The organism is uncultured Bradyrhizobium sp., assembly GCF_936928535.1.
Classification (GTDB): Bacteria; Pseudomonadota; Alphaproteobacteria; order Rhizobiales; family Xanthobacteraceae; genus Bradyrhizobium.
Map to the genome: position 1 here is coordinate 110,905 of NZ_CAKZHY010000093.1, position 55,580 is coordinate 166,484.

Sequence of the window (55,580 nt, forward strand, 5' to 3'; positions counted from 1 at the left end):
GACGGTCTGGTGATGATCGCCGACACCCGCACCAATGCCGGCCTCGACAATGTCTCGACGTTCCGCAAGCTGCATATCTTCTCCAAGCCCGGTGATCGCATCATGGCGATCGCCAGCGCCGGTAACCTCGCCATCAGCCAGTCGGTGCTGTCCACGCTGACCGAAGGCCTCGAGGACCCCAACACGGGCGAGGTCGAGACGCTGATGAACGCGCCGACCATGTTCCAGGCGGCCCAGCGCATCGGCCGGGCGATCCGCGCGGTGCATGCCACTGAAGGCCCGGCGCTGAGATCCGAGGACGTGTCCTTCGACGTCTCCTTCCTGTTCGGCGGCCAGATCAAGGGCGCGCGGATGCGGTTGTTCATGGTCTACACGGCCGGCAATTTCATCGAGTGCACGACCGATACGCCCTACTTGCAGATCGGCGAGCACAAATATGGCAAGCCGGTGCTCGACCGCGCCATGCACTACGACGTCGAACTGTACGAGGCGCTGAAGACCGGCCTGATCTCGATGGATTCGACGATGCGCTCGAACCTCGGCGTCGGCCTGCCCATCGACGTGCTGGTCGTGCGCTCGGACGCGTGCGATGCGGACCTCAACCATCGCATCGAGGCGGGCGAGCCCTATTTCCACGACCTGCGCTCGCGCTGGTCGGCGGCCTTGCGCGCGGCGCATCAGAACATTCCGCGGCCGCCTTACAAGAACGACAAAGAACCCAAAACCTGACAAACCTAAGAAAAGGCAGGAAACGATGAGTGAAGCAAAAAAGATCGCACTGGTGACGGGCGCCGGCACCGGCGTCGGACGCGCCGCGTCGCTGGCGCTGATGAACATCGGCTTCACCGTGGTGCTGGTCGGACGCCGGCTCGACATGCTGGAGGAGACCGCCAAGCTCGGTCCCGCGGGAAAAAGCCTGTGCGTCACCGCCGACATGACCAAGCCCGAGTCCATCGCCGCGCTGTTTGACAAGGTGAAGGCGACCTATGGCCGGCTCGACGTGCTGTTCAACAATGCCGGCATGGGCGCACCCGCCGTCAACTTCGAGGACCTCAGCCTCGAGCAGTGGCAGGCGGTGGTGAACACCAACCTCACCGGCCCGTTCCTGTGCACCCAGCACGCCTTCCGCATCATGAAGGACCAGAGCCCGCGCGGCGGCCGCATCATCAACAACGGCTCGATCTCGGCGCATGCGCCGCGGCCGTTCTCGGCGGCCTACACCTCGACCAAGCACGCCATCACCGGCCTCACCAAGGCCAGCAACCTCGACGGCCGCATGTATGACATCGCGGTCGGCCAGGTCGATATCGGCAATGCCGCGACCCCGATGACCGACCGCATGGTCAACGGCCCCGGCGTGCTGCAGCCCGACGGCACCACCAAGCACGAGCCGCGCATGGATGCGAAGGCGGTCGGCGACGCCGTCGCCTACATGGCCGGCCTGCCGCTGGATGCCAACGTGCTGACCATGACGGTGATGGCGAGCAAAATGCCATTCGTCGGGCGGGGCTGAAGCAAAACCGCGAAAACAACCCCATGCACAGTAGGCGCCGAGAGGCGCCTGCTGGCGGGCCGCGAAACCGAGCTACGAAACCAAGCTAGCTGGAATGGCTTCGGATTGATCGGCCGACCTGCTGCAGGGCCTCGAAGGCTGCGAAGCGCTTGTCGTTCCAACTCGCCAGGGCTGCATGGGGCAGATGTATTTCTCCCAAGGCCGACATCGCCTCCATCGCCTGGCTGACATCGGCACAATCGCCGGAAGCCACCGATCCGAGCATCGCGGAGCCCAGCAACACGGGCTCCGCCGATGCCGAGGCAGCAACCGTCAGACCTGTCGTATCGGCGAGCACCTGCCGCACAAGGCGGCTCTGGGCCGCACCACCGCTGACGACGATCGTGTCGATCGCCATGCCCTTATCCTGCTGGGCGCGCACGATCTGCCGCGCGCCGTAACCAAGGCCGCACAGGCCGGCAAGATAGAGAGCCAACAGGCTCTCCAGGTTCGAGCGCATGTCCAGTCCGGCGATCAGGGCGCGCGCGTCAGGATCAGCGAAGGGCGCACGGTTGCCGAGAAACTCAGGCACGACATGTAGCTCGCCGACCAATCCCGTGATCATCTCTGCCCCGCCGCGCGCCTCGACCTGGGCGGCGAGCCAATCGGCGAGCGTCCGTTGCTCCTGACGCGCCGCGTGCGTGGCAGTTGCGGAATAGGGATGCATCTGCACGAGATGGTCGATTGCTGCACCAGCAATCGATTGTCCGCCCTCATTGAGCCATAGCCCGGGCACCATCGCGGAGAAATAAGGCCCCCAGACGCCGGGAACGAAGACCGGATTCTCTGTTGACGACATGGTGCAAGCCGACGTTCCGAACACATAGGCCATGCGGGTGAGCACCGTCCCCGCAGCTCCCCGCGCGCCCACCGTGCCGACACCGCCCGCATGCGCATCGATGAGGCCGGCCGCAACCGGTGTGCCCGAGATCAGGCCAAGGTCGGTCGCTGCCTCCGCCGTCAGGCCGGCAGCCAGCCGCGTACCGCCGGGCACGATCTCGGTGCCGATCCGGCAAAACTGCTCGTCAGCCAGCGTGCCGAGACCGACCGAGCGAAAGAAGCCGGCATCCCAGCGATCTTCATGGCCCAGATAGGTCCACTTGCACGTGACGGTGCAGGTGGAACGGGCAAGACTTCCCGTTGCGCGCCAAGTGAGGAAATCGGTGAGGTCCATGAACTGCCAGGCGTCGGCAAAGCTGCGCGGCATGTTTTCCGCAAGCCACAACAGTTTCGGCGTTTCCATCTCTGGCGAGATCGTTCCCCCGACATAGTCGAGAACCTTGGCGCCGGTGCGGTTGATCCGGCGCGCCTGATCGACGGCGCGGTGATCCATCCATACGATGATATTGCGAGAGGGGTCACCGGACGGGCCGACGGCAAGCGACACGCCGCCGCTGCCCAGCACCACCAACGAGCACGTCGCATCAAAGCCGATGCCGGCAATGCTATCAGGCGCGACGCCGACCTTTCCGACCGCACCCCGCACGCAGCGGCATACGGCACGCCAGATGTCCTCGCTCGATTGCTCGACGATATCGCCGGCCTCGCGCCAAAGCATGATGTCGGCCCTGTCGGTGGCGACAAGCCTGCCGGAGCGATCGAAGACGCCGGCTCTCGCACTGCCTGTGCCGACGTCGATGCCCAGAAAATGACGAGTCATCGCGGAGTCCCTCACCGTGAAGCGACGTTCAGATCGCAGATGCGGAAAGCGTTACAGATCGTTGCTCTGGGGCACGATCACGAGGTCGCGGATCGTGACATTTCTCGGACGGGTCAACATGAAGAGCACCGCCTGCGCGACCTCGGTCGGCTGGATCAGACCACCTGCCGCCATCTCTGCCTCGAGCTTCTCCTTCGGCCAGTCGCTGATGAGCGCGGTCACGACCGGACCGGGCGCCACGGCGCCGACGCGCAGGCCGTATTTTGCGACCTGCCGGCGCACGGTATGGACAAACGCCTGCACGGCGTGTTTCGAGGCGGTGTAGATCGGCTCCCAGACAACGGGGACAAGACCGGCGATCGAACTGGTGACGATGATGTCGCCGCTCTTGCGCTCGACCATGTGGGGCAACACCGCATGGACGGAGCGAAACAACGCGTTGACGTTGAGGTTGAGCATGCGGTCCCAGACGTCGGGGTCGCCGCCGAGCACCTCTCCGCCGACATAGGCGCCGGCATTGGCATGGAAGATGTCGAGCCGGCCCGCCCTCTCCAGCACCTTTGGCATCATGCCGGCCATATCGGCAGCATCGGTCAGGTCGATACGCAGCGGAATCGCATTGTCGCCAAGCTGGGAACAGACGCCGTTCAGCGCCTCCTCCGCCCGATCGACCAGCACGACTCGCGCGCCTGCTGCGATCATTGTCCTGGCACATTCGAGACCGATGCCCGAAGCGGCGCCGGTGATCGCGGCAACTTTTCCTGCAAGTTCCTGGCCCACGGTCAGTCCTCTCGTTTCGAATTGTTCAGGCTCGGCCATGGGAGACACGCGAGCGTCGTGCCAGCGAGTCGACGATAACAGCGACGGCAAGTACGGCGCCCGTGATCATGTACCGAAGCGACGAAGACAGATCGAGCAGCGTGAGACCGCTGGCGATCGACTGGATGACGATGATGCCGAGCAGTGCGGAATAGGCGCTGCCACGGCCACCAAACAGGCTGGTGCCGCCGATGACCGCGGCTGCGATGGCGTTGAGGTTCACATCTCCCGTGCCGGCCTGCTGGCTCGACGATGCGAGCCGTGCGGCGGCGAGGATGCCGCCGGCGGCTGCCAGCGTCGAACACAGCATGAAGGCGCTCGCATGGATGCGGCGAACGTTGATGCCGGCACGACGGGCGGCCTCGCGATTGCCTCCAACCGCGCTCATTGAACGGCCCCATTTGGTCCGCTTCAGCGCGTAGTTCATCACCACGCACAAGCCGACGAACAGGCCGAACATCCACGGAACGCCGCGAGCGAGATTGAGATAATAGACGACGAATTCGAGCACGATGACGACCAACGCACCCTTCAGCAGAAGGCCGCCGAGCGAACTCGCCGAGAGTCCCGCCGCCCGCCGGCGCGCGGCCATGCGGTAGCCGGTCGCGAATACGATCACGCCGGCAAGCGCCGCCAACGCGTAGGATACGACCGGCGGCATGACCAGCATCTGTCCGAAATTGACCAGTGGTGATCCGTAAGGAAGATTGATCGAGCCGGACGAGCCGAGCAGATAGAGTTGCAGGCCGAGCCACGCCAGCAGGCCTGACAGCGTCGAGACGAAGCTCGGCATGCCAAGGCGGTTGAACAGGAAAGCATAGAGCCCGCCGATGGCGGCACCGAGCCCCAGCGCTGCGACGATCGCCACCGCCACGGGCCAATCCTGATTGACCCAGAGCACGCCGACCAGCGCGGAGGAGAAGCCACTCACCGAGCCGACCGAGAGGTCGATCTCGCCGACCATCAGGATACAAACGATGCCGAGCGAGATGACGCCAACGGTCGAGCAATCGAACAACAGATTGACCAGATTGTCAGGCGCCAGGAAGACCGGATTGAGGCTCTGGAATGCGGTGCAGATGATCAGCAGGCCAACCACCACCGGCAGAGAGCCGAGGTCGCCCGCCCGCACCCGGTCGACGAAGGCGCCGATCATGCCGCCAATCGTGTCCGCATGTGCGACGCGCTCGTCGCGACGGTCGAGCAAGCGCGGCGTCGAAACCCGTTGCGTGTTCTCGGTCATGGCCGCACCTCGCGCGACCGCTGCGCACCGCGTCGGTTGGCCCGCCGTGAGACCGAATTCTCGTCGGCACCCGTGATGGCTGTGACGAGATCCTGGTTGGAGACGTCGGGTCCGAATTCGCCGTTGTTGCGGCCGAGCCGCAGCACCACGATCCGGTCGGCGACGGCGCGCACATCTTCCATGTTGTGGCTGATCACGATGACGCCGAGGCCGCGGGCGCGCACGCGCTCGATCAGGTCGAGCACCTCTGCGGTCTGCGCGACGCCGAGCGCCGCGGTCGGCTCGTCAAGCAGGATGAGCTTCGGTTCTGTCAGCAGCGAACGCGCGATCGCCACGGTCTGGCGCTGGCCGCCTGACAGCGAGGCAACGGGTTCGCGCACGCTCGGAATGCGGGCGGACAATTCGTTGAGCAACGTCCAGGCCCGGATCTCCATGGACACCTCGTCGAGCCTGACGGGATTGAGCTCGCGGCCGAGGAAGATGTTGGCGACGACATCGAGATTCTCACAGAGCGCCAAATCCTGGAAAACCGTGGCGATGCCGAGACCGAGCGCCGTAGCCGGATCGGACAGCGCGACATGTTCGCCATCGAAAGCGATCGTCCCGGAAGTCGGCTGGTGCACGCCGGCCAGGATCTTCACCAGCGTGGACTTTCCGGCGCCGTTGTCGCCGACAAGCGCCACGACCTCGCCGGCATGAACGTCGAGATCGACGTCGGTCAGGGCGGACACGGCACCGAAATTCTTGGAAATGCCGCGAAGGCTCAGGACCGGTTCGCCTTGCGTCTGCTGCGGGTGATCGAGATCCGAAATCGTGGACATTTCCGCGTCCGCCTTCCCTTCGTTCATCCCGGCCGCGGTGAGCGGCCGGGATCGTGCTTCGCTTACTTGATGATGCCGAGCTTCTTGCATCCGTCGGCATATCTGCCGGTGCAGAGCTGATCGGCGGTCTGGATCTTCTTGTCGATGATTTCCGCCTTCAGGTTCTGCTGGGTCACGACCGCCGGAATGAACAGCTTGGACGGCGTATTGAAGAGAGTGGTTTCCGCCTTGGGCGCACCGCCCGAGAGGAATTCCATCGCGGCCTGTGCCGCAGCGCCTGCAACGATCTCACTGGGCTTGGAGATCGTATTGTACTGATCGCCGGCGATGATGAGCTGGAGCGCGGCAATCGTCGCGTCGTTGCCCGTCACCGGTGGCAATGGATCGACACCGGCCGCCTTGAACGCCGCGACCGCACCGCCGCCCGTTCCGTCATTCGCCGCCACCACGCCGAGAATCTTCTTGCCGAAGCGCGTCACCTGGCCACTTGCCCATTGCTGCGCCTTCGGGGGCGCCCAGTCCGGCGTGTCGTATTCGGCCAGGATCGGATAGCCGCTCTTTTCGAGGCCGGCGTGAATGCCCTTCTTGATCAGGCCTGCGGCGGCGTCCGTGGGCGATCCATTGATCTCGAGCACCCCTTCGCCCTCCTTCGCCATGACTTTGGCGTCCTTCAGATGCTTGACCAGCGATTCGGAGATCGCCTTGCCGATTCCTTCATTGTCGAAGGAGACGTAGAAATCGGCCTTGGCATCCGGGATCGGGCGGTCATAGGCGATCACCTTGATGCCCTGTGACTGTGCCATCTTGACCAGCGAAGCTGCGGCGGTCGAGTCGACTGGGTCGAGCACGATCACCTTGGCACCCTGCGAGATCACCGAGTTGAATTGCTGCTGCTGGCGCGCGGCGTCTGCATTGGCATTCTGGTAGATAACCTTGCAGCTCTGGCAGAGCTTCTTCATCTCGGCAGCAAAACCTGGATAGTCGTGCTGTTCGTAGCGGGTGGAGGCCTGGTCGGGCATGAGGAAAGCGACAGTCGCGTCCTTCACTTCCGCAGCTTGCGAGTATAAGGCCGTTGCGCCGAGCAGCGACAGGACGAGCGCGGCTGTGCCCGTGGTCTTCAAGAGTTTCGTCATCCGGACTTCCCTTTCCGAAACTGGGTGTTAGAGTGCTACTCAATGATGTTTCGGAGACACGCCCTCCCTGCTTCCGCAGCCGGACGGCTACGGCAGTGAGCGCCGATACCCTCCGAGGTCATGCGGAATTTCCGGACAAGCGATCTCCTTCGCAGGCTGCCATCGGCGCGCCCACGTCATTCTTCCCGTAATCGTGCTCCTCCCGGTTAGGCGGCGCGTGCCGCGTTGATGTTATCAGCCAGCAATCGTCTGAAGCGCGAGGGCGGCATGCCCTTCTCGGCCAGAAACTGGCGATTGAAATTGGAGAGATTGTTGAAGCCGACCTGGAAGCAGATGTCGGTGATCGACGCGTGTTCGTCACTCATCAGGATCTGGCAGGCCAGGTTGATGCGTAGCCGCTTGACGTATTGCACCAGCGACATCCCCGTGTGGCGGCGGAACGAGCGCGAAAACCCGCTTTGCGACTGGCCGGCGATCGCCGCGAGATCCGCTTCACTGAACGGCTGCGTCAGGTTCTCACGGATGAAGGCGAGCGCCTTGTTCATTCCGACCGACATGTAGCCTGAGGGGTCGGGCAGATAATTTGGGCTGGAGAGCGGCAGCGCGCCCCGGGCGCGGCACAGCGTTCCCAGGATCATCATGAACAGCTCGATCCGACGCACGCCGTTCGCCGCTACGATCTCCTCCATCAGCGGGGCGAGCTCCTTACTCGTGTTGCCTGAAAAAAGCACCCCGCGCCGGGAGGATTCGAGCAGCGCCGTGAGGCCCGAAAGCTCGGGCATCAGCTTCATCGTGTCGCCGATGAATTCTTCGCTGAACTGGATGATGCGGCCGCGCAGCGGGATGGCGACATCCGCCGGCAGATCGCTCACCCAATTATGCGGCAGATTGGGTCCGGTGAGCACGAGATTGCCCGGCTCAAACTGGCCGATGAAATCGCCGACAAAGTAGCGACCGCTCGTCGCCACGACCTGATGGATCTCGTATTCCGGATGAAAATGCCACCGAACCGTGTGGAACGGATACCCGTGCGACCAAGCCTTGAATGACTCCCCGCGCCGTATCTGGACGACTTCCAGGTCTGGTTCCATTTCCATTCCCTCCTGGGCCGGCCCGGTCTGTGAACGCCTGGGCTCGTCCCCGATGGCTGAGTTTTGCTCAGCTCTCACTATTGCTGGAATCGTATCGGGTGGCAGAAGCTGCCGCCACCACGATTCAGATGCCCAACCGATACTCTTTTGACATTCTCTGGTTGGGCACTGCAATATCGGCGGCCTTCGGCAGGCTTCCCTATTCCAGGCTCTCCACCTTGCGCAGGCTCGGGAACAGCTTCATCCACAGCAGCGCCACTGCCACGGTACAGACGCCGCCGAGTACGGCCGCGGGCATGGCGCCGAACAGCGCCGCCGTCAGGCCGCTCTCGAACTGGCCGAGCTGGTTCGAGGCGTTGATGAAGAGGAAATTCACGGCGCCGACGCGGCCGCGCATCTCGTCGGGGGTTGCAAGCTGCACCAGCGAGAAGCGGATTACGACGCTGATCGTGTCGGCCGCCCCGAGCACGGCGAGCGAGAGCACCGACAGCCACATCCAGGACGACAGCGCGAACACGATGGTGGCGATCCCGAACACGATCACCGCCTGGAACATGCGCAGGCCGACATGCCTGGAGATGGCGTGGCGCGCCAGCACCATGGTCATCAAGAGCGCGCCGACCGCGGGCGCAGCGCGGAGCACGCCGAGCCCGACCGGGCCGGTCTGGAGAATGTCGCGCGCATAGATCGGCAAGAGCGCGGTGACGCCGCCGAACAGCACCGCGAACAGATCGAGCGAGATGGTGCCGAGGATGGCCGGATTGCTCCTGATGAAGCGGACGCCGGCAAAGATATTGTCTTGGTCCGTGCCCTCCTTGGCGACCGCCTGCGGACGCGGCCGGATGAAGCCGGTCAGGATCATTCCGAGAATCCAGAACAGCAGCATCACGCTGTAGGCGAGATGCGGCGCGATCGCGTAGGCGAAACCGCCGAGCGCCGGCCCGGTGATGGTCGCGACCTGCGCTGCGCCGCTCGCAACCGCGGTGGCGCGCTGAAGCGAGCCTTGCGGCGCGATCAGCGGCAGCAGCGCAGCTGTGGTCGGGTTTTCGAAGGCGCCGGCAATGCCGAGCACGAAGGTCGCGACGAAAATCTGCACCTCGCTGACGAGGCCCAGATAGGTGATGATGGCGAGATAGAGCGCGGTCGCGGCTTCCACGAGCTGGCAGAGCTGGACCACGCGCTTGCGCTCATAGCGGTCGGCGGCGTGGCCGGCGACGAAGACGAGCAGCGCGGTGGGCGCGAATTGCACCAGCCCGACCATGCCGAGATCGAAGGCCGAGCCGGTGAGATCGTAGACCTGCCAGCCGATCGCGACCGCCGCGATCTGGCTGGAGAAGCGTGACAGGTTGCGCGAGAGCAGGAAGAACAGGAAGGCGGGATGGCGAAGCAGCTCACCGGCGGTAACAGGCGCACTGATGGATCCCTGCTCTTTTGGCATCGCCTGTTCGGTCACGCTCGGATGGTCCGCCCCTGATCTCGACCTGCCCCGCGTGGCTGAGGCGGACCTGGATGTCAACAGCGGGACGGGCGGCAACATTCCCGGCATTGCCTTTGCAACGCAGGCGCGGCCATAATGATTGGGGGATTGGGGACATCATGCTGCGGCTGCAATCGACACTCGGCGTTTTCGCATTGCTGCTGATCGCCTTCGCGCTGGCGGAGAATCGCCGCGCGGTCTCGCTGCGCCAGGCGCTTGTCGGCCTCGTCGTCACCTTCGTCACCGCGATCGTGCTGTTGAAGGTGCCTTTCGTGGCCCACGCGTTCGGCGCCATCAACGACGCGGTCGGCGCGATCTCCGCGGCCTCGCGCGCCGGCTCCTCCTTCGTATTCGGCTATGTCGGCGGCGGCGCCCTGCCGTTCGAGCTGAAGGTGCCCGGCGCCGATTTCATCCTGGCGTTCCAGGCGCTGCCGATCGTGCTGGTCATGAGCGTGCTGACGACGCTGCTGTTCTATTGGCGGGTGCTGCCGCCCATCGTGCGCGGCATGGCCTGGCTGCTGGAGCGCACGTTAGGGGTCGGCGGCGCGGTCGGGCTCTCGACCGCCGCCAACATCTTCCTCGGCATGGTCGAGGCGCCGCTGTTCGTGCGGCCTTATCTGACGCAGATGTCGCGCAGCGAATTGTTTCTGGTGATGACCGGCGGCATGGCCGGCATCGCCGGCACCGTGCTGGTGCTCTATGCGACGCTGCTTGCGCCTCTCATTCCCGATGCGGCCGCGCATTTCGTCATCGCCTCCGTGCTGGGCGCGCCGGCCGCGATCCTGGTCAGCCTGATCATGATCCCCGAGACATCAGACGCGCGCACCGGCGGCGCGCTGGCGGATCCGGAGATGGCGGTCTCCGGCACCATGGACGCGATCGTGAAAGGCACGGGCGCGGGCATCGAGCTGTTGATCAACATCGTGGCGATGCTGCTGGTGCTGGTGGCGCTGGTCTATCTCGCCAATGCGGTGCTTGCTCTGTTGCCTGCCGTCGGCGGCGCCGCGATCTCGCTGCAGCGCGTGCTGGGGTTGATCATGGCGCCGGTCTGCTGGCTGATGGGTCTGCCGTGGGACCAGGCGATCACCGCCGGCAGCCTGATGGGCACCAAGACCGTGCTCAACGAGCTCGTCGCCTATGTCGACTTCTCGAAGCTGCCGCCCGACACGCTCGATCCGCGCTCGCGCCTGATCATGCTTTATGCGATGTGCGGCTTCGCCAATTTCGCCAGCCTCGGCATCATGATCGGCGGCTTAGGGGTGATGGCGCCGGACCGGCGCGACGAGATCAACGCGCTCGGGCTGAAGTCGATCGTATCGGGGACGCTGACGACGTGTCTGATGGGAGCGATCGTGGGGGTGTTGACGTAACCTATCCCCCGCTCGTCATTCCGGGGCGATGCGAAGCATCGAGCCCGGAATCCATTGGGCCGCGTCACCCGAGGCGAAATGGATTCCGGGTTCGCGCTACGCGCGCCCCGGAATGACATCAAGCCTTCAACTCCACCGTCCTGAACTCCGCCGGCAGGATCACCTCGAGCAGTTCGACGTCATCAGAGTAATCCAAAATCATATGCTTGATCTTCGGCGGCTGGGTCCAGGCGCTGCCTTGCTGCATCATGGTCTCGCCCTGGCCGTCCATGTAGGTTTTCACCCAGCCCTTGAGCACGTAGACCATCTGGAAGTCGACGTCGTGGAAATGCAGTTTCGAGACCTCGGCCGGATCGCAGGGGCCTTGCAGGCGGATGACGTGGGCTTGGGCCAGACCATGCGAAGCAGCGGCGATGCCGAGGTCGCGGTATTTGGCGTAGGCGCGCAGGCCATCAGCTTTGAAATCTTCCTCGCGGTGATGGCTAATGGCGATGCGCTGCTTGGGGCGCGACGGCTTCTTTGCAACAGTCTTGACGGTTATCGTGCGCGCCTTCGCCTTCACGGCCTTGCGTGCCGAGGATCGTGCGGCAGACTTGGCGCCGCTCCGCTTCTTCACCGCGGTCTGGGCTGCGTTGCGCGATTTGGTTTTTTTGGCCATGGGCCGGCCTCCCCTGTTGTTATCGCGGAAGGCTAACACGGAAACGGGTCTCGTAGGGTGGGCAAAGCGGAGCGTGCCCACGTTCTGCGTGCGATCAAGGAGAGATGGTGGGCACGGCGCGCGAAGAGCGCGCCTTTGCCTACCCTACGCGATCCGCGTTCGCCGCAAGAGCGGTGCTCGCCTCAATGCAGCCGGAACACGCCGTCCACGGCGCGCAACTCGGCGGGCTTGATCAGCTTGGAATGCGCCACGGTCACCGAATGCAGGGGGCCGTCGAGCTTCTCGGTCCAGAACGCCAGGAAATCGGTCAGCGCCGGGAATTTCGGAAACATGTCGTAGTTCTGCCAGACGTAGGTCTGGAGCAGTGAGGGATGATCCGGCATCCGGTAGAGAATTTGGGCTGTCGTCAGCCCGTAACCCAGCATCTGTTTCCGAAAGTCCTCGGAAACGCCCCCAACCCGCAGTCCCATGCCAACCTCCTTTGCAGGAGCGCATTCAGGGGGTGGCTTTCCGGGTACGCGCACGAGCCACCCGATGGAGATGCGCTCACATGAGAGAAATGTGACGCAAACTGACAATCCATCTCAAGCCCAAAAGTTTAACAAGTTGTTGAAATTCAATGCTTTAGCAGCAGAGCCCGCTCCGTGCTAATACGGTTCCCACGGTCGGTTAACGATGGGAAAGAGATTTGGCAGACAGCGCTATCGAGTGCTGATTTTTCTGCTAGAAGCCCTTGCCCCCGCAAAAATCGTGGCTTATCTCATCTGTGCCCGCTGGCACTCGCTAGTTGGGATTGCTAACAATTCAGAAATCATCAACCCGAGCAATTGCTTAGGAGGACTGCATGAACTTCCGTCCGCTTCACGACCGCGTCGTGGTCAAGCGCATCGACGCAGAAGAGAAGACCGCAGGCGGCATCATCATTCCCGACACTGCCAAGGAAAAGCCTTCGCAGGGCGAAGTCGTTGCCGTCGGCCCCGGTGGCCGCGACGAGGCTGGCAAGCTGATCCCGATCGACCTGAAGGTCGGCGATCGCGTGCTGTTCGGCAAGTGGTCCGGAACCGAGGTCAAGATCGATAGCGTCGATCTCCTGATCATGAAGGAAAGCGACATCATGGGCGTCCTCGACGTCCCCGCTTCCAAGAAGAAGGCGGCCTAACAGCCCCTCTCTCCCTCCAGTCATAAATCATCCAAGGAAAAATCCAGATGGCAGCCAAAGAAGTCAAATTCTCGGTTGATGCGCGCGACAAGATGCTGCGCGGCGTCGACATTCTCGCCAACGCGGTGAAGGTCACGCTCGGTCCGAAGGGCCGCAACGTCGTGCTCGACAAGTCGTTCGGCGCTCCCCGCATCACCAAGGACGGCGTCACCGTCGCCAAGGAGATCGAGCTCGAGGACAAGTTCGAGAACATGGGCGCGCAGATGGTGCGCGAAGTCGCCTCCAAGTCAGCTGACGCGGCCGGCGACGGCACCACCACCGCCACCGTGCTCGCCCAGGCGATCGTGCGCGAAGGCGCCAAGTCGGTCGCCGCCGGCATGAACCCGATGGATCTCAAGCGCGGTATCGACCTCGCGGTCGAAGCCGTGGTTGCGGACCTGCAGAAGAACTCCAAGAAGGTCACCTCGAACGACGAGATCGCCCAGGTCGGCACCATCTCGGCGAACGGCGACCAGGAGATCGGCAAGTTCCTCTCCGACGCCATGAAGAAGGTCGGCAACGAGGGTGTCATCACCGTCGAGGAAGCCAAGTCGCTCGAGACCGAACTCGACGTCGTCGAGGGCATGCAGTTCGACCGCGGGTACATCTCGCCCTACTTCGTCACCAACGCCGACAAGATGCGCGTTGAGATGGACGACGCCTACATCCTCATCAACGAGAAGAAGCTCTCCTCGCTGAACGAGCTGCTCCCGCTGCTCGAGGCCGTGGTGCAGACCGGCAAGCCGCTGGTCATCGTCGCCGAAGACGTCGAAGGTGAAGCGCTCGCGACCCTGGTCGTGAACCGCCTGCGCGGTGGTCTGAAGGTCGCGGCCGTCAAGGCTCCGGGCTTCGGCGATCGCCGCAAGGCCATGCTGCAGGACATCGCGATCCTGACCGGCGGCCAGGCGATCTCGGAAGATCTCGGCATCAAGCTCGAGAACGTCACGCTCAACATGCTCGGTCGCGCCAAGAAGGTGATGATCGACAAGGAGAACACCACGATCGTCAACGGCGCCGGCAAGAAGGCCGACATCGAGGCGCGCGTGGCCCAGATCAAGGCGCAGATCGAGGAGACGACCTCGGACTACGACCGTGAGAAGCTCCAGGAGCGTCTCGCCAAGCTCGCTGGCGGCGTCGCGGTGATCCGCGTCGGCGGCGCGACCGAGGTCGAGGTGAAGGAGCGCAAGGATCGCGTTGATGACGCGATGCATGCGACCCGTGCGGCTGTGGAAGAAGGCATCGTCCCGGGCGGCGGCGTCGCCCTGCTCCGTGCCTCCGAGCAGCTCAAGGGCCTGCGCACCAAGAACGACGACCAGAAGACCGGCGTCGAGATCGTTCGCAAGGCTCTGTCGGCTCCCGCTCGCCAGATCGCGATCAACGCCGGTGAAGACGGCTCGGTGATCGTCGGCAAGATCCTGGAGAACAAGGCCTACGCTTACGGCTTCGACTCCCAGACCGGTGAATATGCCGACCTCGTCAAGAAGGGCATCATCGACCCGACCAAGGTGGTCCGTACCGCGATCCAGAACGCAGCTTCGGTTGCGGCGCTTCTGATCACCACGGAAGCCATGGTCGCCGAGCTGCCCAAGAAGGGCGGCGCTGGTCCCGCGATGCCCCCGGGCGGCGGTATGGGCGGCATGGACTTCTAAGGTCCAACACCCTCGAGAACCACGAAACCCCGGCAGCGATGCCGGGGTTTTTGTTTTGAACAACTTCTCTCCGCGCCCTACTGCACCTTCCCGATCCGCTCCACGCGCAGATCGCCGTCGGAATCGAGCGACCAGAAGATCCGCGTCACCTTGCCGATGAGATTGTCCATCGGGACAAAACCCATCACGGCCTTGAAGCGGCTGTCGGTGGAGTTGTCCCTGTTGTCGCCCATCGCGAAGAAATGGCCCGGAGGTACGGTGTAAACTTCCGTGTTGTCCGCATAGCCATTGTCGACGCAGTCGTAGGTGATGTAGCTCGCCCCGTTCGGCATGGTCTCGCGCCAGCGCTTGACCCTGGTCCCGGTCTCGCCGCCGCAGGCCGAGCCGGCGGAAACCTCCTTCAGCGCGACGCGCGCGACGGGCTTGTCGTTGATGAAGAGCTGCCCCTGCCGCATCTGGATGCGATCGCCGGGCAACCCGACCACGCGCTTGACATAGTCGATCTCATTATCCTTTGGCGACCGGAACACGACGATGTCGCCATAGGCGGGATCAGCAGCGTTGAGCCGGCCCGAGATGAAGGACGGCGCATAGGGAAACGAATAGCGGCCGTAGCCATAGGCATATTTGGCGGCAAAGACATAGTCGCCCACCATCAACGTCGGCATCATCGAGCCGGACGGAATATTGAACGGCTGATACAGCACGTAGCGAAACAGCAGGGGCGGCGACCACAGCACGGGCACGAGCAGGATCAGGATGACGATGGCCTTCCACTCGCTGGATCGGGCCTTTGGCCGAACGGTGCCCTGAAGCGTGGTCATCAGCCCCTCGCGAAGTCTGCCGTTGCTGGATTGCGCAGATCGAATGCACGCACAATCCCCGCCAACTTTGGTCGCGCGGCTGCCGTCCTGCGTTCAACGGGCGAGGCCGCGCACACGATCACGCGCGCGACATCTCCTGAAAACACGCCCTCACCCAGTCGATCGTCACGCGCGTTGCGGCGTCGCGCTTGAGGTGGTTTTGCACCAGCAGCCAGGCATCGCGCCGCTTCGGCAGCAGCGTGGCGCGCAGGCGGCCATCGCCGAGCAAATCAGCGCAGACATATTCCGGCAACACGCCGGCAGCCTGATGCGCGCGGATCAGATTGCGGATGACGCGAACGTTGTCGGTCACGCAGCGCGCGCGGGCTTTCTTGGTACGAAGAAACTGCATCTCGGGAATGGCACCGAGCTCGTCCGGATAGGCACAGAGCATCGGCTCGCCTTCTGTCATCACGGGCTCGAAATAGTACAGCTTGATGTCGCCGAGCCTGGAAATTGCGAAGTCACCCTTGTCGGGCTTGCGCAGGCGGATGGCGAGATCGGCCTCCCAGCGCGAGAATTTGACGTTCTCGCTCGAGGTGAGGAATTGCAGCGTCAGGCCCGGATTGGCGCGCAGGAAGTCGCTTGCGCGCGGCGACAGCACCGCCTCGGCGACCGTGTTGGTGGAGGCGATGCGCAAGCGCCCGACGGGACCTTCCAGGCTCTCGCCGAGGCGGCCGATCTCGGCGGCATGCGCGGCCATCGCCTCGACATGCGCCAGCACCGCCTCGCATTGCCGCGTCGGCCTGCGAAGGCCGTCGGCGGCCTCGAACAGGCGCAGGCCGAGCGCACGCTCGATGCGCGACAGCCTGCGGCCGACAGTGGTCTCGTCGATGCGCAGCCGTGCGCTGGCGCCGGCATAGGTGCCCTCGTCCCTGACGGCGGCGATGATGCGGAGGTCGTCCCAATTCATGAGCTCAAGGCTATATCGGCCGCGAGATGCCTGCAATATCGCAGCCACCGGCTGCAATATCCCTGCATATCGGCAGGCAGCTGGGGCGCTATGTTGGGCAAGCCTTTCGCCCCGGAGATTGCCTGACCATGACGACCGCAAAGACCCTGCTCCAGCTCGCCGGCGCCGACCTCAACCCGCCGCGTCTCGGCGAGGCCGCGCTGGTGCTGATCGACATCCAGAACGAATATCTCGCGGGTCCCCTCGCCCTGCCCGACGCCAAGCCGGCGATAGCGCGGGCGACAGCGCTGCTGACAAGGGCACGCGTGAGCGGAGCCGCGATCATTCATATCGCCCATCGCGGCAAGGCGGGCAGCCTGTTCGACCGCAGCGCGGACCGCGGCGCCATCGTCGCCGAACTCACACCGCGTGACGGAGAGCTCGTGATCGAGAAGGAGCTGCCCAATGCATTCGCCGGCACCGATCTCAAATCGCGCCTCGATGCGACCGGCAGGAAGAACATCGTGCTGGCCGGATTCATGACGCATATGTGCATCAGCTCCACGGCGCGCGCCGCGCTCGACCTCGGCTTTCGCACCACCATCGATGCCGATGCCTGCGCCACGCGCGATCTCCCCGACGGACGCGGCGGCACGCTGGATGCCCGGACCATCCACGAGGTTGCGCTCGCCGAACTCTCCGACCGCTTCGCGATCATCGCGCGCGGCGATGCGCTGACCTAACGGAGCAGGATGATGCTGCAGCTCTATTTCTCACCGATGGCCTGCTCGCTTGCGAGCCGTATCGCGCTGATGGAAGCAGGTCTCGAGGCGCGCTATCACCAGGTGCATCTCGCAACCAAGACGGTCGCGGACGACGACAGTGATTTCGGCCGCATCTCGCCGAAGCGCGCCGTGCCGGTTCTGGTGCTCGAGAACGGAGAACGGCTGACCGAATGCGCGGCGGTGCTGCAATACATCGCCGACCTAAAGCCCGAGCGCGGCCTTGCGCCGCGGCCTGGCGAACTGGATCGCTACCGTCTGCAGGAATGGCTGAGCTTCGTCGGCGCCGAGATCCACAAGGCCTTCCTGTTTCCGACCTTCTGGTACAAGGACGACGGTTCGCTCGCCAAGCCGCGCGCGCGGATCGTACAGACCCTGTCGGTGCCGTCGGCGCATCTGGCGGACCGCGAATTCCTCGTTGGTCAACGCTTCACCGTGGCGGATGCACATCTCGCCTGGGCTCTCTTGCTGCTTCGCCCCGCTGGTGTCGACATCGCGCAATGGCCCGCGCTCGCTAGATATCTCGAGCGCATGCAGGCGCGGCCCGTGATGCGCGAAGCGATCGCCACCGAGATGGCGCTGCGCAAGGCCATGCCGGCCAACGCGGCCTAGCAGGTCGCCGGCGACGGTGCGCCGGCAAACGAAAAAGAAAAAGGGCCGCTAGCTGGGGCCCTTTTGCATGGTCTCGAATTGACTTGAACTATTCAACCCGCGCCAGCACCGCGAGCTTGCGAATGCCCTTGTTGCGGTAGGCGTCGAGGAACGCGTAATAGTCCTTGAACGACACGCAGCCGTTGGAATCTCCATTCGGCCCGAGCATGAAGGTGTGGGCGAGCAGGCCGTCGCGGCCGTAGATCGCGTTCTCGCCACCGATCGGGGTGAGGCGCAGCGCGGGCACGCCGTGGAACAGCGCTTCGCGCGGCTTGAGATTGTAGATGTGCGGCGGGGTCACGCCGCGCATGCGCACGCGTTGCGAGCGCGGATCGTCCAGATTGTCGCCGAGGCCGGAATGCGCCTCGAGCCTGGTGCCGTCGGGCAGATAAACCGTCTTGGCGGTGATGTCGTAGACTGCGGTGTCGCGGTCATAGGGCGGCGCGCCGCCGAGCATCGGGTTCTGCTCCTTCGGCGCGATCGCCGAGGTCACGCTGGCATCGGCCGAGGCATAGGCCAGCAGGCCGCCGGAAGGGTCACGCTTGCCCCAGAGCTTCTCCACCATCGACTGGCGCGGGCCGGTGATCGACATCACCGCGGCCTTGGCGCGATCGGCAAAGGACTTTGGCCTGGCTTGCGGCGCCGGCACGATCTGGGCCGGATCGGCGGAGGCGAGCTGCACGGACGCTTCCGTGCCGCGCTTGGGCTTCGTCACCTCCGCGACCTTCTCGGCAATGCGTTCGGAGACCTTGGCCGGGCTCTTCAGCACTTCCGCAACCTTGGCCATGACGGTCGGCTTTGCGGGGGCTTCGGCGACCCGCGTCGCAGGCACAGCGCTCGCCGCGTTGGACTCCACGCCCTGTGTCGCCGCGGCGGCAAAGCGCTCGTTGAACTGTTCGCGAGAAATCGGTGCGGCCACCTGCAGCCGGTCGGGCAGCAGCGCAAAGGTTTCCCGGATGGCCGCGCCCGCCTCGCGCAGCACGACCTTGGGCGCGCGCTTGACCACGGGCTCGTCGTAACCGGTGCTGCCGACGGTCGGATAGACGCTGGCGGCGAAGATGTTGTTGTAGACGGTCCAGCCGGCCAGCAAGACGCAGCCGGCCACGGCGGCGCCAAGCACGTTTTGGGTGGTCATTTTCCGGGAAGACTTCCGAGAATTATTGGGCATCCGTGCCGCGTAACTCTGCGCAGCGATACTCGTACTCATTCGCCTTGCGTCCAGGACGGTGTCACTCAGTCCCCCTTCGAAGTGCCGCTGGTACGTTCCGGAACCAGCATCTCGCAGAGGGTCGGAGCGTCATTAAGGCGACTTTTAGTTAAATGCAGATTAAGTTCGGGCAGTTGTAGGGCAACTCGTTAACGCTGTGCCATTTCGAGAAAAAGGTCCGCAGAACTACGGACTTAGGCGACGCTGTTAACCATAATTCTCGGCCGGTTCAGCACGGTCAGACGATGTCTGCCGCCGCATCTGTAGACCCACCAACCAAGACCTTTTCGTGGTCATCAAGACCCCGGACGATACCGGGGAAGGGTTGCGCAAGGCTGGCGCGCCGGGCTCGGCCTTCGCGCCCCTCACCCCAACCCTCTCACCATAAGAACGGGGAGAGGGAGAAAAAGAAGGCACGGTGGCCTGACCGAAAGTTGATCGCGCCAATCTGGAAATGGCCGGATCGGGAAAATAGCTACAGCCCCTGGCACTTTTCAGCAGCCTCTGCGCGTGATACGGTACCGTATCAACATCGCCTTGAACTGTGCCGAGCACGCAAAACGGAGGCTGGCATGAGAGGGTTTTTGCGCGAGGGGTGTTGCGCCCTGGCGTGGTCCTTGTTGTTGATCGGATCTGCTAGTGCACAGCCTGCCACGGACGCGGGCTGCACGGCATCGCTATCCGCCGCCGGCACGCAGGTCTGGCGATGCGACAACGGGATCACCATCGTTGCAGAAAACGGCGCGAGATTTGAACTGAAGGACGCCAACCGCGACGGACATATAGATGCCGTCGAGTTGAGCGGCAAAGCGCTGCTGGTCGAGGTGCCCAAGAAACCCGGCGGCAATCCCTTCAAGGTGCTGACGCCGCAAGCCATCGCCGCGGTGCGCGGCACCAAATGGGCGGTCGATGTCGCCGACGCCAAGACCTCGGTGTTCGTCGCCAACGGCCGTGTCGGCGTGACCCGCAGGGCGACACGTGGCCGCGGCGTGGTGCTCGGACCGGGCGAAGGCGTCGACGTCGAGGCAACGGGTGCGCTGACCGTCAAGACATGGGGCCAGCCGCGCGTCGACGCGCTGATGGCAAGGCTGGGTCAATAAGCCCGGTCCGCACGACCTGCGGAGGCAGGGCCTGAAAACAAAAAGTAGATTGCAGCACGGCGTAATGAATAGACGCGTTCAGATCCTGGTGGCCCTCGTCCTCACGGCCCTGTGGGGCGCCGGCATTTTTGCCGCTCACGCAGGCGGCCATCTGGCCTTTCTCGACCGGCTCGAGGCGACGCTGACAGACCTGCGCACGCTCGCGCGCGGCGTGCAGGCCCCACCCGATCTCGTCACCGTCGTCGCCATCGACGACACCGTGGTCAAACGGGGCGGCACCTATCCGCTGCCGCGGGCCGACCTGGCGCGCGTGGTCGACACCATCGTGCAGTTCAAGCCGAAGGTGATCGCGATCGATCTGCTGCTGGTCGACCGGAGCGCCGCGATCGGCGACGCCACGCTGGCCCACACGCTCGCGACCGGCCCGATGGTGCTCGCGGCCGCGGCGATCTTCCCGCGTGCGAGTGAGACGGTGGCGTCCGGCAGCGCCGGGCCGCTTGCCGCCCTGCCCCAGGCCGAGCGCTTCCTGCTGCCGTTGCCCATCTTCGCCGATCACGCCGATGTCGGCATCGTCAACGTCGCGACCGGACACTCCGGCACGCCGCTCTCGGTGCCGATGCTGTTCCGCACCGGCGACAAGGTCGAACTTTCGTTGCCGCTGCGGGTCGCCAGTCGTGCACTCGACAAGCCCCTGACGATCACGCCCGATCATCTCATGCTCGGCGATCGGCTCGTGCCTGTGGACACCGACTTCTCGCTGCCGATCACCTATTACGGGCCGCGCCGCACCATCCGCACCGTGAGTGCGCAGAGCATTTTCGACGGCACGCTCGATCGCAAGGCGATCGAGAACCGGATCGTCGTGATCGGCGCGGCCGTCGCCGGTGGCGGCGACTTCTTCCCGACGCCGTTCGATTCCCTGATGCCGGGCGCCGAGGTGATCTCCACTGCAATCACGCATCTCGTCGCCGGTGACAGCATCGTGCGCGACCGCAAGGTTCACATCGCCGACGCGCTGATCGCGATCGTGCTGCCGATGCTGCTGGTCGGCTTGCTCGCCTGGCGGCGTAGCACGCTCGGCTTCGTTGCGGCGGCCGTGATGATGGCCGCCTGGGCCGGGCTCAATCTGTTCGCATTCATGCACGGCGTCTGGCTCGATGCCGCGACGACGCTCGCGGCCGCGGTGCCGCCGGTCGCGGTTTTCGTCGGCGTGCAGATTTGGGCGGGATCGCGCCGCACCCAATTTCTCGCCGCCAAGAGCCGGTCGCTGGCGCAGTTCCAGGCGCCAGCCTTGCAGGAATGGCTGGCGCGCGATCCGAACTTCCTGGCGCAGCCCGTTCGGCAGGATGCGGCCATCGTCTTCATCGATCTGTCAGATTTCACCGCACTGAGCCAACGGCTCGATCCTGACGAGCTTCAGGACATTCTGAAGGCGTTCCACGCGCTGATCGACAAGGCCGCGGTCGATTGCGGCGGCATGATCACCAGCTTTCTCGGCGACGGCGCGATGATCCTGTTTGGCCTGCCGAGTGCCATGCCAGACGACGCCGCGCGTGCGCTGAAATGTGCGATCGATCTGCACCGCGGCGTCGCGCAGTGGATCGCATCGCTGCCGCCTGCGATCAGTGGCCGGCTCGGCTTCAAGATCGGCGCGCATTTCGGCCCGATCGTCGCCTCGCGTCTCGGCGAGAGCCATCAGCACATCACGGCGAATGGCGACACCGTCAATCTCGCGAGCCGGCTGATGGAGGTCGCAGCGCAGAACAACGCGCGTCTGGCACTGACCGACACGCTGCTGGACGCCGCAGACTTCCACGGCGCGCCCGACGGCGTGCTGTCAGGCCCCCTGCTCACCGAGGTCCGCGGCCGCTCCGGTGTCGTGACCGTCTGGTTCTGGCGCGACCAGGACAGGCCGGGCCAGAACACGATCAAGGCCGAGATGATCGACTGAGGACGCTACGGCGCCTTGCGCCGGAGCACGCCGAGGCCGCCCAGCAGGCCGCGCGACATCAGCTCGCGAAAACTGTCGTTGATCAGGATCTCGTCGACCTCGTCCGAGATCAGCTTCGCCTCGGTCTCGGTCATCACGTTGGAGGTGAAGGCGCCGCCCGCTTTCATCGCATTGAGCACGTCCTTGACCAGGGGCGCGCCGCCCGACGGGATCTCCGGCGGCTGCCAATCCAGATCCTCGATGACGAACAGGCCGCCCGGCTTTAGCGCGGGGAAGAGCACGCCGAGCGTCAGGTGCTGATGCACCGAGGCGTGAGAACCGTCATCGATGATGATATCAAGCGGCTTCTCCTTGCGCGCGAGCTCTTCCAGCATGCTGCGGTCGCCCTGGTCGACCCGATGGATCCTGACGCGTGGATGAGAGAACCAGCTGAAATCCTCGATGTCGACGCCGATGATCTCGGCATTCGGAAAGTAGTCCAGCCACATCTGCAGCGACGGCACCTGGTCCTGCGCCCAGCCTTCGACGCGGCCGCGGCACAGGCCGATTTCCAGGATATGAATAGGCTCCAGCACCTTCGATCGAAACAGCTCGTGATAGACGCGAGTATAGTGGTGGGCAATGTGCCCCTTGTAGACTGCGCCCTTGTCCGAATCGTATTTCGCCGCGAGCTGTGTCAGCCAGTTCGGCTCGAGCACCAGCTTCTTGAGATAGCCCGCGACGCTCTGCTCGGGCACCGCATCGAAGCGCAAGCCCCGCTCGGCCCACATCTTGCCCCAGAGATGGACACCGGTGACGCGGGGGTCGCTCAACAGCTCGAAGCCGGCGCGGCTCTCGGCGGCGAACAGCTCCACTTCACGCCAATCGATGGCGTTGAAGGTCGTCGGCGGCAGGATCGACGCTTGCAGCTCCTCGTCGCCGGCAACGAGCAGATATTCGCTGAGCAGCAGCGGCCCCACGGCGCCGTATTCGACGCGTTTCTCGCTGAACAGGCGCTGCAGCGACAGCGCATAGAGATTGGCCATGTGGATCGAGCCCTTGGGCGCGCGCATCACGTCGCCGACACAGACATGCCCTTGCTCGACGCCCGACCATTGCGCGGAGAACACATGCTCCCTGCCGAAATCCAGCGGCTTGACGAGCACGATGTCCGTATCGAGCCACCAGCCGCCGAACTCATGAAGAACGGCGTAGCGGAAGATGTCGCTGAAATAGCGGATCTCGCTGTTCAGCACGGCATGCTGGTAGATCGCAGCAGGCACCAGGCTTGCCGCATCGACCACCATGACCCCGGGCGGCACACGCGCCTGCATCGCGGCGACATTGTCGAAGGTATAGAGCTTGACCGGATGACCCTGGCGGACCATCGACTGCAGCGACAGACGCGACATCTCGCTGAGCGGCGCGTTCGACCAGAAGCAGTGAATGGGATCGCGCGCCTCGTCCGGCTTCCCACGGGTTCGCAGATGCGGATTGAATTGCGCCGTCAGCGCGTTCCAGCCGCTGCGCGGAGCCGAACGGCACTCGCCGAGGAACGGCAATTTCTGATAGGCCCGCGCGATCAGGAAGCAGAGACTTGCATGGTTGGCTTGCCCCACCCTGTTCAAGGCATTGCCGAAATTCTCCCAGATTGAAGGGTCGACGGGATCGAGCGCCACCGCGCGCTGAAACGCCTCGAAGGCCTTTGCCTGGAGCCCCTTGCCGAGCAGCGCCGTCCCGAACGTTGCGAGATAGGTCGCCTTCATCTCATTCGTCAGCGCACGGCCGGCCCAGTTGATGGCCGCATCGTAGTCGCCATTGAGCAGACAGACGCCGGCCATCAGATGCAGCAGGCCGGCATGGTTTGCGTCCGAGGCAAGACCTTCCCGGCAACGGGCTTCAGCCTGATCGAGCTCACCGGTCCTCAGGTGCCGAAGGCAGATCTGGTAGTATTCATCCCGCGTCAGCGACGACGGCTCTGTCGAAGTCTCGTTAGCCCTTGCGAGAGTGCCGTCGTGATAATTCATGAGATGCCTTCCGGATCATGAGAGCTCGCAGCAATCCGATTCCCCCGGGAGGGTTGCTGGTGTTTGACAGCTATCCCCTGGAGCTTGCTTGAAGCTGGACAGCGCCGTCATCGCATTGCGCCGGCGCATGGCGAATCAAGGGGGCGGTTGATATGGCTGCGATCAGCGATCAGCGCGCTTTGTCCGAACTTCCAGTCTGGTCTCCGCATGAAGAACTTTGTCGTCAACCTCAATCGTCAGCCGGAAAAATACGACAATTTCCAGAGGCTGAACGCCGGGACGAGCATTCCCTTTGAACGCTTCGAAGCGTCCGAAGGCGCATCGCTCTCGCCGCAGGATGCGCTCGGAATGAACCTGGTCGTTTCAGGAGCGCAGTTCACGCCCGGGGCCGTCGGGTGCGCGGCCTCGCATTTCCGGATCTGGCAGCAGACGGCTCAATCCGAGGTGCCGGCGCTGGTCTTCGAGGACGATGCGATCATCCGCAACGACATCGCCGGGCGTCTGGATTTCCTTCGCCGTCTAAACGCGTGGGATTACGTCGCGCTGGGCTACAACACGGACTCCATTCTCGAGCTCGAGCTGACGCCCGGCTTCAAGTCCGAGATGATGTTCACACCCAAGCAGCCGAGCGACGAAAGCGCCGCGATGTTCCAGAGATCAACCGCAGAGGTCGCTGCGTTGCGGCTGGTCCATTGCTTCGGCACGGCGGGTTATGTGGTCTCGCCGCGCGGCGCGAAGAAACTGCTGGAGCTCTGCTTCCCGATGGAGAACCGGTTCCTCAAGCTGCCATCGCTCAATCGCACGGTCCCGGTGCTGGGGGTCGATGGCATGATGAACTTCATCTACCATTCCATCGAGGCGTTCGCCTGCGTCGGTCCGCTTGTCATTCCCAAGAACAACAACGCGGTCTCGACCACTGTCCCATCAGGCGAAATCCCGCGCTGGTGAACGACGGGATCTTTAAAGCGCGATGAGATTGGGTCGAATCGTCATCGCGCTTTAGCTCTTTGTTTGAGCATGATCTTTTCGGAAAACCGCTTCACACTTTTCCGGATCATGCTCTAGGGCTGAAGTTCGGGCGGCGGCGAGCGATCCAGCACGTCGCCCTTGGCTCCCTCGAGCAGATCGACACCATAGGTCTCGACCACGAGCGGCCCGCGCTTGCGCTGCAGCTCGGCGACACGCGTCACGCGCGTGAAGAGATCGTTGAGGAAGGGATGGCCATCCGGCCTGACCTCGTCGACGTAGAGCAGCTTGCCTGCGAGCAGCTTTGGATCGGGCTCGGGCATGTTGACCCAGCGGATGCGCTGGTTCTGCTGCACCACGCAAGCCCCGCGCGGCAGATAGAAGGCGAGCCAGCCCGTGGTGCCATAGTCAGGCGTGAGCACGCAGGTCGCACCATGGCGCACACGTTCGGCCTCGATATTGGCTGCGAGCTCGCGCCAGCCAACGCCGACGCTGCGCACGGTCGCGTCGCGGCGATATCCGGATAGCCAGCCGGTATTGGCCTGAACGATCAGCGCGGCGAAGATCACGATGCCCGACAGCGCGGCCCAGCGCAGGCAGAAATCCACCAGGCGTCGCGCGCGCGGCTTCCACTGGGCAAGGTTGGCCGCGGCCGCGGCGGCGACAATGAACGGCGGATAAACCGGCGCAAACCAGTTGGCCTCGACGCGCGCATGCAGCGAATGCCAGACAAAATAGACGACGATGGTCCAGAACATCGTCTCGATCAAAACACGCGAGGCCAGCGCACCCGCCCGGCGCCAGGTCAGCGCATGCAGGCCCATCGCACCGAGGATGAAGACCAGCGGGGTTGCAAACGCGATCTGGGTCGGAACCAGCTCGGCGATGAAAACCGGGCGGAAGTCCTCGATCTTCGCGCGCCCGAGCTGCTTGACGAACGAGACCCAGTGATGATCGGCATTCCACAGGATCACCGGTGAGAACAGCGCAAGCGCAACGAGGCCGCCGAGATAGGGCCAGGGTGAGAGAAACCAGCGCCGCAGCTTCGGCACCGCCGCGAGCCAGATCAGGATCGCAGCGCCAAAGAACATCGCGGTGTATTTCGACAGCAGCGCCGCACCGACGGCTGCGCCGACGGCAAGCCACCAGGCGCCGCGGCCGGTTTCGAGCACCTTGGCGAGGAAGAACAGCACGAAGCTGGAGGCCACCAATAGCGGCGCATCCGGCGTCACGATCAGCGTGCCGACCGAAGCCATCATCGTGACGTTGAGCAGGATGGCGCTGGTCGCAGCCACGCGCGCCCCGCCGAACAGGATCGCGGCCGAGCGATAGATCGCATAGCTCATCGGCAGGGCGAGCAGGATCGAAACCAGGCGGACACCGAATTCGGTGTCGCCGGCGATCATGGTGCCGGCGCGGATGACGTAAGCCACCATCGGCGGGTGGTCGTAATAGCCACCCGCCAGATTCTTCGACCACATCCAGTAATAGGCTTCGTCGAAGGTGATCGGCGTGAAGGCGGCCGCGACCAGCCGCAAGGCGACCAGCGCAAGGATCACCAGCGCCGTGTTGCGGACGATCCGCGCGTCAGCCCCGCCCATTACCTATTCCTTGACGCTTATTTCTTGCGCCAGACGAACAGTCCGGACATCGCGTAATTCCACACCACGCCCATCAGCGCGCCGGCCAAGCCGGCCAGCCACCAGATCGGCTCCTGGTCGTAGACCGAGAAGGCGACGCCGACATTGGCGAGAAGGCCGACGCTGCAGACGATGTAGAACATGATCAGGCCGCGCAGGATCGCAAAACCCTTCAGGCGCTGGTCGCGATAGGTGAGGAAATTGTTCATGATGAAATTGGTGGTCATGGCGATGATCGCGCCGGCGGCCTGCGCCTCCGCGAACGGCACCTTGATCAGCTGAAGCGCGATGAACAGCGTGGTGAGATGCACCACGAGGCCGATGCCGCCCACCATCGCGAACAGGATAAAGCGCAGCGAGACGATGTCGTTGGTCAGCTTCGCCAGCACGAGGCCGAGGAAGTCGAGCGCGACCATGGAATCGAGCTTGCTCTCGCCGTGCTGGCGGGCGCCGAACGTGTAAGGAATCTCGACCGCACGCAAAGTGCCGTGCGCTGATGCAACGAGGTCGAGCAGGATCTTGAAGCCGTGCACCGACAGTTTCGGCGCCAATTGCTCGAAACGGTCGCGGCGGACCATGAAGAAGCCGCTCATGGGATCGGCGATCTCGACCCGCAGCATCTTCCTGGCGAACTCGGTCGCCAGCGCACTGGCGCCGGCGCGCTGCTTGTTGAAGCCTTCGCTCTTGTAGCCCTCGATATAGCGGCTGCCGACGACGAGGTCGGCCTTGTCGCTTGCGAGCAGCAGCAGCATCTTCGGCAGCTGGGTCTCGTCATGCTGGAGGTCGGCGTCGATCACGGCCACATATTGCGCGCTCGAAGCCAGGATGCCCTCGATGCAGGCGCCTGACAGGCCGCGGCGGCCGATGCGGCGGATGCAGCGCACACGGCTGTCCTTCTGCGCCAGCTCGCGCACGACGTCCCAGGTGCCGTCGGGCGAATTGTCGTCGACGAACACGACCTCCCAGGCGACGTTGACGAGCGTCGCCTCCAGCCGCCGGTACAGCACGGTGACGTTGTCGCGCTCGTTGAAGGTCGGGACGATGACCGACAGCTCCGGCCCTTCCTGGGCCTGGCTGTGGGCGTCCGGTCTGATCGCTTCGTTCATGACGGCAGCGTATATCCGCCGCGTCCTGCGCTGCCAAGCCGGGGTTTTCTCTGGGGAATGGCCCAAAGGGGCCCTAAAATGCCAACGACCCCGGAACGGCGGACCGCGCGTACATCCGGCGCAGGCCCAAGCTATTCCAAGGTCGTTCCAGCGCCGGAGCTTTTGGCTCAACGTCGCCGTTACAAACTAAATGGGAACGACGAAACCGGTTTGCAAGGGGCCAAAACCACCTTTTTCAGGCCATTACTGGTTCGGGACTTCCCGGATCACCGGGCCCCGAGGGGCAGGAGCCACGGGCGCCGCAGGCGCCATGGCGGCTGGGGCCGGCTCGATCTTGGGCTTGGGAGGCTTGCCGTACTGCCCGATCGGCCCGAAGACGACGGCGACCGCGAGCACGATCGCGGCGACGACCGCGCCAAAAATGCCCCCTACCGACTCAGACGACATGCCAACCCGTCCCTGTTCCAGGTGAGCCCTGTCATATCACGAATGAACGCGCGGTCGGAAGGGCTACCGAATCGCAACTGGCCATCGCCCTATTTCTGCGGCGGCCGGTGCTTGACGAAGGCGGTGACGATGTCCTTCTGCGCTGACTCCACCGCCCTGTTCGCGGTCGCGAGATGAGCGCCCTGGTCGATGTTCGGATATTGCGCGGTGAGATAGTCGAGCAGCGCGACCCGGTAATATTGCCGCTCCGACGGACACGCGCCGGCGACCGAGCGACCGAAAGCCTGCTCGGACAGGCCTTGATTGGAGTCGCGCGAATACTCCCGCGCCAGGCAATGCCAGTAATCGTCGCGGCCCTGCATGGCCAGCTTCTGCGCGCCCTTGGTGTCGTCATCGTCAGCCGTCGCAGAATGTATCATGGCAGCAGATGTCATCATGACGAGCGCCGCTCCCAGCATCAGCATCCGCATCTTGTTCTCCTTTTTGCGCAGATCGCGAAGCGAGCTTAGACGGGATGCGACAACTGGCCAATCACTTCTGGTTTGAATAGGATGCAGCCCTCCCCTTCCCGTCGATGCGAGATTCCCCCGTGGCCAAAGCAAAAACCGCGACCAAAAAAACCGGCAACATCTACATCGGCATCGGCGGCTGGACCTTCGAGCCCTGGCGTGGCGTGTTCTATCCGGAGAAGCTGACGCAGGCGAAGGAGCTGTCCTACGCCGCCTCGAAGCTGACCTCGATCGAGATCAACGGCACCTATTACGGCTCGCAGAAGCCGGAGAGCTTCCGCAAATGGGCGAGCGAAGTGCCTGAGGGTTTTGTGTTCTCGGTGAAGGGGCCGCGCTTTGCCACCAACAGGCGCGTGCTGGCCGAAGCCGGCGATTCCATCAAGCGCTTCTACGATTCCGGTGTGCTGGAACTCGGCGATCACCTCGGGCCGGTGCTGTGGCAGTTCGCGCCGACCAAGAAATTCGACGGCGCCGATTTCGGCAAGTTTCTGGAGCTGCTGCCGCGCAAGCTCGAAGGGCGCGCGCTGCGCCACGTGGTCGAGGTGCGGCACGACAGTTTCTGCACGCCCGATTTCATCGCGCTGATCCGCGAATTCGAGACGCCGGTCGTGTTCGCCGAGCACGGCAAATATCCGGCGATTGCCGATGTCGCCGGCGATTTCGTCTATGCGCGCTTGCAGAAGGGCAATGACGAGATCAAGACCTGCTATCCGCCGAAGCAGCTCGATGCCTGGGCCGGGCGCTTCCAGGCCTGGGCCGAGGGAAATGAACCCGACGACCTTCCGAAAGTTGACAAGGCGAAACCAAAGAAGGAGCCGCGCGACGTGTTCGCCTATGTCATCCACGAGGGCAAGGTGCGCGCACCGCACGGCGCCATGGAACTGATCGCGCGGGTGAGCTGAGGATCATTCATGGCCAAGGCGAAAAAGCTCTTCACCATCGGCTATGAGCAGACGCCGCCCAAGGCCGTGCTGGATGAGCTGGAGCAGTCCGGCGTCAAGCTCGTGGTCGACGTGCGCGCGGTGACCTCGTCGCGGCGGCCTGGCTTTTCCAAGAAGCAGCTCGCCGCCGGCCTCGATGAGCGCGGCATCGCCTATGTCCACCTCGCCGCCCTCGGCACGCCGAAGGAAGGACGGCTCGCGGCGCGGAGCGGTCAATATGACGTGCTGGAGAAGATCTTCTCAAAGCACCTTAGGACGCCCGAGGCCCGGGAGCAGATGGACGAGCTCTCCGCGCTGGTGAAGAAGGCGGGCCCCGTCTGCCTGCTCTGCTATGAGCGCGATCACACCCATTGCCACCGCCAGATGATCGCGGAGATCATCGAGGAGCGCGATGGCGTGGCGGTGACGAATTTGGCGGGACGACAGGTGTAATTCTCTGTCATTCCGGGGCGCGCCTTTTGGCGCGAACCCGGAATCCATTCATCCACCGTCTCTGCTGTCCGATGGATTCCGGGCTCAGCGCTTCGCGCTGCCCCGGAATGACGGCTCAGCCCTGCCCCGCCAGCCTGAACGTCCCCTCCATCATCTGCACGCAAGCACCACCGACATGCGCGGAGACGATCTTGCCGTCCTGCTTGACGACGCGGGTCTGCAGGATGCTGGGCCGGCCCATGTCAAAGCCCTGGCCGACCGTGAGCTTCAACTCGCCGTCCCTGACAGGATCGAGGTCGGAGAACAGCGCGGCGGCCGCGACCGTGGCGCTGCCGGTGGCGGGGTCCTCGGCAAGACCGCCAGCGCCGCGCATGAACATGCGCGCTTGCCGCTCGCTCGGCGCCTCCGACGCTGGCACATCGCGGGTATAGAACCAAACCGAGCGCGCATCATCGCGTGGCAATACCCTGCCGAACGCAGCCGCGTCGGCCCTTGCTCGCTTGAGCGCATCGCGCGAGCGCACCTCTGCCACCAGGAACGGCGTTCCAACGCCGACGACCTGCGGCGCATGATGGTCGGTCCTGATGTCATCGGCCGTCAACGAGATGCAGGCCGGAAACCTCCGCCAGACGCGACAGCAGCTGCGGCGCAGTGAGCTCGGTGCTAACGACCTTCCCCTGCTCGCGAAAAATGTCGACGGGTACAAGCCCTGCGATCTCCTCAAACAGCAAACGCGGCTTGGGCTCCTTCGCAAGGCTCGCCAGCACGAAGGACGTGCCGACATTGGGATGTCCAGCGAACGGCATCTCCCTTACCGGCGTGAAGATGCGCACCTCGGCATCGTTCGCCTTGTCGCGCGGCGGCAGCACGAAGGTCGTCTCGGAATAGTTGAACTCGGTCGCGATCGCCTGCATCTGCTGCGTGGAGAGCCCACCAGCGTCAAGCACCACGGCAAGCTGGTTGCCGCCGAAGGCGCGGTCAGTGAACACATCGACGGTGACGTAGCGGCGCTGCATGGTGCTTCCTCACGCAAATGGCGGCCGCAAGCCGGCCGGCTCGCGCAGCACTCTACAAGCCGAAAACATCGCCCGTCATGCCCCAAAATAGAGAGCAATCGGAGCAATCGCAAACGCGTGTCAGAAACGGAAGAGAGTTCGCGGCGATGCCAGAACTTGCCCGCGCTCGCGCTCATCGGCGATCAGCGTGTCGAGCAATTGCCGGTTCTTCGCGTAAGTTTGCGTCGCCTCGAATTGCGTATGCGGCCAGTCGCTGCCCCACAGCAGGCGATCGATGCCGTAAGCGCCGCGCAGCAGCGGATAAGCCTCTTTCGCAAAGCTTTCGCCGGCCGGGCCGTTGCGATACGGCGCCGAGACCTTGATCCAAACGTTCCGTGTCGCGCCAAGCTTCAGCACGGATTGAAAGCCGGGATCGGAGACGCCGAGCTTGGGATCCGGCAGCGCATAATGATCGAGCACGACGGTGACGCCGAGATCCAGCAGCTGCGGGGTCAGCACCGCGAGATCGGACGCATTGCGCTGGATCTCGACCTGCCAGCCCATCGCCTTCACGTTGGCGAGCAGCCCCTTCCATTCGCTTGCCGCGAGATCGGGCAAGGGCTGGCCGACGAGATTGAGGCGGATGCCGACCACGCCAGCGCGATCGAGTTCGCGTAACTCGTCGACGGAGATGGCGGGATCAACGACGGCGATGCCGCGCAGGCGGCCATTGGTCTGTTTCAGGCAATCGACGAGATAGGAATTGTCGGTGCCGAGAAAGCTCGGCTGCACCAATACGCCATTGGTCGTGCCGACGTGGTCGAGCTGCTCCAGATAGAGCGACAGTGGCGCGTCGTAGTCGGGCGCATAGCGCCGGCCCGGCGCGAGTTTCAAGCCGCGATGGAAGACATGGGCGTGGGTGTCGATCACAGGCAAGGCCGCCTCACTCCTGGCTGTGGTCGCGACCACGGTCGCAAGCGATGCGATGCCCGCACTGAACTGGCGGCGCGTCAGGCCGCGCTGAGAAAAAGTCATGGTCGCGGCTCCTCATTCCCGTCAAACGCGCGCAGTCGCGGCCTGCTCGAACACCTTGCCGCGAGTTTCGGGCAGTAGCAGCACCGCGATCAGCACCAGCGAATAGGCAAAGGCCGCATCGATGCCGATCGCGGGTCCAAGGCCGATGCGATCACTGAGGAAGCCGACCAGGAAGGGAAACGCAGCGGAGACCACGCGGCCGAAATTGTAGCAGAATCCGACGCCGGTGCCGCGCACGCCGGCCGGATAGAGCTCGCTGAACAGCGCCGCCATGCTTGCGGGGATTCCGGCCGAGAAGAAGCCGAGCGGAAAGCCGAGCACCAGCATCTGTCCATTGGTCAGCGGCGCGAAGATGTAGACCAGCACGGTGACGATGCAGGCGCTGGCAAAGAACGTGACATTGGCCCGTCGCCCGAGCCGGTCGCTGATGATGCCGCTGGCGACGCAACCGCAGAAGAAGGCGATAATGATGACCGCGAGATAGACGCTGGAGCCGAGCACCCCCAAATGCCGCTCTTGCCGCAAGAATGTCGGCAGAAAGGTCGTCAGCGCCGCGTAGCCACCATGGGCGCCGATGCCGAACAGGCCGCCGACCAGGGTCGAGCGCAGCACGTCGCGATGGAAGACACCGGCAAGCGTGGCCAGGAGCGGCGCGTCTGCGTCCTTTGCAACGGCGCGCGGCGGCTCCTTCAGCCCGCGGCGGATGAAGATGATGAGCAGCGCCGGCAACAAGCCGATCGCAAACAGGATGCGCCAGGCGATCTCAGCCGGTGCGTAGGTGAAGACCAGCGCGGACAGCAGCACCGCCGCGCCCCAGCCGACGGCCCAGGCGCTCTGCACCGTGCCAAGCGCCCGACCGCGATGCTCGGGGCGGATGATCTCGGCCATCAGCACCGCGCCGCAGGCCCATTCGGCGCCGAAGCCGAGGCCCTGGATGGCCTTGAGCACCAGCAGCTGGGTGTAGTTCATCGCGAATGCCGAGGCGAAGGTCGCGAGCGCAAATGTCGCGACCGTGATCTGCAGCGCCTTGACGCGACCAAAGCGATCGCCGAGCGCGCCGCCGAGCCAGCCGCCGAACGCGCCGAAGAACAGCGTGACCGAGCCGAGCAGGCCCGCATCCGCCTTGCTGATGCCGAAGGCCGCAATCAGCGCGGGAATTGCAAGGCCAAACATCTGGACATCGAGCGCATCCAGCGCCCAGCCGCCAAAGCTTGCCCAGAAGGTGCGCCGCTCCGGCGGCGAGCTTTCACTGTACCAGTTCGACATGTTTCCTACCCCTGTACGCGTTTATTGTTTGGTGTCGTTGAATTCGGCCGTCAGCGGATCTCGGCGTGGTAGCGGAAGCGATCCGCCGGCCCGCGCGAGCGACGCCATTCGATCGGCCGCCGCTCCAGATCGAGCGCAAGGCGCTCAATCACGATCAGCGGCGCATGGGCCTCGAGCCGCAATAGCCGCGCCTGAATCTCGTTGGCGGTCTCGACCGTGAGGATTTCCTCGGCCGAGACGACGACTTCGCCGCAACGCTCTTCGTAAAGCGGATACAGCAGGTCGCCGAACTCGGCGGTGTCGATCTCGAGGATTTTCGCGAAGCGCGATTGCTGCAGCCAGATCTCCTCGGCGAGCAGCGGGACGTCGTCGATCAGCCGCAGGCGCGACAGGCTGATCACGGGCTCACCTTGGGGAATGCGCAGCGCCGATGCCACGGCTGATGTTGCCGGCACGCATCTGCGCCTGAGGATGCGGCTCTTCGGCACGCGCCGCTCGCCGCTCTCGGACTGGAAGCGGAAGAAGCGGAACAGCGAGGAGTTGAAGCGGGCGCGGCGCACGAAGGTGCCGCGGCCCTGCTGCCGCTCCAGCACGGAATCCGCAACGAGCTGGTCGATCGCCTTGCGCACGGTGCCGATGGCGACGCCATAATGCGCGCCAAGCTCGGCTTCCGACGGGATCGGCTCGCCGGGCCGCCATTCATTGCTGACGATCCGCGCGGCGAGATCGTCGCGCAGGCGCTGGTAACGGGGCAGGCGGTCGTCGCGCGAAGCTGAATTCATTTAGTCATATAGATGACTAGATGAAAATGGAGTCAAGCGCTACCTGAATACCGAGCCAGCGAGAGGCAGGACCGGGCCAGCGGGCTTTTCGCCGGCCCGGCCTCGCCCGTCCTGCTCAGTTCGTGGTCTTCGGCATGCAGGGCGGCTCCTTGTAGGGCGCGGTGGCATAGGCGCCCTCGGCCGGCGCCCTGACGCAATCCGCCGTCGCATGCGTCACACCGCGCCGCGCGGGCGCGGCATCGCGGGCGGATGCGGCCTCGATTTGATAGACGGCTGCGGCAATCAGGGCGGCCGAGACAAAGCTCAATCGGATCATGAATTTTCTCCGCGTAGCAGATGGAGGTCGAAACAGTCCTGAGTGCAGGAGCGGAGAGCGCGCCGGGATATTTCAGCTGATGTCTTCAAACAAACGCGAGCTGTCCCCTCACCCGAGCTGAAACACGGCGACCGGCTGCTCGTAGCCGCGCACGGCGACCTCGCCCAACGCCACGGCATCCTCGCCGTCGTCGCCCAGCGCCTCCCGCACGGATGCGGAGATCAGGAGCTGCGAGCCGAACTCCTTGTTGAGCGCCTCGAGCCGCGAGGCGAAGTTCACGGTGTCGCCGATCACCGTATATTCCTTGCGCCGGGGCGAGCCGATATTGCCCGCGACGACCTCGCCGAAATGGATGCCAATGCCGATCCTGAGCGGCCAGCTTGTCTGCGCATTGATGCGATCCATCGCGGTCAGCATGTCGCGGCCCGCGGCGACCGCGCGATGCGCGGCATCGGAAGCCTCCAGCGGTGCGCCGAACAGCGCGAGAAATCCGTCGCCCAAGAACTTGTTCACGATGCCGCCATGGCGGTCGAGAATATCGACCAGCACCGCGAAAGCGCCGTCGAGCCGGTCGACCACCTCCTGCGGCGTGCGCGATTGCGCGCCGGCGGTGAAGCCGCGGAAATCGACGAACATCACGGCGACGCGGCGCAGATCGCCGGCGACGCTCGTCCCCTCCGCCATCAGCCGCTCGACCACCTGCGGCGAGACATGCTGGCCGAACAAATTGGTCACCCGGTCGCGCGCGGTGGCCGCCGCGATGCTCGCGGTAAATTGCCGCCGCAACTGGGCACCGACCGAGCCCGCCAGCACGCCGCAGACCAAGATGACCATGCTGCGTACCGTGTGGAAGTAGATCAGAGGCTCGCCGGCGTCGCTGGCCGAATTGTAATACAACGCGACCGCCAGGAGTTCGCTTGCTGCCACAAATCCGGTGAAGGTGGACAGCCAGAAATCGAGCCGCAACGTCGAAAGAATGACGAAAATGAAATAGACCAGCGGCAAGACGAAACCGAGCGCCTGACTCGCGCCCATGGTGCGGATCTGCAGGATCAGAATCAGCGTCGGCAGCGACGTTTCGATGAAGGCGCCGATATAGCGCCTGGCCACCGGCAGGTCGCGATCGAGCTTGAGGTTTCGGCTGATCTGGCTGTGAACCCAGACCTCGAACAGCAGGAAACCGATCACCAGGACGTATTCGCGGATCATCCCCTCGGTCCCGTGCCAGATCCGGTTGGAGATGGCAGGATCGATCACGAAGGTTGCCGTGAGCAGGACGAGCATGATGCAGCCGGTAGCGATCAGCGCTCTCACCCGCAACAGCTCGGTGCGCAGCACTTCGCGCGTCAACTCGCGCTCGAACTCCTCCGACAAGACGGCTCCTTGCCGGGCTTTCAAAAAGCTGACCATTCCATCCCCCGATTCCGGGGCAGTTTGCCTCAATCCAGCGTGCGGCGGAAGCGCGTCACGGCGATGGTCATGGCGGCCAGCATCAAGGCGGCCAGCGCCAGCGTATCGAACCGCAGGTTCGGCATGGTGGCACCCTTCAGCATGATGGCGCGGACGATGCGAATGTAGTGCGTCAGCGGCAGGCATTCGCCGACATATTGCGCCCAGGCCGGCATGCCCGCGAACGGGAACATGAAGCCGGACAGCAGGATGCTCGGCAGGAAGAACATGAATGACATCTGGATCGCCTGCAGTTGATTCTGCGCGATGGTGGAAAACGTGTAGCCGATCGCGAGATTTGCGGCGATGAAGAGGGTCGAGAGTACCGCGAGCAGGAGCAGATTGCCGAGCACCGGCACGCCGAACAGGAACGCTCCGATATTGACGATCAGGAAGGCCTGGATGAAGCCGACCAGGATGTAGGGCACGATCTTGCCGATCATCACCTCGACCGGCTTGATCGGCATCGACAGGAGGCTCTCCATGGTCCCGCGTTCGATCTCGCGCGTCACCGAGAGCGCCGTGAAGATCAGCATCGTCATGGTGAGGATGGTGCCGACCAGTCCCGGCACGATGTTGAGTCGCGACTCCGCGGCGGGATTGTAGCGCGCGTGGGCGCGGATTTCGAACGGCAGCGCCGGCGGATCGCCGATGTAGAGATCGTGCTGAAGCGCAGTCTGCACGATCATGCCGAGCGAGCCGAGTGCCGAGCTTGCGGCGACCGGATCGGTCGCGTCGGCTGCGACCAGCAAGGCCGGCTTGTCACCGCGCCGCACCGCGCGTTCGAAGCCGCGCGGGATCTCGACACCGAACAGCACCTTGCCGGACTTCAGCAGATTGTCGAATTCGTCGACGTCATGCACTTCGTAGACGAAGTGGAAATAGGCGGTATTCTCCAAGGCCTTCAGGACCGAACGGGCGAGATCGGAATCCTCCTGCAGCAGCACCGCGCTCGGCAGATGATGCGGCGTGGTGTTGATGGCATAGCCGAACAAGAGAAGCTGCATCACCGGAATCGCCACGATCATCGCGAACGAGACGCGGTCCCGCCGAAGCTGAATGAACTCCTTCGCCATCATGGCATAGGACCGTCGCCAGAAGCCGAAGCGGTCGCGGAGCTCCCGCACGGGGCCTGTTGTCCGGATGCTGCTCATTGGAAATTGTCCTTGGAGCGGCCCATCAGCTCGATGAAGACGTCCTCCAGCGACGGCGCCGATTTCTGCCAGTGCAGGTCAGCCTTCCCGCGCCACGGCGCGATGCTGGCCTCGAGGGCCGCGACGTCGCGGCCCGAGACGTGCAGCGAGGTGCCGAACGGCGCCACCATGTCGATCCCGGGCTTGCCGGCGAGCTGGCCCGCGAGGCCATTCAACTCGCCGGTGACGGTGTAGGTCGTCAGCGCGGACTTCGCGATCACCTCGTCGACCGTGCCGTGCGCCAGGAGATGCCCATAGGCGATGTAGGCGATCTCGTGACAGCGTTCGGCCTCGTCCATGTAATGGGTCGAGACCAGCACGGTGAGACCATCGGCGGCGAGCGCGTGGATCTCGTTCCAGAAATCGCGCCGTGCCTTCGGGTCAACGCCCGCGGTCGGCTCGTCCAGTAGCAGCAATTCCGGATTGGGCAGCGTGCAGGCCCCCAATGCCAGGCGCTGCTTCCAACCGCCGGAGAGTTCGCCCGCGAGTTGCTCCTCGCGGCCCGAGAGGCCAAGCCGCTTGATCATGTCGCGCGCAGCCCCGCGTGCGTCGGCAAGGCCATAGAGTCGCGCCACGAATTCGAGGTTCTCGCGCACGGAGAGATCCTGATAGAGGCTGAAGCGCTGCGTCATGTAGCCGACCTTGCGCTTGATCTTCTCGGCATCGCGCAAAATATCGTAGCCGAGGCAGGTGCCCACGCCGCTGTCGGGCGTCAGCAGGCCGCAGAGGATGCGGATGGTCGTGGTCTTGCCCGAGCCGTTCGGCCCGAGGAAGCCGTAGATCGAACCGCGCTTCACCTGCATCGACAAATCATGCACGACCTCACGGCCGCCGAACGATTTGGTCAGGCCTTTGACGTCGATCGCGATCTGGTTGTCGGCGTTCATCGCTTGTCCGCTACTGGCGTCTTGGGGTTGAGATAGACGTCGATCGGCTGGCCGACCCGCAGAGCATCGGGCCGCGACGGCCGCGCCTGGATCAAATAGACGAGCTTGTTGCGCTCTTCGAGGCTGTAGATCACGGGTGGGGTGTATTCGGCCGAGGTCGAGATGAAATAGATCTTGGCGGTGAGGTCGGCCGCGCAATTGTCGCAGGCGACCCGCACCTCGTCGCCGATCGACAGCTTCGGCAACTCGGTCTCCGGCACGAAGAAGCGCAGCTTCATGTTGCCGGGCGGCATGATCGAGAGCACCGGCCGCTGCGCCGCGACCATCTCACCTTCGCGGAAGTAGATCTGCTGGATGGTGCCCGCCACCGGCGCAAAGCCCTTGCGCCGCGCCAGCCGCGTCTCCGAGGTCACCACCCGCGCCTGCGCGACCCGTAAGTCAGAGACCGCGGAATCGAGCGTCGCCTGCGTGCCGGAGCCGGTCTTGCGCAGGGACTCCGCGCGATCGAACACCTGCTGTGCATTGGCCAGCGTCGCCTTGGTCTGGTTGAGATCGGCGAGCTGGAGATCATCATCCACGGAATAGAGGGGATCGCCGACCTTCACCACCTCGCCCTCGCGGATATCGAGCTTGGTCACCCGGCCGGCCTCATCCGGGCTGACGAAGATCATGTCGGCCTCGACCCAGCCCTGGAAACCGGGATCGCGCTTCTCGTTGCAACCGGCAAGTCCGGTTGCGAGCGCGGCGGCCAATGCGATTGCAAAAATCCTTTGCGACGACGTCATGTCGTCCTCCGTTCGCCAAAAATCAAATCGAGATGGACGCGCAGCATGTCGTGCGCATCGAGCGGCGCGTGGCGCGCAAACAGGCTCTGCCAAATCACTGCGATCATCGCCGGCGCGATCACGATCTGCGGATAGCGCGCGAGATTTGTCTGGTGGATCTCGCCGCGGGCAATGCCGAGCTCGATCAGCGCGCGCATACCGGCCATCCCGCGCGAGACGACCTCGCGGTAATAGAAGTCGGCCACCGCCGGAAAGCGCGGCCCCTCCGCCACGATCAGGCGGACGAGATCGCCGCGCCGCGTGCCGATCACCTCTTTGAGGAAGTTGCCGGCAAAGGTTTCGATGAGATCGCGCACCGAGCCCGTCGGCGGTGGCAACGCATTCAGCTTCGCCACGACTGGCACAATCACGGTGCGCACCAGCTCCTCGAACATCGATTCCTTGTCCTTGAAGTGCAGGTAGATTGTGCCCTTTGCGACGCCGGCACGCTTGGCGATGTCGTCGAGCCGCGTCGCGGCAAAGCCGCGCGTGATGAACTCCTCCATCGCCGCCTCGACGATCGCATCGCGCCGCTCGGCCGCGCGTGCGGCGCGGTTCGACACCGGCGCGGCTTCTTCGCCGGCTTCCGGCTTGGGAGTTGCTGCTTCGGCCGCAGCCGCTTTGGTGAGCTTCTTTATCATCGTTCATTTATGACTGACCAGTCAGTCATCGTCAACTGAGTTTCCCGCTGTTGTAGCGCCAATGAATTAGTATTCACTAATGAATTAGTATTTGCTAATTGATCGGCATGATCGAAGCCGCCGCCAATCCCGTCACCGCCGTCATCCGCGCCCTCGCCGATCCGACCCGCCGCGCGGTGTTCGAGCGCGTGTTCGACAGCAAGGAGATCAGCGTCGCCGAGCTGACGCGCGGCAGCGGCGTGACGCAGGGCGCGATCTCGCAACATTTGAAATCGTTGAAGCAGGCGGGCCTGGTCGCCGAGCGCGCCGAGGGCCGCAACGTCTATTACCGCGCCGCGCCGCAAGGACTCGAACCGCTGGTCACCTGGATGGATCATTACGGTGTCTTCTGGCGCGAGCGCTTCCAGAACCTGCGTGACCTCTTGAAGGAGATCGACCCGTGAGTGCAGCCGCGTTGAAAGTTGAGACCAAAGACATCGTGATGGACGAAGTGCTCCCTCACGCGCCGGAGACGGTGTGGAAGGTGCTGACTACAGCCCAATTGATCGCGCGCTGGCTGATGCCGCCGACCGGCTTCGAGGCTGTCGAAGGCAACGTTTTCACCTACCAGACCAAGCCGGGCGGCCACTGGGACGGCGTCATCCATTGCCGCGTTCTGGAAGTCGTCCCGAACAGACGTCTCGCCTATGCCTGGAAGGGCGGCGATGAACGCAACACCGGCTACGGCGCGCCGCTCGACACTGTTGTGACCTGGTCCCTCACCCCGGTCGAAGCCGGCACGCGCGTTCAGCTGGTTCACGCGGGCTTCGTCATGCCGAGGAACGACAGTGCCTACACCGTCATGAGTGGCGGCTGGAAGAAGGTCATCCAGCAGCTCGACGAGATCAGCGGCGAAGACAAGTAACGAGACAGTCGAGGAGACATCACGATGGACAAGCCCTATGCCGGCGGCTGCGCCTGCGGCGCGATCCGCTACGCGATCGTCGGTGAGCCGCTGTTCTCCAATCATTGCCAATGCCGGGACTGCCAGCGCGAAAGCGGCACCGGCCACGGCTCTTACGCCACCTTCCCGCGCGCCGGCGTCACGGTGACGGGCAAAGCCAAGACCTGGGACATGACCGGCGACAGCGGCAATGTGAAGACGCGCGCCTTCTGCCCCGAATGCGGCGTGGCTGTCTACATGACCTTCAAGGCCATGCCCGACATCTTCACCATCCGCGCCGCGAGCCTGGACGAGCCCGCCCGCTACAAGCCGCAAGCGATCACCTACGCGGTACGCGCGCATGACTGGGATCATCTGGATCCGGGCTTGGCGAAATTCGCGGGCATGCCGCCGACGTGAGGCGCGATGCGCGAAGGATTGCCGCCGAGAACTGCCTGCCTGGCAGAGCGTGGGCTTCGGCCTAAAATGCACTGATCGTGTTCTGTGGCTCAAATGCAGGCTCGAATGTAAGGCCGGTTGATCTCCCACAGCTCGTCGAGCAGGCCGCGCGCAGCGTCCTTGGAATGGATGACGGGGTCGAGCAGCAACGCCTGCATCGCCATCTCCTTCGATGCGTGCATCGCCGCGTCCACGGCCATCTGCTGCACTTGAACCTGGGCCGTCATCAACTTGGCAACGCCGTCCGGCAGCGGGCCGAGCGAAACGGGATGGATACCCGCAATATCGGCCACCACCGGCACCTCGACCGCAGCATCCGCCGGCAGGTTCGCGATCACCTGTCGATTGTGGATGACGGCGGACTCGATGAGCAGCTTGCGGTTGTGAACCATGGAGGTGATGATGCTGACCGCGCGCTCGCCCGACGGCATCGACCACCAGTCCGGCACCTCTGCCCGACCCGCGAGCACGTCGTCTATCAGCCGCATCAACTTGGCGCGTTCGCTCTCGTCCCAATCGAAATTGTAGCCGCCCTCCCCGGCCTCCCAGCCGAATGAGAGATACTCGCCGAGATGGGCATCGCCGCAGCCGAGCCAATAGCCAAAGGTGTGCAGCAATTCGCGCGTCAGAGGCGAGAAGGCAGGATCGAAATCCCTCTCCTTCTTGCGGAGCAACGGATAGAGATCTTCGCCTGTCTCGCGATCTCGAATGTCAGTCAGGCATTGGAAATGATTGAGGCCTGCACCCCACACACCAACCCGTTCTTCCGGCATTCCCAGAATTCGGGCCACATTATCGCGGGCAAGAAATATTCCATGGCAAAGGCCGAGGCTCCGTATCCTGCTGTACCGCCCCAGGGCCAGGATGATGCGGCTTTCCGGATTGGAGAAGTTGATGAAAGTCGCGCGCGGGCAGCGTCGCTCCATCTCGCGCACGAACTCGAAGACCACCGGCAGGGTGCGCAGCGTGAAGAACAGGGCCCCGGGGCCGCCGTTCTCGCCCAACGTATGACGGATGCCGAATTTGCGCGGAATTTCGAAATCGAGCCGCCACAACCGATTGCGATCGACAGCGGTGGAATGCACGACGAATTCGGCGCCGTCGAGGGCCGCATGCCAATCCGTCGTCGCCTCGATCGCAAAACCGGCGCCGGACCTCTCGTTGAGCAGTTTCGCGAGCCGCGTCGACCGGCCCAGCCGGTCGACGTTTCGGCCAACCAGCACCAACGTGGAGCCGGCCAAATCGCGGGTCGAGAACAGGTCCCGGAACATGCTCATCCCGAAAGATGCGCTGCTCGCGCCGAGAAATACGATCTTCGTTGCCCGGGCCATGTTGCTCATCGCGGAGATTAACCGAAGTCCAGCACCATGCGGCCGTCGATCTTGCCGGCCTTCATGCGATCGAACACCTCGTTGATTTGCGAGAGCGGCACCTTCGTTACCTCGGCCTTCACCTTGCCGTCGGCAGCGAACGCAATGGCCTCGTCGAGATCCCTGCGAGTCCCGACGATGGAGCCGCGCACGGTGATGCGCTTGAGCACGACATCGAAGATCGGCGTCGGGAATTCGCCCGGCGGCAAGCCGACGAGGCTGACCGTCCCCTTCCGGCGCACCATCTTCAGGGCCTGGGCAAAGGCTGCAGTCGAAACCGCCGTCACCAGCACGCCATGCGCGCCGCCGCCGGTTGCCGCCAGCACCTTGTCGACGGCATCGCCTGCGAGCGCGTTGACCGCAAGATCAGCACCGGTCTCGCGGGCGAGCGCGAGCTTGTCCGCGGCGATATCGATCGCCGCGACCTTGAACCCCATCGCCTTGGCGTACTGGATCGCGACATGACCGAGCCCGCCGACGCCCGAAATCGCAACCCACTCGCCGGGCCGCGCGTCGGTTTCCTTCAAACCCTTATAGGTGGTAACACCGGCGCAGAGGATCGGCGCAACCGCCGCGAAGTCGACCGTTGCCGGCAGCCTTGCCGCGAAGGCCACCGAGGCGATGACATATTCGGCAAAGCCGCCGTTCACGCTATAGCCGGTGTTGTGCTGGTGCTCGCACAACGTCTCCCAGCCGGTCTCGCAATATTCGCACGACATGCAGGCATCGTGGAGCCAGGCGACGCCGACGGCATCGCCGACCTTCAGATTTTTAACGCCGGGCCCGAGCGCCGCGACGATGCCGGCAGCTTCATGGCCGGGAATGAACGGCGGCACCGGCTTCACCGGCCAGTCACCGGAGGAGGCGTGCAGATCGGTGTGGCAGACCCCGCAGGCCTTCACCTTGACCAGAACTTCGCCGGGGCCGGGCTGCGGCACCGGTACGTCCTCAATCACGAGCGGCTTGCCGAATTGCTTGACAACAGCGGCTTTCATGGTCGGCATCGATCTGCTCCATTGCATTGCGAGGAGCAGACTAGCGATGCCGCGCAACTCTCCCTTGATTGGAGTCAAACAGCCCAAGTTTATTGGTCGCGCAGCGCGCGCGGCGCAGCGCAAGAGCGCGCGCGGCGTCAGCTATGGAACTTCAATCCATCGACGATCTTGTCGATCACCTTCCGCTCGGCGCGTATCGCGATGCCGACGAGATCGAGATCGCCGCGCGCGACCGCCTTCACCGCCGCACGATTGGCAGCATCATGCCTGGTCTTGAACATGTCCTCGGTATAGACCGCCGGCGTGACGTTGCGCGTGAGCGCGCGATCGAGTGCGCGCGACAGCGCCGGACCATCGGCGCCATAGATCAGGATCGGTTGGCCGATCAGCGCAAGATACTTCGTGGACGATGCGTCCTCATAGGCATCGCCGATACATTCCGGAAACGCGGCAGCGACGCCGCTCGTCAGGAATGACGCAACGTTGAGCTTCTGCCAGGCCTCGAGGTCGTTGCGAATGACAACGGCAATCTTGGTATCGAACTGCATGAACTCTCCCGCGCACATCCAAGCGTCTGGAAAGAAAAAGAAATTCCAAGCGCTCCCGCCATTTATGGAAACGTAGCGCGGATTGTCCAAACGATCACAGCACAGAAATTTCAATGCGGGATGCGTCGGCTACGCTTCTCCCCGCAGTTGAAGTCGGATATACCTCGGTGTCTTGTCACTGAACTGTCATAAAGCCGCGAATGTCCGAAGTCGACGCCATCAAGCGAGCCCTCGAACCGGTGCGGCGTCTTGCCGGGTCAAACAATCAACACAGCGCGATCAAGCACGTTGCGGCTTCCGGCACGGAACTAAAGCCTGGTTCCGAAATCTCCGACAAGGGGCCCGCGCGCAGCGGACCCTCTCCCGCGGATCTGCCTGCTGGTGAGATTCACGCCGAGACGACGGCGCCAGGCGTCTCGTCCGGCGATGTTGCGCCTCACGCGAGCGAAATCGAACTCAAGCTGCTCGTGGCTTCCGATCGTCTGGCGGATTTCAACGATGCACCTGTTATCGCCGCGAATGCACGCAACAAGGGAACCCGAAAGCATCTCAAGGCGGTCTACTACGATACGCCCAAGCGCGCGCTTCGGCGTGAGGGATTCAGCTTCAGGGTCCGCCAGAGCGGCACGCGATTCACGCAGACGGTAAAAACGGAATCCAGCAACGATCCGCTGCGCCGCGGCGAGTGGGAGGCGGCGGTGCCATCGATGGCGCCCGATATCGCGCTGGCCATGCCGCTGGTTTCGGACAAGCTGCGCGCCGACCTCGAGCGTCACCCGGTCGAAGCCGTCTTCAGCAGCGACATCCATCGGCATCAGCGCCTGGTCGATTTGCCGTCCGGCACCATCGAGATTGCCTTCGATCAGGGCCAGCTGACGTCAGGCGACCGCACGCAGCCGGTTAGCGAGATCGAGCTGGAATTGAAGAGCGGCAGTCCGTCCGCGATCTGGGAGCTCGCGCTGCGGCTTGCCGAGCATGGTCCGGTGAAACCGTCGATCCGAACCAAATCGGCGCGCGGATTCGATCTCGCGGCCGATGCGCCGCCGCGGGCGCCGAAGCCGCCAAAACTTCGGCTCGACCCGTCGATATCGCTCGACCAGGCCTTCTCCGAGATCCTGCGATCCTGTCTGCTGCATTTGCTGCAGTCCTTGCCTGCGGCCGAGGACGGTCGCGACCCCGAGGGCATGCATCAGCTTCGCGTTGCGCTGCGCCGCCTGCGCTCCGCGTTTGACCTGATGCGGTCGGTGGTGTCAGTGGCCAAGCTCGACCTGATGCGCGCTGAAGCAAAGTGGCTTGCGGGAAGTCTCTCGGGCGCGCGTGACTGGGACGTGTTCCGGCAGGACACGTTGCGCACGGTTGCGGATGGCTGCCCGTCGGTCGCAGGCTTCGACGCGCTGGGCGCGCTCGCCGACGAACGCCGCGCGAGCTGCTACGAGGCGGCTCGCCTCGCCCTCGCCGACCGCCGTTGCCAGTCTTTCGTGATCGGGCTCGGCGCCTGGATCGAAGCGCGGGGCTGGCGCAGCGACGTAACGCCCGAAGGCCTGGCGCAACTGGCGGAGCCGGCGATCAACTTCGCCCGCAATATCCTGTCGACGCAGCATGCCAAGGTGCTGAAGCGCGGCCGCAAGTTCAAATCGCTGCCGACGGAGGAGCGTCACCGCGTCCGTCTCGCCGCGAAGAAGCTGCGCTATGTCGCCGACTTCCTGCTGCCGCTCTGCGGGCATGCCAAATCCGCAAAGCGCTTCTCGCGCAGGCTGACAGACCTTCAGCAGGAGCTTGGCGTCTACAACGATATGGCAACGACGACCTCACTGCTTGCAGATGTCGATGCCGGCTCGACCGGAAGCGGCATGGCCGCGGCAGCGATCGCGGGTTGGCAGGCCCACGCCATGGTCGGCGTCGAGGCTCGCCTGCTCAAAGCCTGGTCGGAATTCACCGGGGCCAAAGTGCCGTGGTCGGTGGATCCGCCCGAGCAGCCGATCAAGCTGGTGTCATCAAACGCGGGATGGCTGCGCTAGCCTCCAAGGCCGCGCCAGCCCTTGAAGGCTGCGCCAGCCGTTGAAGGCTGCGCCAGCCCTTACTCAACCCTCGTGCTCAGCCCTTGGCGTCACAGGCCCAGGCACGGATCACGCATTCCTTGCCGCCATATTTGTAGCATTCACGGGTGGCGGCGTTCAGCGAGGCCGAGATCTTCGGCTTCACGGCGTAGCCATAGGCGCCACAGGGGTTGGTCATGTCGACCGACATGGCCGCACAGGCCCGCTTCATCGTCACCGTCGTGCAGTCGCCCTTGCACTGCTTTTGAGCGGCGGCACGCGCCTCGTGCTCTGCGCCGTAATCATAGGCCTGGCCATAGGCGCCGCATTTGCCGACGGCAAATGCTCCGGCCGCATGGGCTTCGGTGATATGACGGGCACCGGCGACGCAGACCGACAGCGCAAAGAAAAGCATCGCGCAACGACGCGCGACCAAGTTCGAAATCATGGAAAAGCCCCTCACCCCCAAGGCAGGTGGAGAGGACTCTAAGCGGGGACCGTTTCCAGATGGTGAACGAGGCGTTGAAATTGGTGATCCGGAATGTGTCGCGACGGAAACAATACCGTACGGTGGGCAAAGCGTAGCGTGCCCACGATCAACTCTCCGAACTGCGAGATCGTGGGCACGGCGCTGCGCGCCTTTGCCGACCCTACGGCACCGTCGCGTACAGCATCATCAGCCGCGTCTCGCCGCTTCCAACGCCTGCGGCGTGTCGATGTCCAGGAAAGCGCCTTCGCCATCAACAGGCACTTCAGCAACCGCTTCCGTATGCTTGGCGATCAGGTGCCGCGCGCCGACGTCGCCGTCGAGCGTCATCAATTCCCTGAAGAAGCGGCGCGACCACAGCACGGGATTGCCGCGGCGGCCCTCGCTGACGGGCACGACGATGAGATTGCCACGATCCGGCGCAAAGCTGTCGATCAGGCGATCGATCAGGCCGGCATCGATCAGCGGCATGTCGCCGAGGCAAACCACGGCACCGTCGCTGGCGTCGGACACGGCCGCGATGCCTGCCTTGACCGAGCTTGCGATGCCGCCGGCGAAATCCGGGTTCTTGACGAATTTCACCTTCAGGCCCTGCAGCGCCTGCTCGACCAGCTCGGTCTGATGGCCGGTGACGACGATCACCTCGGATGCTTTCGACGCGAGCGCCTGTTCGGTGGCGATCCGCACCAGCTTCTTGCCATCGAGCTCGGCGAGCAGCTTGTTCGGTCCGCCCATGCGGGTGGAGCGCCCCGCTGCGAGCACGATGGCGGCGACCCGACTGTTGCCCTCGATCTCCGGCTTGGCGCGCGGCTGCGGCCGCGTGACGATCTCCATCAGGAGGCCGCCGACGCCCATGCCCATCAGCTCGGAGCGCGTCACCTTGATGCCGGCGAGCAGCCGCATCAGCACCCAGTCAAAACCGTTCTCGACCGGCGAGCGCGCGCAGCCGGGCGCACCAAGCACCGGCACGCTGCCTGCGCGCGCGATCAGAAGCAAATTGCCGGGATCGACAGGCATACCGAAATGCTCGATCTCGCCGCCGATTCCGGTCACCGCGGCCGGAATCACATCGCGCCGGTCGGCGATCGCCGATGCCCCGAACACGATCACGAGCTCGGCGCCGAGCGCGAGCAATTCCTTGATAGCAGCCGAGAGCGCGTGCTCGTCATGCTGCACGCGCCGCTCGGCGATGATCGCGGCGCCCGCCGGCGCCAGGCGCTCGGCGGTGACGCGCAAGGTCTTGTCGACCACCTTCGAAGAGAGCCCCGGCAGCAACGTCGAGACCACGCCGACGCGCTTGACCACGTAAGGCGCGATTTTCAGCACGTCCTTGCCGGCCGCCTTCACCGCGGCATTGCGCAAATCTCCCTCAACGCCGAACGGGATGATCTTGACCGTGCCGACCATCTCGCCTTCGACCACCGGCTTGTAGGCGGAGAGCGTGGCAAAGGTGATGGCTTCATCGATGTTGTTGATGCGGTCGACCGCGGCGCGGTCGATCACCAGCACGCCCGGCTGCGCGGCAAACAGGTTGGCGCGGCCGGTGAAGGCGCGCTCGACATGGATGCCCTCGCCGCCGATCGCAAGCGCGATGCTCGCGGCGGCAACATCCTCAGAAACGTCTCCCGCCTCCATCCGCACCACGACGATGTCCTTGATGCCGGCGCGCTCGAGCTGCTCGATCTCGGCAGGCCCGATGGTCGTGCCTTTCTTCAGCACCAGCGATCCCTGGCGCAGGGTGTGGACGGTCACTCCGCCGATCGCATCCCTGGGGCTCGCGGGGCCGAATTTCATGCCGCTTTTTCTTTTTGTTTGGGCGGCAACCGAAGCACCGCCGTGATCTCGGCCATGATCGCCACCGCGATCTCGGACGGCGAGACCGCGCCGATCGCCAGCCCAATGGGCGCATGGATGCGTGCGATGTCGCTTTCCTTTGCGCCCTGCGCCCGCAGCCGGTCGCCGCGCTTGGCATGCGTCTTCCGCGAGCCGAGCGCGCCGATATAGAAGCAGTTGCGCTCGAAGGCGTGCAGCAGCGCGGGATCGTCGATCTTCGGATCATGCGTCACCGCAACGAAGGCTGTGTAGGCATCGACATTGAGCGGCGGCAGCGCCGTATCCGGCCATTCGGCGATCAGCGGAATGTCCGGGAAGCGCTCCGGGCTTGCAAAGGCCGTGCGGGGATCGACGACGGTGACGTCGTAGCCGAGCGAGCGCGCCAGCGGCGCGAGCGCCTGGCTGATATGGACCGCGCCGACGATGACGAGCTTTGCGGTCGGCGCGTAGACATTCAGAAACAGCCTCTTGCCGCCGGCCTCGACATTGGCGCTCTTGCCCATGCGAAGCTGCTTGTCCAATTCCGCGCGCAGCGGATCCTTGGCGAAATCGGCAGCCTTCACCAGGCGCTGCTCGCCGCTCTCGGTGTCTGTCACCAAAATCACCGGCCGGCGCGCGGCGCGCTCGGCATTGAGTTCGTGCAGGATTGAGAGTTTCACGGTCAGCCGACCTTCTCGACGAAGACGCGGATGGTGCCGCCGCAGGACAGTCCGACGTTCCAGGCGGTCTCGTCGGCGACGCCGAACTCCAGCATCTTGGGCTTGCCGCTCTCGATCACGTCCATCGCTTCAGTGACCACGGCGCCCTCGACGCAGCCGCCGGAAACCGACCCCAGGAACGTGCCCTCGTCGTTGATGACGAGGCTCGAGCCCGCCGGGCGCGGGGCCGAGCCCCAGGTCTCCACCACGGTTGCCAGCGCGACGCCACGGCCGGCCTTCTGCCAGTCCTCCGCCGCCTTCAGAATATCCTCGTCGCGATCGAGCATGGCTTGGCCTCTCAGGCTGCGGAGCGGATCAGGCTGCGGTGATGGGGCGGCAGCGGCCGGGAGAGCGTGGTGATCAGCTCCTGGATCGAACTCAAATTATGTACCGGGCGGAATTCGTCAACGTGCGGAAGCATCATTTTGATGCCCTGGGCCTTGGCCTCGAAGCCGCCAAACCGCAGCAGCGGGTTGAGCCAGATCAGCCGCCGGCAGGAGCGGTGCAGCCGGTCCATCTCGAAAGCGAGCCTGGAATCGGCCTCCCGCTCCAGTCCGTCGGAGATCAAGAGCACGATGGCGCCCTGGCTCAGCACCCGCCGTGCCCACAATTTGTTGAAGTTGTGCAGCGAGGCCGAAATCCTCGTGCCGCCGGCCCAGTCTTCCACCGCCGCCGAGCAGCTCGCCAGCGCCTCGTCGGGATCGCGTTGGCGCAGCGCGCGCGTCACATTGGTGAGCCGGGTGCCGAACAGGAACACCGAGACACGCTTGCGCGCATCGCCAATGGCGTGAAGGAAGTGCAGGAACAGGCGGGTGTACTCGCTCATCGAGCCGGAGATGTCGAGCAGCGCCACGATGGGGGCCGGCTTCTCGATCCGCCCGAGGCGATGGATGTCGATGATATCGCCGCCGGTGCGTAAGGATGCGCGCAGTGTGCGGCGCATGTCGAGCCGCAGGCCACGTCGGTCGGGCTGGTGCCGGCGCGTCAGCAATTCCGCCTGCGGCAGCCGCATCATCTCGATGGCGCGGAGCGCCTCCGCGATCTCGGCGGCGCTCATTTGCGCAAAATCCTTTTTCTGGAGGATCTCCTTGTCGGAGACCGAGAGGCGCAGATCCTGCTCCTGATGCTGCGGCGTCTCCGTCATCTTGGGCTGCGACATCGCCTCCTGAACGCGACGCGAGCCGGCCTGCGGCTTCTTCTTGGCCTGATCCGGCAGCGGCACCGAATCCAGCAGGTGCTTCCATTCTTCGGAAGGCCGGAAGAACAGGTTGAAGGCCTGCTTGAAGATCAGCGCATGCTCATGGCGCTTGACGAAGATCGCCTCCAGCGTGGTGAAGACGTCCGCACGGTTGCCGATGTCGATCACCTGTAGCGCGCTCATGGCATCGATGACGGCGCCAGGGCCCACCGGCATGCCGGCCGAGCGGAGCGCGCGGGCAAAGCCGACGATGTTGTCGGCGAACTGCTCGGTCTTTTCAGGCGCGAGGTGGTTGATGGCCATGGTCTCGTATCCATCCTCTCGTCATTCCGGGGCGATGCGCAGCATCGGACCCGGAATCCATTCGTCCACCGTCATGACTGCACAATGGATTCCAGGTTCGCGCTGACGCGCGCCCCGGAATGACGAGCTAGTCGCTCGTCGCGTCCTTCAGCACCTTCTGCAAGGTGTCGCCCTGCATCCGCGTGATGTCGTCCTGGTACTTGAGCAGCGCACCCAGCGTGTCGCCGACCACTTGCGGGGTCAGCGAGCGGGCATCGAGCTCGGACAGCGCGGTGGCCCAGTCGATGGTTTCGGCGACACCGGGCGACTTGTAGAAGTCCTGGTTGCGCAGCGCCTGCACGAAGCGCACGACCTGCTGCGACAGTTTTGCCGAGATGCCGGGCACGCGCGTCTTGACGATCGCGAGCTCGCGGTCCGCGGCGGGATAGTCGACCCAGTGATAGAGACAGCGCCGCTTCAGGGCGTCGTGAATCTCGCGCGTGCGGTTGGACGTGATGATGACGATCGGCGGATGCGGCGCCTTCACGGTGCCGAATTCGGGGATCGTCACCTGGAAGTCGCTGAGGATTTCCAGGAGATACGCCTCGAACGCCTCGTCGGCACGGTCGAGCTCGTCGATCAGTAGCACCGGGGGGCCTGCGACATCAGGCTCCAGCGCCTGCAGCAGCGGCCGCTTGATCATGTAGCGGTCGGCGAAGATGTCGCTCGACAGCTGCTCGCGATCGGTGTCGCCGGCGGCTTCCGCCATCCGGATCGCGATCATCTGCGCGGCGCTGTTCCACTCATAGACCGCGGAGGAGACGTCGAGGCCCTCGTAGCACTGCAGGCGGATCAGCTTCCGCCCCAGAGCGGCCGAGAGGACCTTCGCGATCTCGGTCTTGCCGACGCCGGCCTCGCCTTCCAGGAACAGCGGCCGCCCCATGCGCAGCGAGAGATACGTCACCGTCGCCAGCGACCGCTCGGCCAGATAGCCGCGCGACGTCAAGAGTTCGAGCATCGCATCGACCGATGCCGGCAGGGTCGCTGAAGTCATGAAAAAGCCAGTCTCGCTACGCCCTCACCGGGACAAGTTTGGCCGAGGCGTGAGGATCCCTCACCCTTTGGCATTGGCGGCATCGAGGGCGCGCCGGGTCAGCACGCCGATCAGATGCGCGCGGTATTCGGCGCTGCCGTGAATATCGCTGTTCAGCCCTTCCGCCGGCACCTCGATGCCTTCGATCGCCTTCGACGCAAAGCGCTTCTTCAGCGCTTCCTCGAACGCCTCGACGCGGAACACGCCGTCCGAACCGGCACCGGTGACGGCGACGCGCACGTCCGATGGACGCCGCGCCACGAACACACCGACCAGCGCGTAACGCGAAGCCTGATTGCGGAACTTGATGTAGGCGGCCTTCTTCGGCAGCGGGAACATCACCTTGGTGATGATCTCGTCGGCTTCGAGCGCGGTCGAGAACAGGCCCTGGAAAAACTCCTCGGCCTTGAGGCGGCGCTTGTTGGTGACGATGGTGGCGCCGAGCGCGAGGACGGCGGCCGGATAGTCCGCTGTCGGATCGTTGTTGGCTAGCGAGCCGCCGATCGTGCCCTTGTGACGCACCGCGGGATCGCCGATCTGGCTGGCGAGATTGGCAAGCGCCGGAATGGCTTCACCGACGATGGCCGAGGTCGCGACCTCGGCATGCTTGGCGGTGGCGCCGATCACCAGCGACCGGCCCTTCATCTCGATCGTGTTCAGCCCCTCGATGTGAGAGAGGTCGACCAGATGCGGCGGGCTGGCGAGCCGCTGCTTCATGACCGGAATCAGCGTGTGGCCGCCGGCGACCAGCTTGGCGTCTTCGTTCTTCACCAGCAGATTGGCGGCCTGCCGGACGGTCCCGGGGCGATGGTATTTGAATTCGTACATGAGGGTGTCCTGATCGCGGAGGGCGCGCGGTTACGCGAGATCGGATTTCGCCATCGCCTTGGCGCCGGCGGCGATCGAGGCGACGATGTTCTGGTAGCCGGTGCAGCGGCAGAGATTACCTTCCAGCTCTTCCCGGATCGTATGGTCGTCGAGCTCATGGCCCTTGCGGTGCACGATGTCGATCGCGGTCATGATCATGCCGGGCGTGCAGAAGCCGCATTGCAGGCCATGGTGCTCGCGGAAGGCTTCCTGCATCGGATGCAGCGGCGCGCCGTCGGCGGCCAGTCCCTCGATGGTCTTGACCTCGTGGCCGTCGGCCATGACGGCCAAGGTGGTGCATGACTTCACGGCCTTACCGTCGAGATGCACGACGCAGGCGCCGCACTGCGAGGTGTCGCAGCCGACATGGGTGCCGGTCAGGCGCAGATTCTCGCGCAGGAACTGCACCAGAAGCGTGCGGGGATCCACATTGCCGGTAACAGGATTGCCGTTCACGATGAGGGAGATTTTTGCCATAAGCACTCTCTATCAGCGCCCCAACGGGTCCCGTCGAAGCGGTTCTTTCTTATAATTATTCCAACCCATCATATGGGCCATTATGGCCGGGGGCAATATTGCCCCAAGCGCAAGGCGCCATGACGAAACGCTAGAGCCTCAGCCCTGTACCGCCTTGACGAAGTTCGCGAAAAATTCGTCCGCCAGCTTCTTGGCGGTGCCGTTGATCAGACGCTGCCCGAGCTGCGCCAACTTGCCGCCGATCTGCGCCTCGACGTCATAGGAGAGCAGCGTGCCGCCATCCTTCTCGGCGAGCCTCACGGCGGCGCCGCCCTTGGCAAAGCCGGCCACCCCGCCCTCGCCTTCGCCCGAGATCTTGTAGCCGTTTGGCGGGTCGAGATCCGAGAGCATCACCTTGCCCTTGAAGCGCGCCGAGACCGGGCCGACCTTCATTTTCGCGGTCGCACGAAAGCCGCCGTCCTCGGTCTTCTCCAGCTCCTCGCAGCCGGGGATGCAGGCCTTCAGCACCGCGGGATCGTTGAGCTTCTCCCAGACGGCCTCGCGCGGCGCCGCAAGCTGGACTTCGCCGTTCATCGTCATGGCCATGGGCTGCCTCCGGGATCGCAAAAGGTGGGGATGCTCAAGTAACGCAGGGAGGCCGCAAAGAAAAGGGTACCCCACGGTCACGTGGAATGCATATTCGCACCTGCAAAAAGTCTTGTGCTGATCGTCAGGGATTGGCAGAGCCGGGGCATGGTGATTAGGTCGCTATCCAGGACTTGCGCAACATGAGCACAGCCCTCTCCCCCCTGCTTGCGCCGATGCTGTCGAGCGCAGCCATGCGCGCCGTCTGCGACGACCGGACCACGCTGCAAAACATGCTCGATTTCGAGGCAGCCCTGGCCCGTGCCGAAGCCGCCACAGGCGTGATTCCTGCAGCCGCGGTGGGTCCGATCGCAACCGCCTGCAAGGCTGATTCCTTCGACATGGCCGCCCTGGCCGAGGCTGCCACCCGGTCGGGCAATCTCGCGATTCCGCTGGTCAAGATGCTGACCGCCAATGTCGGCAAAGCCGACAGCGATGCCGCGCGCTACGTGCATTGGGGCGCAACCAGCCAGGACGTCATCGACACCGCGACCATGCTGGCACTTCGTGCCGCAATCGATGCGCTCGATGCCGACCTCAGCCGCGCCATCAAGGGCTTTGCCGCGCTCGCGCGCGCCCATCGCAACACGGCGATGGTGGCGCGGACCTGGCTCCAGCACGCGCTGCCGATGCCATTCGGCCTCAAGGCCGCTGAATATGCATCGAGCCTCGCGCGGGCCCGCTGCCGCCTTCGGCGGCTCCGCCGCGAGGGCCTCGCGTTGCAATTCGGCGGCGCCGCCGGCACGCTCGCCGCACTCGGCGACGAGGGGCTCGCGGTCGCCGAACGGCTGGCGCAGGAGTTGAACCTGCCGCTGCCCGAGGCGCCCTGGCACACCCATCGCGACCGTATCGCCGAGGCGGCATCAAGCTTTGCGATCCTTGCCGGCAGCTGCGGCAAGATCGCGCGCGACGTCTCGCTGATGATGCAGACCGATGTCGGCGAAGCGTTCGAGCCGGCCGGCGAAGGCCGCGGTGGCTCCTCGACCATGCCGCACAAGCGCAATCCGGTCGCGGCCGCAAGCGCGCTCGGCTGCGCGACCATGGCCCCGCAGCTCACAGCTACGATTCTTGCCGCACAGGTGCAGGACCACGAGCGCAGCGCCGGGCCCTGGCATGCGGAATGGCCCACGCTGCCGCAATTGATGCTGGTCACATCAGGCGCGCTGGCCGCCATCGTCGACATCGCCGAAGGCCTCGAGGTCGATGCCGCGCGCATGCGCAGCAATCTCGATACGACGCACGGGCTGATCATGGCGGAAGCCGTCACCTTTGCGCTGGCCGACAAGATCGGCAAGAGCGAGGCGCATCACCTGATCGAGGCCGCGAGCAAGCGCGCGGTCGCCGAGAAGAAGCACCTGCGCGACATTCTCGCCGCCGATTCGCAGGTCACTGCGCATCTGACGCCTGAGAAAATTGCGGCATTGTTAGAGCCGATGGCCTATCAAGGAGCTTCTCAAGCTCTGATCGACCGGCTGCTCGACAGCCTCGAGCGCGAATAGAGCAGCCCCGAGCGAAAGTAACACGGAGACGCCGCATGCCCATGATCGATGCCGACGGTTGCCTGATCAACGTCTCCGTCGAGGGCCGCGACGGCGGGCCGACCTTGATGCTCTCGAACTCGCTCGGCTGCACGCTGCAGATGTGGGAGCCGCAGATGAAGGCGCTGACGCAGGTGTTCCGCGTCATCCGCTACGATCGCCGCGGCCATGGCAAGTCCAACGTCCCGCCCGGCCCCTATACGATGGAGCGCTTCGGCCGCGACGTGCTCGCGATCCTCGACGATCTCAACATCGAGAAAGTGCATTGGTGCGGCCTGTCGATGGGTGGCATGGTCGGGCAATGGCTCGGCGCCAACGCGCCTGAAAGATTCGGCAAGCTGATCCTCGCCAACACCTCCTGCTACTATGCCGAGCCGACCAGATGGCTGGAGCGCATCGACGCCGTGAAGAAGGGCGGCATCGCAGCGGTCGCCGATGCCGTGATTGCCGGCTGGCTGACCCAGGATTTCCGCGAGCGCGAGCCTGACATCACCGCCAGAATGAAAGCGATGCTGCTCGCCACACCCGTCGAGGGCTATCTCGCCTGCTGCGAAGCGCTGTCGACGCTCGATCAACGCGCGCTACTGCCTGACATCAAGAG

General features: G+C 64.3%; 56 protein-coding genes and 1 pseudogene (2 of these 57 only partly in view). 18 read left to right on the plus strand and 39 right to left on the minus strand.

What is annotated here, in order from left to right; translation table 11 throughout:
- A protein-coding gene (locus tag Q0687_RS15895) for a proteasome-type protease (RefSeq protein ID WP_298878310.1) crosses the window boundary here: on the plus strand, positions 1–729 show its 3' portion. It extends 30 nt beyond the left edge of the window; the window shows 729 of its 759 coding nt (coding positions 31–759); its start codon lies beyond the left edge, outside the window; the stop codon is at positions 727–729.
- Positions 730–754: 25 nt separating this feature from the next.
- Complete coding sequence (locus tag Q0687_RS15900) at positions 755–1,513, plus strand: SDR family oxidoreductase (RefSeq protein WP_298878311.1); 759 nt, start codon at positions 755–757, stop codon at positions 1,511–1,513.
- Positions 1,514–1,598: 85 nt separating this feature from the next.
- On the opposite strand, the gene Q0687_RS15905 is transcribed toward Q0687_RS15900, so the two are convergent.
- The 7 genes from Q0687_RS15905 to Q0687_RS15935 all read right to left on the minus strand — a co-directional run bounded on the left by Q0687_RS15905 (position 1,599) and on the right by Q0687_RS15935 (position 9,757).
- A complete protein-coding gene (locus Q0687_RS15905) occupies positions 1,599–3,212 on the minus strand; it encodes an FGGY-family carbohydrate kinase (RefSeq protein WP_298878312.1) in 1,614 nt (537 codons plus the stop codon).
- Positions 3,213–3,263: 51 nt separating this feature from the next.
- A complete protein-coding gene (locus Q0687_RS15910) occupies positions 3,264–3,992 on the minus strand; it encodes an SDR family oxidoreductase (protein ID WP_298878313.1) in 729 nt (242 codons plus the stop codon).
- A gap of 25 nt (positions 3,993–4,017) precedes the next feature.
- Positions 4,018–5,274 carry a sugar ABC transporter permease gene (locus Q0687_RS15915; RefSeq protein WP_298878314.1) on the minus strand — a complete coding sequence of 419 codons (1,257 nt, stop codon included), beginning with the start codon at positions 5,272–5,274 and terminating at the stop codon, positions 4,018–4,020.
- Entirely contained in the window at positions 5,271–6,095 is an 825-nt protein-coding gene (locus Q0687_RS15920) for an ATP-binding cassette domain-containing protein (protein WP_298878315.1), read from the minus strand. The genes Q0687_RS15915 and Q0687_RS15920 overlap by 4 nt, the downstream gene beginning before the upstream one ends.
- Positions 6,096–6,157: 62 nt before the next feature.
- On the minus strand, positions 6,158–7,228 hold the full coding sequence (locus tag Q0687_RS15925; RefSeq protein ID WP_298878317.1) for a sugar ABC transporter substrate-binding protein: 1,071 nt from the start codon (positions 7,226–7,228) through the stop codon (positions 6,158–6,160).
- Between the two features lie 206 nt (positions 7,229–7,434).
- Positions 7,435–8,319 carry an AraC family transcriptional regulator gene (locus Q0687_RS15930; RefSeq protein ID WP_298878496.1) on the minus strand — a complete coding sequence of 295 codons (885 nt, stop codon included), beginning with the start codon at positions 8,317–8,319 and terminating at the stop codon, positions 7,435–7,437.
- A gap of 199 nt (positions 8,320–8,518) precedes the next feature.
- Positions 8,519–9,757, minus strand: coding sequence for an MFS transporter (locus Q0687_RS15935; protein ID WP_298878498.1), 1,239 nt, complete (start codon positions 9,755–9,757; stop codon positions 8,519–8,521).
- Positions 9,758–9,915: 158 nt separating this feature from the next.
- Between Q0687_RS15935 and Q0687_RS15940 the strand changes: the two genes are divergently transcribed.
- Positions 9,916–11,166: a nucleoside transporter C-terminal domain-containing protein gene (locus Q0687_RS15940; RefSeq protein ID WP_298878319.1), complete on the plus strand. Its 1,251-nt coding sequence runs from the start codon at positions 9,916–9,918 to the stop codon at positions 11,164–11,166.
- 118 nt (positions 11,167–11,284) lie between these two features.
- Here Q0687_RS15940 and Q0687_RS15945 read toward each other — a convergent pair whose 3' ends face one another.
- Positions 11,285–11,824, minus strand: a complete 540-nt coding sequence (locus Q0687_RS15945; RefSeq protein WP_298878321.1) for a cupin domain-containing protein — start codon at positions 11,822–11,824, stop codon at positions 11,285–11,287.
- A gap of 182 nt (positions 11,825–12,006) precedes the next feature.
- Positions 12,007–12,294, minus strand: coding sequence for an usg protein (locus Q0687_RS15950; protein ID WP_298878323.1), 288 nt, complete (start codon positions 12,292–12,294; stop codon positions 12,007–12,009).
- A 374-nt stretch (positions 12,295–12,668) separates the two neighbouring features.
- Between Q0687_RS15950 and Q0687_RS15955 the strand changes: the two genes are divergently transcribed.
- Both Q0687_RS15955 and groL read left to right on the plus strand, forming a co-directional pair.
- Positions 12,669–12,983, plus strand: coding sequence for a co-chaperone GroES (locus Q0687_RS15955; protein WP_298878325.1), 315 nt, complete (start codon positions 12,669–12,671; stop codon positions 12,981–12,983).
- Between the two features lie 47 nt (positions 12,984–13,030).
- Positions 13,031–14,671, plus strand: a complete 1,641-nt coding sequence (gene groL / locus Q0687_RS15960) for a chaperonin GroEL (RefSeq protein WP_298878327.1) — start codon at positions 13,031–13,033, stop codon at positions 14,669–14,671.
- 77 nt (positions 14,672–14,748) lie between these two features.
- Here groL and lepB read toward each other — a convergent pair whose 3' ends face one another.
- Together lepB and Q0687_RS15970 are read right to left on the minus strand one after the other, a co-directional pair.
- Positions 14,749–15,495 (minus strand): signal peptidase I, encoded by a 747-nt coding sequence (gene lepB / locus Q0687_RS15965; protein WP_298878328.1) that lies wholly within the window; start codon positions 15,493–15,495, stop codon positions 14,749–14,751.
- Positions 15,496–15,613: 118 nt separating this feature from the next.
- The gene (locus tag Q0687_RS15970; protein ID WP_298878330.1) at positions 15,614–16,447 is read right to left on the minus strand and encodes a LysR family transcriptional regulator; all 834 of its coding nucleotides are present in this window, start codon (positions 16,445–16,447) and stop codon (positions 15,614–15,616) included.
- A 128-nt stretch (positions 16,448–16,575) separates the two neighbouring features.
- Between Q0687_RS15970 and Q0687_RS15975 the strand changes: the two genes are divergently transcribed.
- Together Q0687_RS15975 and Q0687_RS15980 are read left to right on the plus strand one after the other, a co-directional pair.
- A complete protein-coding gene (locus tag Q0687_RS15975) occupies positions 16,576–17,169 on the plus strand; it encodes a cysteine hydrolase family protein (RefSeq protein WP_298878332.1) in 594 nt (197 codons plus the stop codon).
- 12 nt (positions 17,170–17,181) lie between these two features.
- On the plus strand, positions 17,182–17,820 hold the full coding sequence (locus tag Q0687_RS15980; protein WP_298878500.1) for a glutathione binding-like protein: 639 nt from the start codon (positions 17,182–17,184) through the stop codon (positions 17,818–17,820).
- An 88-nt stretch (positions 17,821–17,908) separates the two neighbouring features.
- On the opposite strand, the gene Q0687_RS15985 is transcribed toward Q0687_RS15980, so the two are convergent.
- Entirely contained in the window at positions 17,909–18,994 is a 1,086-nt protein-coding gene (locus Q0687_RS15985) for a DUF2778 domain-containing protein (protein WP_298878334.1), read from the minus strand.
- 644 nt (positions 18,995–19,638) lie between these two features.
- Here Q0687_RS15985 and Q0687_RS15990 point away from each other — a divergent pair.
- Both Q0687_RS15990 and Q0687_RS15995 read left to right on the plus strand, forming a co-directional pair.
- Positions 19,639–20,166: a FecR domain-containing protein gene (locus tag Q0687_RS15990; protein ID WP_298878336.1), complete on the plus strand. Its 528-nt coding sequence runs from the start codon at positions 19,639–19,641 to the stop codon at positions 20,164–20,166.
- A gap of 64 nt (positions 20,167–20,230) precedes the next feature.
- Positions 20,231–22,117, plus strand: a complete 1,887-nt coding sequence (locus Q0687_RS15995; RefSeq protein WP_298878339.1) for an adenylate/guanylate cyclase domain-containing protein — start codon at positions 20,231–20,233, stop codon at positions 22,115–22,117.
- A 5-nt stretch (positions 22,118–22,122) separates the two neighbouring features.
- Here Q0687_RS15995 and Q0687_RS16000 read toward each other — a convergent pair whose 3' ends face one another.
- Positions 22,123–24,123, minus strand: a complete 2,001-nt coding sequence (locus Q0687_RS16000) for a glycosyltransferase (RefSeq protein WP_298878341.1) — start codon at positions 24,121–24,123, stop codon at positions 22,123–22,125.
- Positions 24,124–24,330: 207 nt separating this feature from the next.
- Between Q0687_RS16000 and Q0687_RS16005 the strand changes: the two genes are divergently transcribed.
- On the plus strand, positions 24,331–25,071 hold the full coding sequence (locus tag Q0687_RS16005) for a glycosyltransferase family 25 protein (RefSeq protein WP_298878343.1): 741 nt from the start codon (positions 24,331–24,333) through the stop codon (positions 25,069–25,071).
- Between the two features lie 113 nt (positions 25,072–25,184).
- Here the strand turns inward: Q0687_RS16005 and Q0687_RS16010 are convergent, their stop codons facing one another.
- From Q0687_RS16010 to Q0687_RS16025, 4 genes are all read right to left on the minus strand, one after another.
- A complete protein-coding gene (locus Q0687_RS16010; protein WP_298878345.1) occupies positions 25,185–26,690 on the minus strand; it encodes a glycosyltransferase family 39 protein in 1,506 nt (501 codons plus the stop codon).
- A 17-nt stretch (positions 26,691–26,707) separates the two neighbouring features.
- Entirely contained in the window at positions 26,708–27,835 is a 1,128-nt protein-coding gene (locus Q0687_RS16015; RefSeq protein WP_298878348.1) for a glycosyltransferase family 2 protein, read from the minus strand.
- Positions 27,836–28,078: 243 nt separating this feature from the next.
- Complete coding sequence (locus Q0687_RS16020) at positions 28,079–28,282, minus strand: hypothetical protein (protein ID WP_298878351.1); 204 nt, start codon at positions 28,280–28,282, stop codon at positions 28,079–28,081.
- Positions 28,283–28,371: 89 nt separating this feature from the next.
- Positions 28,372–28,752, minus strand: a complete 381-nt coding sequence (locus Q0687_RS16025) for a hypothetical protein (protein ID WP_298878354.1) — start codon at positions 28,750–28,752, stop codon at positions 28,372–28,374.
- Positions 28,753–28,856: 104 nt separating this feature from the next.
- On the opposite strand from Q0687_RS16025, the gene Q0687_RS16030 reads away from it, so the two are divergent.
- The gene (locus tag Q0687_RS16030; protein WP_298878356.1) at positions 28,857–29,693 is read left to right on the plus strand and encodes a DUF72 domain-containing protein; all 837 of its coding nucleotides are present in this window, start codon (positions 28,857–28,859) and stop codon (positions 29,691–29,693) included.
- A 9-nt stretch (positions 29,694–29,702) separates the two neighbouring features.
- A complete protein-coding gene (locus Q0687_RS16035) occupies positions 29,703–30,164 on the plus strand; it encodes a DUF488 domain-containing protein (protein WP_298878359.1) in 462 nt (153 codons plus the stop codon).
- A gap of 115 nt (positions 30,165–30,279) precedes the next feature.
- Here the strand turns inward: Q0687_RS16035 and Q0687_RS16040 are convergent.
- The 10 genes and pseudogenes from Q0687_RS16040 to Q0687_RS16085 all read right to left on the minus strand — a co-directional run bounded on the left by Q0687_RS16040 (position 30,280) and on the right by Q0687_RS16085 (position 39,552).
- Positions 30,280–31,180, minus strand: a pseudogene (locus Q0687_RS16040) (PhzF family phenazine biosynthesis protein).
- A 120-nt stretch (positions 31,181–31,300) separates the two neighbouring features.
- Positions 31,301–32,194 (minus strand): amidohydrolase family protein, encoded by an 894-nt coding sequence (locus tag Q0687_RS16045; protein WP_298878362.1) that lies wholly within the window; start codon positions 32,192–32,194, stop codon positions 31,301–31,303.
- Between the two features lie 21 nt (positions 32,195–32,215).
- Positions 32,216–33,460, minus strand: coding sequence for an MFS transporter (locus tag Q0687_RS16050; RefSeq protein WP_298878365.1), 1,245 nt, complete (start codon positions 33,458–33,460; stop codon positions 32,216–32,218).
- A gap of 50 nt (positions 33,461–33,510) precedes the next feature.
- Positions 33,511–34,242, minus strand: coding sequence for a GntR family transcriptional regulator (locus tag Q0687_RS16055; protein WP_298878367.1), 732 nt, complete (start codon positions 34,240–34,242; stop codon positions 33,511–33,513).
- Positions 34,243–34,357: 115 nt separating this feature from the next.
- Positions 34,358–34,558: a hypothetical protein gene (locus tag Q0687_RS16060; protein WP_298878370.1), complete on the minus strand. Its 201-nt coding sequence runs from the start codon at positions 34,556–34,558 to the stop codon at positions 34,358–34,360.
- 108 nt (positions 34,559–34,666) lie between these two features.
- Positions 34,667–35,968, minus strand: a complete 1,302-nt coding sequence (locus Q0687_RS16065) for an adenylate/guanylate cyclase domain-containing protein (protein WP_298878374.1) — start codon at positions 35,966–35,968, stop codon at positions 34,667–34,669.
- A 29-nt stretch (positions 35,969–35,997) separates the two neighbouring features.
- The gene (locus tag Q0687_RS16070) at positions 35,998–37,161 is read right to left on the minus strand and encodes an ABC transporter permease (protein ID WP_298878376.1); all 1,164 of its coding nucleotides are present in this window, start codon (positions 37,159–37,161) and stop codon (positions 35,998–36,000) included.
- The gene (locus Q0687_RS16075) at positions 37,158–38,087 is read right to left on the minus strand and encodes an ABC transporter ATP-binding protein (RefSeq protein ID WP_298878378.1); all 930 of its coding nucleotides are present in this window, start codon (positions 38,085–38,087) and stop codon (positions 37,158–37,160) included. Before Q0687_RS16075 ends, Q0687_RS16070 begins: the two co-directional genes overlap by 4 nt.
- Positions 38,084–38,872, minus strand: coding sequence for an efflux RND transporter periplasmic adaptor subunit (locus Q0687_RS16080; RefSeq protein WP_298878380.1), 789 nt, complete (start codon positions 38,870–38,872; stop codon positions 38,084–38,086). The genes Q0687_RS16075 and Q0687_RS16080 overlap by 4 nt, the downstream gene beginning before the upstream one ends.
- Positions 38,869–39,552: a TetR/AcrR family transcriptional regulator gene (locus Q0687_RS16085; RefSeq protein WP_298878382.1), complete on the minus strand. Its 684-nt coding sequence runs from the start codon at positions 39,550–39,552 to the stop codon at positions 38,869–38,871. The genes Q0687_RS16080 and Q0687_RS16085 overlap by 4 nt, the downstream gene beginning before the upstream one ends.
- A gap of 107 nt (positions 39,553–39,659) precedes the next feature.
- Here Q0687_RS16085 and Q0687_RS16090 point away from each other — a divergent pair, with 107 nt between their 5' ends.
- From Q0687_RS16090 to Q0687_RS16100, 3 genes are read left to right on the plus strand one after another with little or no spacing between them, the layout of a single operon-like run.
- Positions 39,660–39,995: a metalloregulator ArsR/SmtB family transcription factor gene (locus Q0687_RS16090; protein WP_298878384.1), complete on the plus strand. Its 336-nt coding sequence runs from the start codon at positions 39,660–39,662 to the stop codon at positions 39,993–39,995.
- Positions 39,992–40,456, plus strand: coding sequence for an SRPBCC domain-containing protein (locus Q0687_RS16095; protein ID WP_298878386.1), 465 nt, complete (start codon positions 39,992–39,994; stop codon positions 40,454–40,456). Before Q0687_RS16090 ends, Q0687_RS16095 begins: the two co-directional genes overlap by 4 nt.
- Before the next feature lie 24 nt (positions 40,457–40,480).
- A complete protein-coding gene (locus Q0687_RS16100) occupies positions 40,481–40,894 on the plus strand; it encodes a GFA family protein (RefSeq protein ID WP_298878388.1) in 414 nt (137 codons plus the stop codon).
- 89 nt (positions 40,895–40,983) lie between these two features.
- On the opposite strand, the gene Q0687_RS16105 is transcribed toward Q0687_RS16100, so the two are convergent.
- From Q0687_RS16105 to Q0687_RS16115, 3 genes are all read right to left on the minus strand, one after another.
- The gene (locus Q0687_RS16105; protein ID WP_298878501.1) at positions 40,984–42,264 is read right to left on the minus strand and encodes an alpha-glucosidase/alpha-galactosidase; all 1,281 of its coding nucleotides are present in this window, start codon (positions 42,262–42,264) and stop codon (positions 40,984–40,986) included.
- A 17-nt stretch (positions 42,265–42,281) separates the two neighbouring features.
- The gene (adhP, locus tag Q0687_RS16110) at positions 42,282–43,307 is read right to left on the minus strand and encodes an alcohol dehydrogenase AdhP (protein WP_298878390.1); all 1,026 of its coding nucleotides are present in this window, start codon (positions 43,305–43,307) and stop codon (positions 42,282–42,284) included.
- 128 nt (positions 43,308–43,435) lie between these two features.
- Positions 43,436–43,846 carry a DUF2000 family protein gene (locus Q0687_RS16115; protein ID WP_298878391.1) on the minus strand — a complete coding sequence of 137 codons (411 nt, stop codon included), beginning with the start codon at positions 43,844–43,846 and terminating at the stop codon, positions 43,436–43,438.
- A 200-nt stretch (positions 43,847–44,046) separates the two neighbouring features.
- On the opposite strand from Q0687_RS16115, the gene Q0687_RS16120 reads away from it, so the two are divergent.
- Entirely contained in the window at positions 44,047–45,864 is a 1,818-nt protein-coding gene (locus Q0687_RS16120) for a CYTH and CHAD domain-containing protein (RefSeq protein ID WP_298878395.1), read from the plus strand.
- A 76-nt stretch (positions 45,865–45,940) separates the two neighbouring features.
- Here Q0687_RS16120 and Q0687_RS16125 read toward each other — a convergent pair whose 3' ends face one another.
- From Q0687_RS16125 to Q0687_RS16165, 9 genes are all read right to left on the minus strand, one after another.
- Entirely contained in the window at positions 45,941–46,330 is a 390-nt protein-coding gene (locus Q0687_RS16125; RefSeq protein WP_298878397.1) for a DUF4189 domain-containing protein, read from the minus strand.
- Between the two features lie 228 nt (positions 46,331–46,558).
- Positions 46,559–48,163, minus strand: coding sequence for a molybdopterin-binding/glycosyltransferase family 2 protein (locus Q0687_RS16130; RefSeq protein ID WP_298878399.1), 1,605 nt, complete (start codon positions 48,161–48,163; stop codon positions 46,559–46,561).
- Positions 48,160–48,861 (minus strand): XdhC family protein, encoded by a 702-nt coding sequence (locus Q0687_RS16135; protein WP_298878401.1) that lies wholly within the window; start codon positions 48,859–48,861, stop codon positions 48,160–48,162. The genes Q0687_RS16130 and Q0687_RS16135 overlap by 4 nt, the downstream gene beginning before the upstream one ends.
- 2 nt (positions 48,862–48,863) lie before the next feature.
- Positions 48,864–49,187, minus strand: a complete 324-nt coding sequence (locus Q0687_RS16140) for an XdhC family protein (RefSeq protein WP_008564652.1) — start codon at positions 49,185–49,187, stop codon at positions 48,864–48,866.
- Between the two features lie 11 nt (positions 49,188–49,198).
- A complete protein-coding gene (locus tag Q0687_RS16145; protein ID WP_298878408.1) occupies positions 49,199–50,401 on the minus strand; it encodes a VWA domain-containing protein in 1,203 nt (400 codons plus the stop codon).
- A gap of 127 nt (positions 50,402–50,528) precedes the next feature.
- Positions 50,529–51,434 (minus strand): MoxR family ATPase, encoded by a 906-nt coding sequence (locus Q0687_RS16150; protein WP_298878409.1) that lies wholly within the window; start codon positions 51,432–51,434, stop codon positions 50,529–50,531.
- 60 nt (positions 51,435–51,494) lie between these two features.
- A complete protein-coding gene (locus Q0687_RS16155; protein WP_298878410.1) occupies positions 51,495–52,301 on the minus strand; it encodes a xanthine dehydrogenase family protein subunit M in 807 nt (268 codons plus the stop codon).
- 30 nt (positions 52,302–52,331) lie between these two features.
- Positions 52,332–52,817, minus strand: coding sequence for a (2Fe-2S)-binding protein (locus tag Q0687_RS16160; protein ID WP_057748873.1), 486 nt, complete (start codon positions 52,815–52,817; stop codon positions 52,332–52,334).
- Between the two features lie 138 nt (positions 52,818–52,955).
- Entirely contained in the window at positions 52,956–53,402 is a 447-nt protein-coding gene (locus tag Q0687_RS16165) for a carbon monoxide dehydrogenase subunit G (protein WP_298878414.1), read from the minus strand.
- 182 nt (positions 53,403–53,584) lie between these two features.
- Between Q0687_RS16165 and Q0687_RS16170 the strand changes: the two genes are divergently transcribed.
- Together Q0687_RS16170 and pcaD are read left to right on the plus strand one after the other, a co-directional pair.
- The gene (locus tag Q0687_RS16170; RefSeq protein ID WP_298878415.1) at positions 53,585–54,940 is read left to right on the plus strand and encodes a 3-carboxy-cis,cis-muconate cycloisomerase; all 1,356 of its coding nucleotides are present in this window, start codon (positions 53,585–53,587) and stop codon (positions 54,938–54,940) included.
- 35 nt (positions 54,941–54,975) lie between these two features.
- Positions 54,976–55,580, plus strand: partial view of a 3-oxoadipate enol-lactonase gene (gene pcaD / locus Q0687_RS16175; protein ID WP_298878417.1) — the 5' portion only. Its footprint extends 178 nt past the window's final position; the window shows 605 of its 783 coding nt (coding positions 1–605); the start codon lies at positions 54,976–54,978; its stop codon lies off the right edge, out of view.

Coding starts and splice junctions, on each gene's coding strand:
- Q0687_RS16000 (WP_298878341.1), bottom strand. CDS start 24,123: ATGAATTATCACGACGGCACTCTCGCAAGGGCTAACGAGACTTCGACA.
- Q0687_RS16115 (WP_298878391.1), bottom strand. CDS start 43,846: ATGCAGTTCGATACCAAGATTGCCGTTGTCATTCGCAACGACCTCGAG.
- Q0687_RS16060 (WP_298878370.1), bottom strand. CDS start 34,558: ATGATCCGATTGAGCTTTGTCTCGGCCGCCCTGATTGCCGCAGCCGTC.
- Q0687_RS16075 (WP_298878378.1), bottom strand. CDS start 38,087: ATGAACGCCGACAACCAGATCGCGATCGACGTCAAAGGCCTGACCAAA.
- Q0687_RS16030 (WP_298878356.1), top strand. CDS start 28,857: ATGCGAGATTCCCCCGTGGCCAAAGCAAAAACCGCGACCAAAAAAACC.
- Q0687_RS16120 (WP_298878395.1), top strand. CDS start 44,047: ATGTCCGAAGTCGACGCCATCAAGCGAGCCCTCGAACCGGTGCGGCGT.
- Q0687_RS16055 (WP_298878367.1), bottom strand. CDS start 34,242: ATGAATTCAGCTTCGCGCGACGACCGCCTGCCCCGTTACCAGCGCCTG.
- lepB (WP_298878328.1), bottom strand. CDS start 15,495: ATGACCACGCTTCAGGGCACCGTTCGGCCAAAGGCCCGATCCAGCGAG.
- Q0687_RS15945 (WP_298878321.1), bottom strand. CDS start 11,824: ATGGCCAAAAAAACCAAATCGCGCAACGCAGCCCAGACCGCGGTGAAG.
- Q0687_RS16085 (WP_298878382.1), bottom strand. CDS start 39,552: ATGATAAAGAAGCTCACCAAAGCGGCTGCGGCCGAAGCAGCAACTCCC.
- Q0687_RS16145 (WP_298878408.1), bottom strand. CDS start 50,401: ATGGCCATCAACCACCTCGCGCCTGAAAAGACCGAGCAGTTCGCCGAC.
- Q0687_RS16170 (WP_298878415.1), top strand. CDS start 53,585: ATGAGCACAGCCCTCTCCCCCCTGCTTGCGCCGATGCTGTCGAGCGCA.
- Q0687_RS15955 (WP_298878325.1), top strand. CDS start 12,669: ATGAACTTCCGTCCGCTTCACGACCGCGTCGTGGTCAAGCGCATCGAC.
- Q0687_RS15925 (WP_298878317.1), bottom strand. CDS start 7,228: ATGACGAAACTCTTGAAGACCACGGGCACAGCCGCGCTCGTCCTGTCG.
- Q0687_RS16100 (WP_298878388.1), top strand. CDS start 40,481: ATGGACAAGCCCTATGCCGGCGGCTGCGCCTGCGGCGCGATCCGCTAC.
- Q0687_RS16130 (WP_298878399.1), bottom strand. CDS start 48,163: ATGAAATTCGGCCCCGCGAGCCCCAGGGATGCGATCGGCGGAGTGACC.
- Q0687_RS15935 (WP_298878498.1), bottom strand. CDS start 9,757: ATGCCAAAAGAGCAGGGATCCATCAGTGCGCCTGTTACCGCCGGTGAG.
- Q0687_RS15995 (WP_298878339.1), top strand. CDS start 20,231: ATGAATAGACGCGTTCAGATCCTGGTGGCCCTCGTCCTCACGGCCCTG.
- Q0687_RS15905 (WP_298878312.1), bottom strand. CDS start 3,212: ATGACTCGTCATTTTCTGGGCATCGACGTCGGCACAGGCAGTGCGAGA.
- Q0687_RS15950 (WP_298878323.1), bottom strand. CDS start 12,294: ATGGGACTGCGGGTTGGGGGCGTTTCCGAGGACTTTCGGAAACAGATG.
- Q0687_RS16045 (WP_298878362.1), bottom strand. CDS start 32,194: ATGACTTTTTCTCAGCGCGGCCTGACGCGCCGCCAGTTCAGTGCGGGC.
- Q0687_RS16140 (WP_008564652.1), bottom strand. CDS start 49,187: ATGCTCGATCGCGACGAGGATATTCTGAAGGCGGCGGAGGACTGGCAG.
- Q0687_RS16070 (WP_298878376.1), bottom strand. CDS start 37,161: ATGAGCAGCATCCGGACAACAGGCCCCGTGCGGGAGCTCCGCGACCGC.
- Q0687_RS15940 (WP_298878319.1), top strand. CDS start 9,916: ATGCTGCGGCTGCAATCGACACTCGGCGTTTTCGCATTGCTGCTGATC.
- Q0687_RS15930 (WP_298878496.1), bottom strand. CDS start 8,319: ATGGAACCAGACCTGGAAGTCGTCCAGATACGGCGCGGGGAGTCATTC.
- Q0687_RS16020 (WP_298878351.1), bottom strand. CDS start 28,282: ATGTCGTCTGAGTCGGTAGGGGGCATTTTTGGCGCGGTCGTCGCCGCG.
- adhP (WP_298878390.1), bottom strand. CDS start 43,307: ATGCCGACCATGAAAGCCGCTGTTGTCAAGCAATTCGGCAAGCCGCTC.
- Q0687_RS16165 (WP_298878414.1), bottom strand. CDS start 53,402: ATGGCCATGACGATGAACGGCGAAGTCCAGCTTGCGGCGCCGCGCGAG.
- Q0687_RS16010 (WP_298878345.1), bottom strand. CDS start 26,690: ATGGGCGGGGCTGACGCGCGGATCGTCCGCAACACGGCGCTGGTGATC.
- Q0687_RS16005 (WP_298878343.1), top strand. CDS start 24,331: ATGAAGAACTTTGTCGTCAACCTCAATCGTCAGCCGGAAAAATACGAC.
- Q0687_RS15900 (WP_298878311.1), top strand. CDS start 755: ATGAGTGAAGCAAAAAAGATCGCACTGGTGACGGGCGCCGGCACCGGC.
- Q0687_RS16035 (WP_298878359.1), top strand. CDS start 29,703: ATGGCCAAGGCGAAAAAGCTCTTCACCATCGGCTATGAGCAGACGCCG.
- Q0687_RS15990 (WP_298878336.1), top strand. CDS start 19,639: ATGAGAGGGTTTTTGCGCGAGGGGTGTTGCGCCCTGGCGTGGTCCTTG.
- Q0687_RS16150 (WP_298878409.1), bottom strand. CDS start 51,434: ATGACTTCAGCGACCCTGCCGGCATCGGTCGATGCGATGCTCGAACTC.
- Q0687_RS15970 (WP_298878330.1), bottom strand. CDS start 16,447: ATGAATTGGGACGACCTCCGCATCATCGCCGCCGTCAGGGACGAGGGC.
- Q0687_RS15920 (WP_298878315.1), bottom strand. CDS start 6,095: ATGTCCACGATTTCGGATCTCGATCACCCGCAGCAGACGCAAGGCGAA.
- Q0687_RS16105 (WP_298878501.1), bottom strand. CDS start 42,264: ATGGCCCGGGCAACGAAGATCGTATTTCTCGGCGCGAGCAGCGCATCT.
- Q0687_RS16090 (WP_298878384.1), top strand. CDS start 39,660: ATGATCGAAGCCGCCGCCAATCCCGTCACCGCCGTCATCCGCGCCCTC.
- Q0687_RS15980 (WP_298878500.1), top strand. CDS start 17,182: ATGCTGCAGCTCTATTTCTCACCGATGGCCTGCTCGCTTGCGAGCCGT.
- Q0687_RS16160 (WP_057748873.1), bottom strand. CDS start 52,817: ATGGCAAAAATCTCCCTCATCGTGAACGGCAATCCTGTTACCGGCAAT.
- groL (WP_298878327.1), top strand. CDS start 13,031: ATGGCAGCCAAAGAAGTCAAATTCTCGGTTGATGCGCGCGACAAGATG.
- Q0687_RS15975 (WP_298878332.1), top strand. CDS start 16,576: ATGACGACCGCAAAGACCCTGCTCCAGCTCGCCGGCGCCGACCTCAAC.
- Q0687_RS16125 (WP_298878397.1), bottom strand. CDS start 46,330: ATGATTTCGAACTTGGTCGCGCGTCGTTGCGCGATGCTTTTCTTTGCG.
- Q0687_RS16065 (WP_298878374.1), bottom strand. CDS start 35,968: ATGGTCAGCTTTTTGAAAGCCCGGCAAGGAGCCGTCTTGTCGGAGGAG.
- Q0687_RS16025 (WP_298878354.1), bottom strand. CDS start 28,752: ATGCGGATGCTGATGCTGGGAGCGGCGCTCGTCATGATGACATCTGCT.
- Q0687_RS16080 (WP_298878380.1), bottom strand. CDS start 38,872: ATGACGTCGTCGCAAAGGATTTTTGCAATCGCATTGGCCGCCGCGCTC.
- Q0687_RS15985 (WP_298878334.1), bottom strand. CDS start 18,994: ATGACCACCCAAAACGTGCTTGGCGCCGCCGTGGCCGGCTGCGTCTTG.
- Q0687_RS16015 (WP_298878348.1), bottom strand. CDS start 27,835: ATGAACGAAGCGATCAGACCGGACGCCCACAGCCAGGCCCAGGAAGGG.
- Q0687_RS15915 (WP_298878314.1), bottom strand. CDS start 5,274: ATGACCGAGAACACGCAACGGGTTTCGACGCCGCGCTTGCTCGACCGT.
- Q0687_RS16155 (WP_298878410.1), bottom strand. CDS start 52,301: ATGTACGAATTCAAATACCATCGCCCCGGGACCGTCCGGCAGGCCGCC.
- Q0687_RS16050 (WP_298878365.1), bottom strand. CDS start 33,460: ATGTCGAACTGGTACAGTGAAAGCTCGCCGCCGGAGCGGCGCACCTTC.